The sequence below is a fragment of the Nitratidesulfovibrio sp. D1 genome (assembly GCF_051133415.1).
GTDB lineage: Bacteria > Desulfobacterota > Desulfovibrionia > Desulfovibrionales > Desulfovibrionaceae > Cupidesulfovibrio.
This window is the reverse complement of the sequence record NZ_JBPGNZ010000001.1, coordinates 56735-114133: the sequence shown is the minus strand read 5'-3', so window position 1 is coordinate 114133 and position 57399 is coordinate 56735. Positions and strand designations below refer to the sequence as shown.

Here is a 57399-nt window from a genome sequence, read left to right as displayed (position 1 = left end):
GGGGCCGAATTCGCGTCACCCTCCAGGGGCAGCATGGACAGGGCCAGCACGCGCAGGGCCCGGCCCGCCATGCCCTCGGCCGCCGCCAGCACGGCGGCGCGGTCCGCCTCGGTCAGGGGGCGCACCTCGCCGCCGGAGAGCACCCGGTCGCAGCGGGCCAGCACCACCTCGGGCGCGCCCTTCATGAACGCGGTGTACGGCGCGCCCGCCACGGCAGCGGCGTGGGGCGAGAGGTCGTGCACCGTGGTCATGCGCTTGCGCTCGGAACTGAACGGAAATTCCTCCACGCGCGGGTTGGGGCCGCGCACGTGCAGGGCGCAGCCCGCGTCGGGCAGTTCCGGCACGGCGGCCAGCCACGCCGGGCAGTCCGGCGCGGCGTCCTCGGAACCGGGGGAACGCAGCTTCAGCGCGGCCACCACCAGCGCGGCCTCGGTGGGGTCGCCCCGGATGGCCCACTGGCCGGAATCGCCGGGGGGCAGCAGTTCGGCGTCGTTGCACAGGATGCCCGCCAGCAGCAGGGCCTGCACCTCGCGCGGGGGCGGGCCGGAGGCCGCGGCGTCCGCGCCTTGTCCGGCGGCGCGCAGGCGGCCCTTGGGCTCGTAGCCCGAGCCGGTGACCTCGGTTTCGGCCCCCGCCGCCCCCGCCGCGTCCGATCCGACCGGCGCGACCGGCCCGGCCGGGGGCGGGACGGTGAACAGGGCGCGCACGGTCATTTCGCCGCGCGTCAGGGTGCCGGTCTTGTCGGTGCAGATCACCGTGGTGCAGCCCAACGTCTCCACGGCGGGCATGCGCCGCACCAGCGCCCCGCGCTTGGCCATCTGGCGCATGCCGATGGCCAGCGCCCCGGTGACGATGGCGGCCAGGGCCTCCGGCACGGCGGCCACGGCCAGCGACACGGCGAACATGATCATGGACACGATGAAGGGGAAGTCCACGGTGCCGTGCACGGCCTCGCGCGCGATGCTGAACCCGGCCACCAGCACGCAGATGGTCAGGGCGATGATGCCCAGCCACTTGCCGATTTCTTCGGTGCGCTTTTCCAGCGGGGTCTTCACCGTCTCCACGGTGGCCACCTCGCGGGCGATCTGCCCGAAGGCCGTCTCCATGCCCGTGGCCGTGACCACCGCGCGCCCGCGCCCGTAGGTGACGGTGGTGCCGGTGAAGGTCATGTTGCGCCGGTCGGCCGTGCCCGCGCCTTCGGGCACGGGGTCCGTGCCCTTGCCCACGGGCACCGATTCGCCGGTCAGGGGCGCCTCGTCGCAGCGCAGGGAATGGGCCTCGATGATCCGCGCGTCGGCGGGCACGCGGTCGCCCGCCTCCAGCAGCACCACGTCGCCGGGCACCACCTGCGCCGAGGGAATGCGCGCTTCCGCGCCGTCGCGCAGCACGCTGGTGGTGGGGGAAAGCATCTTCTTCAGCGCGTCCAGGGCCTGCTCGGCCCGGTATTCCTGCACGAAGCCCAGCACCGCGCAGAACAGCACGATGACCAGGATGATGGCCGCGTCCACCACCTCGCCCACGGCGGCGGAAAGGGCCACCGCCGCCAACAGGATGGCGATCAGCACATTGGCGAACTGGCCCAGGAACATGCGCAGGGGCGAGGGCCGTTCCTCGTGGGTCAGTTCGTTGGGGCCGTGGCGGGTCAGGCGTTCCGCGGCCTGGGCGGCGGAAAGGCCGTGCGCCGGGTCCGTGTCGAGGGTGCGCGCGACGTCGTCCGTGGTCATGGCGTGCCATGTGGGCTGGTGCATTGCCTTCCCTCCGGGGCTGTGGGGGTGGCGCGCGCGGGCGGGCGGACCGGGCCGCGCGCGGGGGAATCCTCTCCTGTATATGGAATAGAAAAAGGAAGGAAGGATGTCCAGCGGGTGGCCGGAACGTGGCGAAACCGCGCGGGGGCGGCCACGCGAAAAGGGCGCATGACCGTGGTCATGCGCCCTTGCGTTCTGGCTCCCCGGGACGGACTTGAACCGCCAACCTAGTGATTAACAGTCACCCGCTCTGCCAATTGAGCCACCGGGGAACGTGGCGCGCCGGGCGTTTGCCGGCGCGGAGGGTGAAGTACCCGCAACGGGCCGGACGGTCAAGCAAAAAATCGCGCAGCGCGAAAAAACTGTTGACGAACGGGCGGCTTGGGCGTTTCTTGACTGCCGCACTCAATTGGCATACCCGTAGCAGTCCGGCAACGGGCAGAATCAACAGGTCCACGGAGAACGTCCTTGAGCAGTCAGGAACAGTCGAAGCGCAAGAAGATCAAGCTTGCCACCAAGTCCGGGCGGGCGGAATACTTCATGCCCATGCTCGAAAGTCTGGAAGCCCGCGACGAACTGAACGAAGTCGTCAAGAACCGGGTGGTCAAATCCTGTGAACTGCTGGACGACGGCATTGCCCTGTACCCCAACGGTTTCGTGAAACGGCACGACGTGGCGGCCATCTCGGCCGAGTACGAAGGGCTGACCGCCGAGGAACTGGAAAACGTCGATGCGCGCTTCACCTGCGCGGGGCGCATCGTCTCGCTGCGCTCGTTCGGCAAGGTGACCTTCTTCCATCTGATGGACAAGAGCGGCCGTCTCCAGTGCTACACCGCACGCGAAGTGCTGGGCGAAGACCCCTACCGCAACTTCAAGAAGCTGGACATCGGCGACATCGTGGGCGTTTCCGGCACGCTGTTCCGCACCAAGACGGGCGAACTGACCCTGTCGTGCGACCAGTGCACCCTGCTCACCAAGTCCATCCGGCCCCTGCCCGAAAAGTACCACGGCCTGAAGGACGTGGAGACCCGCTACCGCCAGCGCTACGTGGACCTCATCGTCACGCCGCGCACGCGCGAGATTTTCCGCAAGCGCACCCTGATCGTGCGCGAATTCCGCCGCTTCCTGGAGGAAAAGGGCTTCATGGAGGTGGAAACCCCCATGATGCAGCCCATTCCCGGCGGCGCCACGGCCATGCCGTTCATCACCCACCACAACGCGCTGGACATGCAGCTGTACATGCGCATCGCGCCGGAACTGTACCTGAAGCGCCTGCTGGTGGGCGGGTTCGAGAAGGTGTTCGAGATCAACCGCAACTTCCGCAACGAAGGCATCTCGACCCGGCACAACCCGGAATTCACCATGTGCGAATTCTACTGGGCGTACGCCACCTTCGAGGACCTCATGGACCTCACCGAACACCTGTTCGCCCACGTGGCGGAGAAGGCCTGCGGGTCGTGCGTCGTCACCTACCAGGGCCAGGAAGTGGACCTGACCCCCGGCCGCTGGCAGCGGTTGTCGTTCCATGAATCGCTGGAGAAGATCGGCGGGCACAATCCGGAATTCTACAACGACTACGAAGCGGTGCGCAAATACATCCGTGACCGGGGCGAAAAGGTGGTGGACGGCGAGAAGATGGCCAAATTGCAGGCCAAGCTGTTCGACCTGGACGTGGAAGGCAAGCTGATCCAGCCCACCTTCATCTATCACTATCCCACCGACATCTCGCCGCTGTCGCGCCGCAACAACGAGCGGCCCGAGGTGACGGACCGCTTCGAGCTGTTCATCACCGGGCGCGAACTGGCCAACGCCTTCTCCGAACTGAACGACCCCGTGGACCAGCGCATGCGCTTCATGGACCAGGTGGCCGAGAAGGAGGCGGGCGACGCCGAGGCGCACTTCATGGACGAGGACTACCTGCGCGCCCTGGAGTACGGCATGCCGCCGGCCGCCGGGCAGGGGGTGGGCATCGACCGCCTGGTCATGCTGCTGACCGACTCGCCCTCCATCCGCGAGGTCATCCTGTTCCCGCTGCTGAAGCCGGAAAGCTAGGCCCCGCCGCATGAGCTTCGAACTGTTCGTGGCCTTGCGCTACCTGTTCGCACGGCGCAGGCAGACCTTCATTTCCGTCATCTCCGTCACCTCCATCCTGGGGGTGGCGCTGGGGGTGGCGTCGCTGATCGTGGTGCTGGGCGTCATGAACGGCTTCACCACCGACCTGCGCGACAAGATCCTGGGCGCCAACGCCCACGGCATCGTCATGTCCGCCGACCGCACCGGCCTGTCCGACGCGCCGCATCTCATCGACAAGATACGGCAGGTGGACGGGGTGCGCGGCGCGACGCCGTTCATCTACTCCGAAGTCATGCTGTCCACCCCGCACGGGGTGAAGGGGCTGGTGCTGCGCGGCATAGACCCGCAGACCGCGCCTTCGGTGCTCGGCATCCTTTCCAACATGACCAAGGGCGGCGTGGCCGACCTTGCCCCGCGCGCCACGCCTGAAGGCGCGCCCCAGAGCCCCCCCGGCGTGATCATCGGCGACGAACTGGCCCAGCGTCTGGGCGTGGTGGTGGGCAGCCGGGTGAACCTGTTGTCCCCGGCGGGCCAGAAGACCTCCGCCGGGTTCGCCCCGCGCATCCGCCCCTTCATCGTGGTGGGGGTGTTCTCCACCGGCATGTTCGAGTACGACTCTTCGCTGGGGTTCGTCTCGCTGGATGCCGCGCGCGACGTGCTGGGCCTGCCCGAGGGCGCCGTTTCCGGCGTGGAACTGGCCGTCACCAACGTGTACAAGGCGGACGAGGTGGCCGAACGGGTCACCCGCGCCGTGGGCGGCTACCCGCTGTACACTCGCCACTGGATGGAGATGAACGCCAATCTCTTCGCCGCGCTGAAGCTGGAGAAGACGGCCATGGCCGTGATCCTGGTGCTCATCGTGCTGGTGGGCTCGTTCTCCATCATCACCACGCTGGTCATGCTGGTCATGGAAAAGACGCGCGACATCGCCATACTCATGTCCATGGGGGCCACCAAGGGCATGATCCGGCGCATCTTCATGCTTCAGGGCACCATCATCGGGGCCATCGGCACCGGCCTCGGCTACGCGCTGGGGCTGGGGGTGGCGGAGTTGCTCAAGCGCTACCAGTTCATCAAGCTGCCGCACGGCGTCTATTCGCTGGACCACCTGCCGGTGCTGCTGCAATGGCCCGACATGCTGGCCATCGGCGCAAGCTCCATGCTGCTGTGCTTCGTCGCCACCATCTACCCGGCACGCCAGGCCGCCAGCCTGGAACCCGCCGAAGCGCTGCGCTACGAATGAGCACCGCATCCCCGCACACCACCGCCCCCGCCCAGGCCCCCCTGTCACCGGACACGCCCTCGTCACCGGACGCTCCCCTGTACCGCCTGGAGGGCGTGGACAAGGAGTACGACGGCCCGGCCGAGCGGCTGACCATCCTGCGCGGCGTGGACCTTGCCATCCACCGGGGCGAGTCGGTGGCCATTGTCGGAGCTTCCGGCTCGGGCAAGTCCACCCTCTTGCATCTGCTGGGTACCCTTGATACTCCCTCACAGGGACAGGTACTGTTCGAGGGGCGGGATATGGGGGCCATGTCGCCGGACGAGAAGGCGGGGCTGCGCAACCGCGAGATCGGCTTCGTCTTCCAGTTTCACCACCTGCTTCCGGAATTCGATACATTGGAAAACGTGGCCATGCAGGCCATCATTGCGGGCATGCCGCGTGCAGAGGCCCTTGCCCGCGCGCGCGACACCCTGGCCCTGGTCGGCCTGGCCGACAGGACCGGGCACCGGGTGACCACGCTGTCGGGCGGCGAGCGCCAGCGCGCGGCCATCGCGCGGGCCATCCTGATGCGCCCCAAGGTGCTGCTGGCCGACGAGCCCACGGGCAATCTCGACGCGCGCACCGGCGAGGTGGTGGCGCGCCTGCTGCTTGACCTGAACCGGGACCTGGGCATGACCCTCGTCATCGTGACCCACAACCGCGAATTGGCCGACATCATGGGCAGATGCCTAGAACTCAGAGCCGGAGAGCTGTATGACCAGACTCGCTAGATGGGGGCGCATCCTTGCGGTGGCCCTGCTTGTGCTCGCACACGCGGCAACCTCTCCGGCCCAGACGCCGAGGGACACCACCGTCATCGTCCTGCCCTTTCAGGTGAATGCCGGTCCGGACCTCGAATATCTCAATGAAGACCTGCCGGAACTCATCTCGCAGCGCCTGGTGGCGCGCGGGCTTACCGTCATCGCCCGGCAGGACACCCAGGCCCTGGTGCGCGACCAGCGCGTGACCACCCTGGACGTGTCCATCGCGCGCGACCTGTCCGTGCTGGCGGGCGCGGGCGTCGGCGTGTACGGCAGCTTCAACCAGGTGGGCGAGGGCTTCAGCATCGACGTGCGCGTGGTGGACGCCATGGGCATCCGCGCCGCGCGGCCCTTCTTCATCCAGAAGGAAGGGCTGATCAACGTGCTGCCCGCCGTGGACGAACTGGCCGAGCGCATCGCCTCCGACCTCTTGCGCCGCAATACCCTGGCCGACGTCAAGGTGCGCGGCACCAAGGTGCTGGACCCCGACGTGGTGCTGATGCGCCTGACCACCCGCAAGGGCGACCCGGTGGACCCGGCCGCCATCAACCGCGAAGTGAAGCGCATCTGGGACCTCGGCTATTTCAGCGACGTGCAGGCCAACGTGGAGCAGGACGGCGAGGGCCTTGTCCTTGTCTACACGGTGCAGGAAAAGCCGCGCATCGAAAACATCACCGTCGAGGGCTCGGACAAGGTGGACGTGGACGACATCCTGGCCGCCATGAGCACCAAGACCGGTTCGGTCCTGAACGAAAAGCTGCTTGCCCAGGACCTGCAGAAGGTCACCGAACTCTACCGCAAGGAAGGCTACTACCTGGCCAAGGTCTCGCACCGCATCGATTCGCGTGCGGGCGGGGCGGGCGCGAGCCTGGTGCTGAATGTGGAAGAGGGCAAGAAGCTGTACATCAAGAAGGTGGCCTTCGAAGGCGTCGAGAAGATGGACGTGGACGATCTGAAGAAGCAGCTGGCGCTTTCCGAGCGCGGCATGTTCTCGTGGATCACCGGGTCCGGCGTGCTCAAGGACGAACACCTGGAGCGCGATTCCGCCGCCCTCACCGCCTACTGCATGAACCACGGCTACCTCGACGCCATGGTGGCCGCGCCCAGGGTGGACTACGAGGAGGACGGCATCGTCGTCACCTTCGCCATCAAGGAAGGCCCGCGCTACAAGCTGGGCGAGGTGACCTTCGCGGGTGACCTCATCGAGCCCGACGCCCGCCTGGCCGAAATCGTCAAGCTGGACGACGTGAAGAAGGAGGACGGGTTCTTCCGCTTCAACGTGATGCAGGACGACAACAAGGCCCTTACCGACTTCTACGCCGACTACGGCTACGCCTTCGCGGAAGTGAACGCCCGCACCAGGAAGCACGAGGACGAACCCGTGGTGGACGTGGCCTACGCCATCAACAAGCGGCAGAAGGTGTACATCCGCCGCGCGCTGGTGGAAGGCAACGACAAGACCCGCGACAACGTCATCCTGCGCGAATTGCGCATCACCGACGGCGACATGTTCGAGGGCAAGAAGCTGCGCCGCAGCGCCGAACGCCTGAACAAGCTGCAATACTTCGAAGCCGTGTCCACCGAACTGGTGCCCACCGAGCGCGAAGAGGAAGTGGACCTGAAGGTCAAGGTGAAGGAGAAGAACACCGGCGCGCTCATCGGCGGCATCGGCTACTCCACCTACTACGAGTTCGGCGTGTCCGGCACCATCATGGAGCGCAACCTGTTCGGCAAGGGGTACCAGACCTCGTTCATGGCCCTGTTCTCGGGCCGCCGCACCGCGTACCAGTGGTCCTTCACCAACCCGCGCTACGACGACACCAACCTGTCGGTGGGCTACGACGCGTACAACATCCGCGACGAGTACACGGACTTCAGCAAGAACACCATCGGCAACACCATCCGCTTCGCCTATCCCATCGGCGAATACACCACCGTGGGCTGGGGCTACCGGCTCGACTTCTACAAGCTGTACGACGTCGAGGACGACGCGGCCGACATCATCCAGGAGCGCGAAGGCGACAACGTGTCCAGCGTCGTGCACGGCCGCATCACCCGCGACACCACGGACAGCCGCGAAAACCCGACCCGTGGCAACATCACCAAGATCTTCACCGAATACGGCGGCGGCGTCCTGATGGGCGACGACAACTTCTTCAAGCCCACGGCGCAGACCGAACAGTACTACCAGATCGTGCCCAACCACGTGCTGCACGGCCGCGTGCGCGGCGGCGTGGTGCTGGAAACCAAGGACGGCGAGGAAGTGCCGGTGTTCGAACGGTTCTACATCGGCGGCATCGACTCCCTCCGCGGCTACAGTTCCAAGGACATCTCGCCGCGCGACAAGGATTCCGGCGACCGCATCGGCGGCGACCGCATGGCCTTCGCCAACCTGGAATACATCTGGGTGTTCCAGCCCGAGTTGGGCCTTGCCCTGGTGCCGTTCTTCGACGTGGGCTTCAACGCGGACTCGCGCGAGGAATTCAACTGGGACGACGAGATCAAGAAGTCGGTGGGCCTGGAATTCCGGTGGCGTTCGCCCATGGGCGACCTGCGCTTCGCCTACGGCTACCCGCTGGACGAAAACCGCGAAGGCGACAAGACCAACGGCCGCTTCGAGTTCTCCATGGGCCAGTTCTTCTAGGCCCGGACACCGGACGGCAAACGACACGAACAGCATGGGGGCGCGGCGCTGGCCGCGCCCCTCTTGCGTTGCCGGGGCCACAGGAATCACCGGTCCCGCCGGGTCCGCCGGAGCGGGCACGGGTTGCCAACGTGGCGCGGGTTGCGGTAGGGTTTGCCGCCGCCACAGCCCCGTCCGGGGCGCTGACGGCCGCATCGCGCCGTGGCCGCCCGGCGGAACCCAGGAATGGACATGCACAGGTTTTTCGCCCTCCTTCTGTTTTCCCTCATCCTCATGTGCTGCCTTGGCCTTCCCGCACCGGCGGAGGCCGCCGACGCCGCGTCCGCCTACACCGCCGCCAAGAAGGAACTGGAGGCGTTGAAGAAGGACGCCCGGCGTGCGGCCCTGCGCGAACCGTGGGAACGGGTGGTTGCCCGTTTCGACGGCGTGGTCCGCGAGCATCCGAACTGGCCCAACGTGCCTGCCGCCATGTTCCACGCCGCGCTGGGCATGGAAGAACTGGCGAGCCGCTCCTTCCGCAAGGCCGATTTCGAGGACGCCGCCCGCCGCTTCGAGCGCGTGGCGGCCAAGTATGCATGGCACGTGCTGGCCGACGACGCGCTGCTGCACGCCGCGGACATCCGGGGCAACCGCCTTGGCGATGCCGCCGACGCCCGCAAGCTGCTGGACACCATCCTGACCCGCTACCCCAGCGGCGACATGGCCGAACCCGCCCGCGACCTGCTGGCCGCCCTGTCCGGCGTGCCCGGCGGCGATGCGCCCAAGGCTCCGGTGGCGGTGGGGCGCTCCGGCCGCCTGGAGCAGGACGGCGACGCGCCTGCCGCCACCGGGCCGGGCACTGCCGCACGCGCCGCCGAAGGCGGGGTGGCCGTGGCGTCCACCACCGACGCCGTGCCCGCCTCCAAATCCCCGGCCAAGGCTCCGGCCAGTCCGCGCAAGGGCGCGCGCAGCGACCCGGCCAAGGCCGCAAAGCTCTACGCCGAGGCCCGCAAGGAACTGGACGGGCTGCGCGGCGACGCCAAACGCGCCGCCCTGCGCGAGCCGTGGCTGCGGGTCATGTCGCTGTACGAGGGCGCGCGCGACGCCGCCCCCGAGGGCGATCTGGCCCCCAATGCCGCGTACGGCGTGGCCGTGGCGCAGGAAGAACTGGCCTCGCGCTCCTGGCGCAAGGACGACTTCGTCGGGGCGGTGACCCGCTACAACGAGGTGGTGGCCGCCTACCCCGACGATTCGCTGGCCGACGACTGCATGCTGCGCGCCGCGCGGCTCAAGGCCACCCGCCTGGACGACGCCGAAGGCGCGCACCAGATGCTGGAAACGCAGTTGCGCCGCTACCCCAAGGGGGACATGGCCGGAGAGGCCCGCGCCCTGCTGGCGGACCTGACCGCCGCGCGCATCATCGCGTCCGCCCAGCCGGGCAAGGCCGCGCCCCAGTCGGCCCCCCAGTCGGCGCAATCGCCCGCCGCCCCGGCGCGGCCCGTCAAGCCCGCCGTGCTGCGCCAGGTGTCGTGGCGGGCGGACAACGACCGGGCCACCATCACCATCGAGCTTTCGCGCGAGACGGAATGGCGCAGCCAGTACGCCGCGCCGGACAACGGCGCGGGCCGCCCGCCGCGCCTGTACATCGACTTTGCCGACGCCCTGCCCGACGACGCGGTGAAGCCCGGCGCCAAGGTGTCCGGCGCGCTGCTGACGCGGGTGCGCTCCGACCAGCCCTCGTCCGGCCATACCCGGGTCATTCTCGATTTCAAGGCCCTCAAGCGCTACAAGGTGCAGGCGGTGCGCAACCCGTACCGGGTGGTCATCGAGGTGGGCGCCACCGACGCGGCCCTTCCGGACGGCCAGCGCCCCGACGATTCGCGGGTGTCCGTGCCGGTGCGCGAGGCGGACAGGGCCGCCCCGTCCACGCCGCCCAAGGACCTGGTGGAGCAACTGGGCCTCACCGTGCACACCGTGATGATCGACGCGGGCCACGGCGGCAAGGACCCCGGCGCCATGGGCAACGGCATCGTCGAGCGCAACCTGACCCTGAAGATGGCCCGGATGGTGGGCGAGCGTTTGCGCCGCATGGGCTTTTCGGTCATCTACACCCGCGACAAGGACGTGTTCGTGCCGCTGGACCGGCGCACGGCCCTGGCCAACGACAGGAAGGCCGACCTGTTCCTGTCGCTGCACGTCAACGCCAACACCGATCCGCGCATCTGCGGCTTCGAGACCTACTACCTGGACCTCGCCCGGTCGGACAGCGCCACCCGCGTGGCCGCGCGCGAAAACGCCGTCAGCGAGAAAAGCCTCAGCGACCTGCAATTCATCCTCACCGACCTCATGCTCAACGCCAAGACCCAGGAATCGCGCGACGTGGCCAACTTCGTGCAGGATTCCGCCCTGGGGCGGCTGCGGCGCGGCGGCTTTCCCGCCCATGACAACGGCGTGCGCTCGGCCCCGTTCTACGTGCTGATGGGGGCGCGCATGCCCTCGGTGCTGGTGGAGCTTGGCTACTGCACCAACCCGGACGAGGCGCGCCGCCTGAACTCGGACAAGTACCTGTCCACCCTGGCCGACGGCATCGCCGAGGGGGTGGCCTCGTACAAGCGCAAACTAGCCCGTTTTTCGCAGAGATGACGCACCGCTTGACGCCCCATCGACAAGGGGATAACTGACCGCGAACCCCTGCATATCGCGCCCTTCGGCGCGGCATGCGGCAGGCGCCGGGGGAACGGCGCATAACGGGCGTCGGGCGGCGTCCGGCGGCCTTCGGGGCCCCCCCGCGAACCGGCGGCAGCGCCGGGCCGCGCATCATCGCAAGTACACGCCGGGGCTTCCGGCTGCCAATCATCCAAGGTGTTTTCAAAGGAGTCGCTTCGCATGCGTAGAGTTCTCATCCTGGCCGCGGCCTTCGTCCTTGCCTGGACCACCGTTGCCGCCGCCGCCGACATGAAGATCGCCATCGTCAACATGCAGGCCATCGCCTCCCAGAGCGAAGCCGCGCAGGAAGCCCAGAAGAAGATGAAGGCCACCTTCGGCGCCGAGAAGGACCAGCTGGAAAAGCAGGCCAACGACCTGAAGAAGAAGGCCGAGGACATGAAGGTCCAGTCCGCCGCGCTGTCCGCTGAAGCCAAGGAGGACAAGAAGGTGGAGTTCATCCGCCTGAAGCGCGACCTCGAGGACAAGACCCGCGCCTTCGCCCGCAAGGTGGAAGGCGCCGAAGTGCGCGTGCGCCAGGAGATGGCCGCCCTCATCCTGAAGGCCGCCAAGGAATACGGCGAGAAGAAGGGCTACACCCTGATCCTCGACGGCGCCGCCGCCGGCGTGGTGCATGCCGACAAGACCATCGACGTGACCAAGGAACTGCTGGACGAAGTGAACCGCGTGTACCGCGCGGGCAAGAAGTAGCGGGGGGCCGATGGCCAGACTGCTTTCCGAGTTGGCGGGGCTGCTGGGACTCGAACTGCGCGGCGAGGACCGCGCGATCGAGGGCGTGAACACCCTCGAGGCGGCAGGCCCCGCCGAGGTGAGCTTTCTGGCGAACCCCAAGTACACCCACCTGCTGGCGACCACCCGCGCCGGCGCGGTGATCGTGTCGGCCGAGCATGCGGACGCGGTGCCGTGCGCCCTGGTCAGCGCCAATCCGTACTTCGATTTCGGCCGCACCCTGGCCCTGTTCGCCAAACCGCAGGGCAGCCTTTCGGGCGTGAGCGACATGGCGTTCGTGCACCCCGAGGCGGAACTGGGCGACGGCTGCACCGTCTATCCCTTCGCATTCATCGGTCCCCGTGCGCGCATCGGCGCGGGGACCGTCCTTTTTCCCGGCTGCTACGTGGGCGAGGACTGCCGCGTGGGCTCCGGGTGCCTGCTGTACCCCAACGCGGTGCTGATGGCCGGGACCGGGATCGGCGACGGCTGCATCCTGCACGCGGGCGTGGTGCTGGGCGCCGACGGCTTCGGTTTTGCCCGCACCGAGTTCGGCATCCAGAAGATTCCGCAGGTGGGCTCCGTGCGCCTGGGCAACGACGTGGAGGTGGGGGCCAACACCGCCATCGACCGTTCGGTGCTGGGCGTGACCACTGTGGGCGACGGAACCAAGATCGACAACCTGGTGCAGATCGGCCATAATGTGGAGATGGGGCGCAACTGCCTCATTGTCTCGCAGGTGGGCATTTCCGGCTCCACCAAGGTGGGAGACGACGTGACCATGGCCGGGCAGGTGGGCGTGGCCGGGCACCTTTCCATCGGCAACGGGGTGACCCTGGGTCCCAAGTCGGGCGTGGCCAAGAGCATCCCCGACGGCGAAACCATGGGCGGCGCGCCCGCCGTGGACAAGGCCACCTACATGCGCACCCTGACCGTGATGCCCAAGCTCCCCGACATGTACAAGCGCATCGGCAAGCTCGAAAAGGAGCTTGAGGAACTGAAAAAGCTCGCCGCCAAGGAATGACATGAGCGACCCCGCACGGAACATCCTCGACATCCGCCAGATCCTGGGCCTGTTGCCCCATCGCTACCCCTTCCTGCTGGTGGACAGGGTGACGGAATACGTACCCGGCGAGTACATCAAGGCCTACAAGAACGTGACCATGAACGAGCCGTTCTTCGAGGGGCACTTTCCCGGCGTGCCCGTGATGCCGGGCGTGCTGATCATGGAAGCCCTGGCCCAGGCCGGGGGCATCCTGGTGGTCAAGAGCACCGACACCCCCGTGGAGGACAAGCTGTTCCTGTTCACCGGCATCGAGTCGGTGCGCTTCCGCAAGCCGGTGTACCCCGGCGACAGGCTGGAACTGCACTGCCGCCTGCTGCGCCACAAGCTGAAGCTGTGGAAGATGGAAGGCTTCGCCTACGTGGACGGCAAGCTGGCCGCCGAGGCGGTGATGACCGCCGCCGTGACCAACAGGGAGGACATGTAGTGGCCGCGCAGGTGCATCCTTCCGCGTTCGTGCACGAAAGCGCGCGGCTTGGCGACGGCGTGACGGTCGGCCCCTGCGCCGTCATCGAGGAGGACGTGGTGGTCGGGGCCGGGTCGCGCATCGACGCCTTCGCCTCGGTCAAAAGCCACACCCGCATGGGCGAGCGCAACCACATCCACTCCTATGCCTGCGTGGGTGGCGAGCCGCAGGACCTGAAATTCCACGGCGAAGTCTCCACCCTGGAGATGGGCGACGGCAACACCGTGCGCGAATTCGCCACCCTGCACCGGGGCACCGAGGGCGGCGGCGGGGTGACCCGCATCGGCAGCAACAACCTGCTGATGGCCTACACCCACGTGGCGCACGACTGCGTCCTGGGCAGCGGCATCGTCATGTCCAACGGCGCGACCCTGGCCGGGCACGTGCACGTGGGCGACCATGTGATCCTCAGCGGCCTTTCCGCCGTGCACCAGTTCGTGCGCATCGGCGCGCACGCCTTCGTGGGCGGCATGAGCGGCATCGCCCAGGACCTGCCCCCGTTCATGCTGGCCGTGGGCCACCGCGCCGGGGTGCACAGCCCCAACCTGGTGGGCCTGCGCCGCATGCAGGCCTCGCGCGAGCTCATCGCCGCGCTGAAGAATGCCTACCGGCTGGTCTGGAATTCCGAGGTGCCCCGCAAGGAGGCCCTGGAACAGCTGGAATACGAGCTTGGCAACTACCCCGAAGTTCTTCTATTCGTAGAATTCATTCGCGCCAGCGAGCGCGGCATTCTGCCCGCATCGCAGGGAACGCCCGTATAGCCCGTACGGAATGCACCGCCATTCCGCCGAAGGGGGAAAGCGGGCCATGGCCCCTTTCCCCCTTTGCCGTTCCGGCGGGGCGGCGATGCGGCAGCGGAACGGCGCACGTACGGACACACTCGCACCTCAGACGGTACACACCCGCACGGGAGCAGCATGAGCAACGAATCCATCGGCATCATCGCAGGCAAGGGACAGTTTCCGGCGCTGGTGGCGCGCGGCGCGCGCGCCGAGGGGCTATCCGTGGTCATGTGCGGCTTTCACGGCCACACCGACGAGACGCTGGAACACGAGGCGGACGCCTTCGCCATGCTGCACCTGGGGCAGCTCGGCAAGCTCATCGACTTCTTCCGCGACCACGGCGTGCACCGCCTGTGCCTGGCCGGGGCCATCAGCAAGCCGCGCGCGCTGGACCTGCGGCCCGACCTGCGGGCGGCCAAGGTGCTGTTCCGCCTGCGGGCCAAGGGCGACGACGCCATCCTGCGCGCGGTCATCGACGAACTGGAATCGGAAGGGCTTGCCGTGGTGCAGCCCGCCTCGCTGGTGCCCGGCCTGCGCGCGCCCGAGGGGGTGCTGACCAAGCGCCCGCCCAGCGACGAGGAATGGGCCGACATCCGCTACGGCTGGCCCATCGCCCACGTGCTGGGGCGGCTGGACATCGGCCAGTGCATCGTGGTCAAGCGCGGCATGACGGTGGCCGTGGAGGGCATGGAAGGCACCGACGCCACCCTGCGCCGTGGCGGCGAACTGGGCGGCGAGGGCTGCGTGGCGGTGAAGGTGGTCAAGCCCGGCCAGGACGACCGCATCGATCTTCCGGCCCTTGGCGCGGGCACCATCCGGGTGCTGGCCGACTACGGCTACACCTGCCTGGCGCTGGAAGCGGGCAAGACCCTGTTCTTCGACCGCGAGGAAAGTATCGCCCTGGCCGACAAGCACGACATCGCCATCATTTCCATGCCGGAAGGGTTCATGGCCGGGGACGAGCCGGACGTGACGAACTGAACGCCCGCCGCGGCGAGGCCGCCGGGCATCCCGAGGCCGCGCCGCGCAGTGGACAGACCCCACGCGGGCCGGTTGCCCGCATAGATACATGCCGCCCGAGGGGCTGCTTCTAACTTGGTATTTTCGTTCGTTGGCAAGGAAAACCAGCCTGCCATGAGGGAGTATACTCTTCTCGTATTCGACCGACATGGCAGGCGAAGTTTGACGACGCCAACGGGCGAAAGGACTAGTTAGAAACAGCCCCTGGGGGGCGGCGGAGGATACAGCGATGCGTCTTGCCCAACGCATGGAAGGTGTGCCCCGTTCCTACATCCGCGAAATACTGAAGGTGACGGCGCAACCGGATATCATCTCCTTTGCCGGGGGGCTGCCGCACCCGGCGTCGTTCCCGGTGGACGCGGTGGCCAGCGCGGCCGCCAGCGTGCTGGAAGAGGCCGGGCCGGAAGCCCTGCAATACACCACCACCGAGGGGTTCCCGCCCCTGCGGCAGTGGATCGCCGACCGCTACAAGCGGCAGGGCATCACCGTGTCGGCGGACGACATCCTGATCACCACCGGCTCGCAGCAGGCCCTGGACCTGGTGGCCAAGGCGTGCATCGACCGGGGCGGCAGGGTGGTCATGGAACGGCCCGGCTATCTCGGGGCCATCCAGTGTTTCGCCGTGTTCGGGCCGGACTTCGTCACCGTGCCCCTGACTCCGCACGGAGTGGACACGGACGGGCTGCGCCGGGCGGCCGAGGGCGCGCAGGTGTTCTACGCCGTGCCCAGCTTCCAGAACCCCTCGGGCATCACCTACGACGATGCAACCCGCCGCGAGGTGGCCGAGATCATGGCCGACACCGGCTGCCTGCTGGTGGAGGACAACCCCTACGGCGAACTGCGCTTCATGGGGCAGCACCTGCCGCCGGTGCGCGCGTACATGCAGGCCCCCTCGGTGCTGCTGGGCTCGTTCTCCAAGGTGGTGTCGCCGGGCTTGCGCCTGGGCTGGGTGTGCGCCCCGCAGGACGTGCTGAACCCCATGATCACCGCCAAGCAGGCCAGCGACCTGCATACCCCCGGCTTCACCCAGCGCATCCTGCACCGTTATCTTATGGACAACGACGTGGACACGCACATCGCCTCCATCCGCGCCCGCTACGGCGCCCAGCGCGATGTCATGGTGCAGGCCATCCGCCGGCACTTTCCGGAAGAAGTGTCCTGCACCGAGCCGGAAGGCGGCATGTTCCTGTGGTGCACGTTGCCCGAGGGCCTTTCGGCAGAAGCGCTGTTCCACAAGGCCATCGAGCGCAAGGTGGCCTTCGTGCCGGGGCGGCCGTTCTACGTGGACGACACCGACGACACCTTCCGCCTGAACTTCTCCAACTCCAGCCCGGAACTGATCGACGAGGGCATCGCGCGCCTCGGGCAGTGCCTGCGCGAATACCTGGGAGGCTGCCAAGGCGGTTGCCGGAGCAGCGCGGCGTAAAGGTTGCCGCTGGCAACCTTGCGTCCGCCAGCCTATGACGCCATGACGATGGGGCGCTCCACCATGACGGTGGGGCGCCCCTTTTCCGTGCTGCGTTAGGCGACAGCCTCTAGGCCGGGAAGAACTTGCCCGTACACGACGTGACGTCCACGGCGATGACGGCGGTCATCTTCAGCATGTTGGGCGGGTAGCCTTTGCCGGTGTGCTGCGGGGTGTACTTGGCCACAATGGCGTCAAGCACGCGGGTCACGGTGGCGGTGTCCTGCACGACCGACGCCCGGCCCCGGATGATCACGCTTTCGTAGGCGGTGTTGGTGTCGCAGGGCAGGTCGGGGTGGTGGATGAGCGAGAGCATCTTGTCCACCTCGAACCCGACCATGGGGTCGCGCTTGATGTTGTGCAGCTTTTCGCCCGCAGCCAGGCCGTGGATGTAGACGGTGCCGTCCATGACCGCGAAGTGGGCCGGCGTGACGTACGGGCAGCCGTCGGCGCCGTTGGTGGCCAGCCTGCCCACAAGTTCCGTGTCCAGCAGGTGGGCGATCTGTTCCGGCGAGAGGGGGTGGTCTTTCATTCTTGCCTGCATGGGAACCTCCGGGTAGATGTTTGCTGTCCCCATGCTTAGTGCAACTGTAGCCGGTATGAATAGGGACAGTTCGATTTTCTGGTAGCGGACAGCCTCCGGGCAGTAATGGTCGGCCAAGGCCCGCCCGCACCGGCTGCCTTTCGTGCCGACATCCGGCAACACCGCCACCGTACCGCCGGGAGTGTTCCATGCTGCATCTGGATGCCGCCGCCGATGCGCCGCTCTACCAGCAGATTTACGACCAGTTGAAGCAGGATATCCTTTCCGGCGCGTTGCCGCAGGGCATGCGTCTGCCGTCCATCCGTGCCTTGGCCCGCGATCTGCGCGCGGGAAGGAACACGGTGGAAAACGCCTACGCCCAACTGGTGCTGGAAGGGTACGTGTCGGTGCTGCCGCGCTCCGGGTACCGGGTGAACGTGATCCAGCGCGACCTGCATGTGGCGGAAAGCCCCGCGCCGCACGGATGCGGAAAAGCAGGACGCCAGGACGCGCCAGCCGCGCGGCGCCCGCCGGACTATGACTTCCACTACGGCAACCTGGATGCCGCCACCTTTCCCTACGCCGTCTGGCGCAAGCTGCTGTTCGCGGTCATGGAGGAGGCGCGGACCGGGCGCATCGCCTCCGACGGCATGCACGTGTACGGCGATGCCCACGGCGACCTGCATCTGCGGGCCGAACTGGCGGCCTACCTGTACCGTAGCCGGGGCGTCCGCTGTACCGAGGACCAGGTGGTCATGTGCAGCGGCCTGCAACCGTCGATCATGGCGGTGACGCGCCTGCTGCACCCCCAGCACGGGCAGGTGGCCCCGGCACCGCCAGTGCCCCCGTTCGCCCCGTTTGCCAAGTTCGCCCCGTTCGCTCAGGTCGCGCTGGAAGACCCCGCCTACAACGGGGCCAGGCGGGCCTACGAGTGCTTCGGCTTTCGCACCATCCCCATCCCCGTCAACGGGGATGGCATCGACGTGGCGGCGCTGCGGGCGTCGTCCGCGCGGGTGGTGCACATTGCCCCGTCGCACCAGTTTCCCACCGGCGCGGTGATGCCCATCTGCCGCCGCATGGAAATCCTCAACTGGGCCACGGAACATGGGGCGTGGATCGTGGAGGACGACTACGACAGCGAACTGCGCTACGACGGCAGGCCCATCCCGTCGTTGCAGTCCATCGACCGGCATGGCCGGGTCATCTACACGGGCACCTTTTCCAAGACCCTGTCGCCCGGCATGCGCATGTCGTACATGGTGCTGCCGGAGCAACTGGCGGAAAGGTTCCGCACGGTATTCGCGGGGTTCCAGTGCACGGTGCCCTGGCTGGAGCAGGCCGTGCTGGCCCGCTTCATGGCCGAAGGGCACTGGGAACGGCATCTGCGGCGCATCTGCCTGGCCAAGAAGCGCAAGCACGACGTTTTCGTGGGCACGGCCAACCGCCTGATGGGCGACGGGGTGCGCATCCACGGGCACAACGCGGGGCTGCACCTGCTGCTGGAGGTGCCCGGCGGGCCGGGCGAGGCCGCGCTGGTGGAGCGGGCGGCGGCGCACGGGGTGCGGGTGTATCCGGCATCGCCGTTCTGGGCGGATGCGCGGCGGTACCCGGGCAACTGCCTGTTCATCGGGTACGGCATGCTGTCCGAGGCGGACATCGCGGCGGCCCTGGAACGTTTGCGGCAGGGGTGGTTTCCGGCCACCGCGGTGCGGGGTTGACGCGGCGTCCGCCGTTCGTAAGATGCGGAGGCGACTCCCGGATTTTTCCGGGGTGGCGGCATCCCGCCCGGCGGGCCGGTGCCACCCACGATTACGCAAAGGAGGGCACATGCCCCATACCGAACATGTGCAACAGATATGGCGCAACGTGGATGCCGTGCGGCGCCAGGCGCCCCTGGTGCACAGCATCACCAACTTCGTGGTCATGAACGTCACCGCCAACGCGCTGCTGGCCGCCGGGGCCTCGCCCATCATGGCCCACGCCCGCGAGGAGATGGCGGAACTGGTGAACATGGTCTCCGCGCTGGTGCTGAACATCGGCACCCTGAGCGCGCCGTGGATCGACAGCATGTTCCTGGCCGGGGCCGCCGCGCGCGAGCGGGGCATCCCCGTGGTGCTCGACCCGGTGGGCGCGGGCGCGTCCACCCTGCGCACCACCACCGCCGCGCAGCTCATGGAGCGGGTGCGCCCGGTCATCGTGCGCGGCAACGGCTCGGAAATCATGGCCCTGGCCGGTGCGGCGGGGGCCACGCGCGGGGTGGATTCCACCCGCGACGCGCACGCCGCCGCCGATTCGGCGCGGGCCCTGTCGCGCCGCCACCGCTGCGTCACCGTGGTCAGCGGCCCGGTGGACCTGGTCACCGACGGCGACGAGGTGGTGCTGGTCACCGGCGGGCACGAACTGATGCCCCGCGTCACCGGCATGGGGTGCGTGGCCACGGTGCTGGTGGCCGCCCACGCCGCCGTGGCCGCCAGCCCGCTGGAAGGCGCGGTGAGCGGCATGGCCGCCATGTCCGCCGCCGGGGGCATGGCGGCGGAGCGCGCCGCCGGGCCGGGCAGCTTCGCCATGCATTTCATGGACGCGCTGTACACCCTGTCGGAGCAGGACGTCCGGGCCCGCGTGCGGGTGAGCCGCCCGTGAGCGGGCTCCGCCGCGACGCGGACTACGGGGTGTACCTGGTCACCGACCGCGCGCTGTGCCGGGGCCGCGCCCTGCCGGACGTGGTCATGGCGGCCGTGGCGGGCGGCGTCACGGTGGTGCAGTTGCGCGAAAAGCACGCGGACACGCGCGAGTTCGTGGAACTGGCCCGCGCGTTGAAGGCGCTGCTGGCCCCGCGCGGTGTGCCCCTGCTGATCAACGACCGGGTGGACGTGGCCCTGGCCTGCGGCGCGGACGGCGTGCACGTGGGGCAGGGCGACATGCACCCCGCCGACGTGCGGGCCCTGCTGGGCCAGGCGGCCCTCATCGGCCTGTCCGTGGAGACCATGGAGCAGGCGCGCGAGGCGGAAACGCTGGACGTGGACTATCTGGGAGTGAGCCCGGTGTTCGCCACCCCCACCAAGGCGGACACCGCGTTGCCGTGGGGGCTGGACGGCCTTGCCCGGCTGCGCGCGGCCACGGGGCGCACGCTGGTGGCCATCGGCGGCATCGGCGCGGCCAACGCGGCCTCGGTGCTGGCGGCCGGGGCCGACGGACTGGCCGTGGTCTCGGCCGTGTGCGCGGCCGACGATCCCCGGCGGGCGGCGGCGGAACTGCGCGGCGCGGTGCGGGCGGTCAGGGGATGGTAGGGACGGTAGGGATGGTAGGGATGGCGGGCTGGCGGACGGGTGCCGCCCCCGGCGATGGAAGACCGGACGGGTCAACGGATCGGCTGGATTGGACCGGACGGGCATCGACGACCGGAACAACGAAGGAGGAGCCATGCGCATTGCCGTGGCGGCGGACGGGCCCCGGCCCGACAGCAACGTGGAGCCGGTGTTCGGCCGGGCGGAATGGTTCGTGGTGACCGATACGGAGACCGAGGGCGTCATCGCCGTGCGCAACGCGCACCGCGACGACCGTGAGGATGCCGGGCGCTCGGTGGCGCAACTGTTGTCCGCCGCGCGGGCCACGGTGGTGCTGTGCGGCGAGTGCGGCCCCAAGGCGCGGCTGGCCCTGGCCGATGCGGGCATCGAAGTGCTGGCGGCCAGCAGCGGGCTGGTCAGCGAGGCGGTGGCCCGCTACCGGGAACTTGTCGGCAACGTGCCCCGGCAGTAGGCGGGGTCATCCGGGCGGCGTCCGCCCGGACAGCCTACGAGAACACGAACTGCTCGGTCTCCACGCCGCCGGTGTCCACCCCGAAGGCGCGCAGTTCGGCCAGCACGTGCTGCTGCATGGGGCCGGGACCGCACAGGTAGAACGAGGCCGTGGCCGACTGCACGTGGCGGGCCAGCATGTCGCGCGAGAGGTGCCCCTTTTCGAAGAACACGGCGGGCAGTTCCGGGTCGGCGTAATGGTGCGGGCTGGTCTCGCGCGTGAGCACGTGCACCACGGTCAGGTCCAGCCGCCGGGTCATGGCTTCCAGTTCTCCGGCGGCAAAGGCGTCGCCGTAGGTCTTGTTGGACCAGAACAGCACCACCCGGTTGGTGGCTCCGGTCTGGTCGAAGCTGCGCAGCACGCTGAGAAACGGCGTGATGCCCACCCCGCCCGCGATGAGCACGATCTGCTCCTGCCGTTCGATGTCGCGGCAGAACACCCCGTAGGGTCCGGCACAGCGCACCTCGTCGCCGTCGCGCAGGCCGGGCACCAGTTCCGACGTGAAGCGCCCCTTGCCCCGGATGGTCAGCCGCACGGTATCGCCGGGCGCGGCGGCGATGGTGAAGGGGTGGGCCTCGCTCCAGCCGTCCTCCTCCATCACCCGCAGGGTGGCGAACTGCCCGGGGCGGAACGTGCGGAAACGCTCATCGTCGCCCGTGTCGATATACACGGAGGTGGTGTTGTCGTTCTCGCGCACGGTGCGCACGATGCGGGCCTTGCGGGTGCGGGAATCGTCGCTCATGTGTCGCTCCTTGGGCGGTCGGCCCCGGCGGATGCGCCGATGCCGTCGGCCCATGCCGGGCCGGACCGTAGTTTCGCCCATGGCGGCGGGCATGACAAGCGGGGCGTGTCCGGTGCGGCGTAAATATCACCGCCGGACGCCGTGGCCGCGCGTTGCGGGCAGGCGGCGCGCCGTCTCAGCGCCCGCGCAGCCCCAGCGTCTTCATGCGCGATTGCAGGGTGGTGGGTGGAATGCCCAGCAGTTCCGCCGCGCCGCCGGGGCCATGCACGCGGCCCCCGGCCGTGGACAGGGCGCGTTCGATGTTGGCCCGCTGCAATTCCCGCCAGCGCGCTTCGGGGATGATGGCCGCGGCGTCCGGCTCCCCGGTTTCCACGCCCGCGCCGGTGGCGTCGGGTCCGCCCCGGCCCAGTCCGGCACGGCCCTGTCCGGCCCTGTCCTGTCCGGCTCCCCCCGCATGGCCGGGCGCGCCGGACGCGGATGCCGCCGGGCCGGTCACGGGCGCGGGAGCCTGCCAGCCTTCGGCCTGCCATCCGGTCCCCGGCCTGCCGGGCGCGCCGCCATCCGGCGGCAGGTCCAGCACCAGCCGCCCCCCTTCGGCCATGATCACCCCGCGCTCGATGACGTTCTGCAACTCGCGCACGTTGCCCGGCCACGGGTAGGATTGCAGTTCGGCCATCTGGCGGTGCGAGACGCGCGGTTCCGGCAGGTTCAGGCGGCGGCACGAGGCGCGCACGAAATGCCGGGCCAGCAGGGGGATGTCCTCGCGCCGGGCGCGCAGGGGCGGCAGGGCCACCGGGAACACGCTGAGCCGGAAGAACAGGTCCTGCCGGAAGCGGCCGTGCTCCACGTCGGCCCGCAGGTCGCGGTTGGTGGCGGCGATGATGCGCACGTCCACGCTGCGGCTGCGTTCCTCGCCCACCCGCTCGAACACGCCCTCTTGCAGCACGCGCAGCAGCTTGCCCTGCAATTCCAGGGGAATTTCGCCCACTTCGTCCAGGAACAGGGTGCCCCCGTCGGCCAGTTGAAAGCGCCCCACGCGGTCGCGCAGGGCGCCGGTGAACGCGCCCTTGACGTGGCCGAAGAATTCGCTTTCGAACAGCTCGCGCGGGATGGCCGAGCAGTTCACCCGCACCAGCGGCGCGGCGGCGCGCTGGCTGCGGTCGTGGATGGCCTGGGCCACCAGTTCCTTGCCGGTGCCCGATTCCCCCAGCAGCAGCACCGTGGCGTCGGTGGGGGCCACCATGTCCACCTGCTCCAGGGCGCGGCGCAGCGGGGGGCTGTCGCCCACGATGGCGTGCGGCGCGCGGGCGCGGCGCACCTCGCCGCGCAGGTGTTCGTTCTCCAGTTCCAGGGCGCGGCGCAGGTGCTGGATTTCCTCGAAGGAACGGGCGTTGACCACGGCGGCGGACAGGGAATCCGCGAATATCTTGTGCATCTTGCGGTGCAGCAGCATCAGGTCGGCCAGCACGCCGCGCATGGGCCGGTCGTAGAACACGGCCATGACCCCGATCAGGTCGCCCTTGAACTGCAACGGATAGGCGGCGTAGGCATGGATGGACTCGTCCACGGCCCAGGCCGGGCGGGTCCATTCCTCGGGCGATGCCGCCCACGCGGGCTCGCCGCGCGCGGCCACCTGGCCCACCAGCGGTTCGGTCAGCGGCACCATGGCGTAGGAGCCCTCGGCGTGGCGCCAGCCGCGCACCGGGGTCACGGTGTGCCCGGCCACGGTCATCAGGCGCAGGACATGGTCGCCCTCGCCGTCTCTACCGGATGCGGGACCGGACGCGGCCCCGGCGGCCGGGGGCGGCGCGTCCACGAACCAGATGCACCCGCACATGACGTGGGTGCCCCGGTTGACGCGGTGGGTCAGTTCCAGAAGCCCCTCCACGGTGCGTTCCTGGGCCACGTTGAGCATCATGTCCAGGAACGGGCTGATGTCGAACTGCTGGAGCACCGAGTGGGCCAGGGCGGGTTCCGGGCGGACCGGGAAGCGGGGGGAGGCCGGAGCGTCGGCGGACATGGGAAAACCTCTGGAATGGGGGGATGGGGGCCTGTGGGAATGCTCCTACGATATATCGTTACGAAATTTCGTCAACAACGAAATTTCGTAACAGCCATGGCGGGCATGGAGCGCGGCAAACCCTTGTCCGCCGTGGTTCCGGGGGGTTGTCACCGGTCTGGCACGGGTTGTGCTTTAGTACGTCACGAAAGACGGTGCTGCCGTTCTTTTCGGTGCCGAGTCCGTGCGTTCCCTCGCGCCCGGACTTATGATTCAGTCGCTTCATTCCGACAAAACCCCGGTGTTCCCCTCACCGGGGTTTTGGCATTTTCCGAGCAGTGGCGGAATTGCGGGGCACGCGGCCGGCGCGCGCGGGTATTTGCCTCCGGTGGCAATTGGCGTATGAGAAAGTCGAGTGGGCGATTTCATATCCTGTATTCCATCCGGGGGTGAACGTGGCGCAGGCAATGGGGCCGGGAATGCCGGGCGGTTGCGGCCGCGACGTGCAGGAGGCCGCCGAGGAGGCGGTGGCGCGGCGGTTCCGGCTTTCGGGCGCTGCGCATCCGCTGCTGGCGCTGCTCAGGCGCAGGGCGGTGGAAGCGCTGGTGCGGTCCCTGCGCGAAGGGGCCACCTGCGAACTGCCCGCCCCGCGCATGCCGCTGCCGCCCGAGGTGAGCCACGAGGCCAACACCGGCCTGGTTCCCGGCGATCTTGACGGGCTGGCCGAACACGCCCGCCTGCCCGCCCTGCCGCAGGTGTTCCTGGAGTTGCAGCACGCCATGGAGCGCGAGGAGCCCTCGTACGAGGAGTTGGCGGCCATCATCTCCAAGGACCCCCGCCTTGCCGCCTCGCTGCTGCGGCTGGTCAACGGGCCGCTGTTCGGCTTTCGCGCGCCGGTGGAAACGGTAAGCCGCGCCGTGGCGGCGGCGGGCACGCGCCGGGTGACCTCTCTGGCCCTGGGCACCTTCGTGCTGGGGCTGTTCCGCGAACGGCCGCCCCACGTGGTCAACCTGCACGATTTCTGGCTGCATTCGGTGGCCACGGCGCTCACGGCGCGCGCCCTGGCCACGCGGCTGGGGCGCGACGACCCGGAGCGCTATTTCGTGGCCGGGCTGCTGCACGACATGGGCTGGCTGGCCATCTGCGCCGTGTGGCCCGCCGGGGCGGAACGGGTGCTGGACCGCTGCCTTGACCAGGGGCTGTCGCTGACCGAGGCGGAACGGGCGGAATTGGGCCTGACCCACGGCGAACTGGGCGCGGCCCTGCTGCGCCGCTGGAACCTGCCCCCCGTGCTGCTGGATGCGGTGTGCCATCATCATGCCCCGTCCGAGGCCCCGGCCAGCGACGAGGCGTTGCTGGTGCACCTGGCCGACGAGGCGGTGAAGGCCTTCGGCATCGGCGGCACCGGCGACGACTGCGTGCAGCCGCTGGACGGCGACGCCGTGGACGCGGGGTTCATTTCGGCGCACGACCTGGACGCCGCCTGCGAGGTATTGCTGGATGGGGTGGACGAGATGTACGCGGTGCTAGGGGCGGGAAGCGGCGTCACGCATCGGTGAACACGGCGCTGACGGCCATGGGGCCCTCGACGGCCAGTTCCATGTCCGGGCCGTCGCGCCGGGCGCCGTCCACCTCCCAGTGCGAAAACCGTTTCCCGGCGGGCGGCATGGCGTGCAGGCGCACGGTCTGACCCATGAAATAGCGCCCCGTGTACTCGGTGTAGTCAGCCATGCCGTCGATGCGCACCGGGCAGGGCGAACTGACGCGCACGGCGGACCATGCGGGCGCGCCGAGGTCGCGCACGGTTTCTTCCATGACCTGCACGGGACGGGCCGCAAGCATCGCCGCGGCCAGATCCTGGTCGAACATCTCACGCCCCAGTTGCCGTTCCATCGCCACATACGGGGCAATCATGCGTTCCAGCTCGGAAGGATGCAGCGTGTGGTTCAGGGCATCGGCCATGTACCGCAGGAACCAGGTCCTGAATTCGGCCGCTTCCTTCCACAGGCGCAGGAACAGGCGCATGCGCACCGCCTTGGCCTCGTCCATGGCGAATTTCCAGCCGGGCCGCTTTTCCAGCGGCGCGGTGGGCGACAGGTGCTGGAAAGCCTGGTCCAGATCCCACGCGATGTTCATCCAGACCGGGTCGGGCTGCGCCCTGTCGAGCAGGAAGGCCCCCTGGTCCCAGTCGTTGGCTCCCAGATACATCGAACCGAAGATGATCGCGCACATGCTGCGCAGGTCCATCCGGCGTTCCACCTGCTGCATGGTGAGCGGCGCGGGCATCAGCCGGGCCCACAGGTACAGCTCGCGCAATGCGGCGAATTCCTTGCGGTCGTTGCTCTTGCGGATGTTGTAGAGCAGAAAGTCGTTGTGGCCGAGCTTGCGGCGCCAGCCATTGACGCTGATGTGCTCGCACAGCAGCGAAATACCCATTTCCTTGCCGTTGATCAGATAAATGGCGGGCACGAAGTGCGGAACCTGCGCCCCCAGCCTGGCCATGACGTCGAAGCCCAGCATGCAGACGAAGCCGGGACGGGGCATTTTTTCCTTGCGCAGGACGATGCGCTTCAGGCTGCCCTCGACGCCGGGAAAGAACGTGTCCGCGGGGATGGGGGACTGGCCGTACGAGTTCCGGAAGTACAGGCGGAAGGCTATGCCGTCCTTGCGCGACCCGCCGCCGTGGATGCGCAGGCCCGCGCCGGTGGCGAGCCGCTCCTGCCCGTCCTTGTAGAAGACCATGGAAGACAGGCGCTCCCAGGCGATGCCCCGCTCTTCCGGATTGGCGACGATGCCGATTTCCGGGTCGGAAAGGTTCTCCTCGTCCGTGCGGATGGCCACCACCGGCCAGCCGCTGGCGATGAGGGCGGGGGATATGTCGCCGCGCGCCTCGCCGAGCAGCCGTTCGACCTGATCGCGGTGCTCGGGCGATACGGCGTGCACGTCGGGCAGGCCCAGTTCGGTGAGCAGTTGCCGCTTTCTGGGGGAACCCAGCGAGTCCTTGCTGGTGGCGATGTCCAGCGATACGGCGCGGTACTGCCGGAGGGCGGGGGAACGTTCCAGCAGCAGGCCCGCGCAGAGCAGGGCCGCCAGAAACAGCGCCGCCGCCCACAACGGAATGTGGGGAGCGTGGGGAACGCGGGAGATGCGGTCCGCGCCGGAGTGTGACCCCGGGGCGGGCGGCTGGGCGCTACCGGGCCGCGTGGTCGAAATAGACATTGATTTCCGCGTGGGGGGCAAGCCCGCCGGCCAGCGTGGTCAGGCGCTGCACCAGGGTTTCGTCGGAGCGGGCGAAGGTGGCGACGATGGTGCGCCGCTCGCCGTCGCCGGAAATGCTGGCCACGGTCAGTTCCGGCAGGCTTTCGCGCAGGGCGGGCAGGATGGCCGCGTCGGCCTCGCGCTCTGAGGCCGGGTAGGCGATGACCGCCGTGCCGCTGCGCCGCGCTACCCGGTTGCGGCGGAAGCGGTGCACCAGCACCAGCCCCGCGGTGATCACGCCCAGGAACAGGGCCAGGATGACGATGTTCAGGGTGGCGCAGCAGATGGCGGTGGCGATGTTCACCATGATGAAGCCCACCTCTTCCGGTTCCTTGATGGGGGTACGGAAGCGGATGATGGACAGCGCGCCGAGCAGGCCCAGGGACAGCGGCAGCGAGAACTGCACGCAGATGAAGATGGCGGTGATGGACGGCCCCAGCAGCAGGAAGCTGCGGTGGACCAGGCTGCCCGTGCCCCGGTTTTCGTAGAAGCGGGAGTACAGCAGCGCGGTGTACTGCGAGGTGAGCAGGGAGATCAGCAGGGCCAGCAGGAAGGTGCCCGCACCGATGTTCGCCGCCTGCTTGGAGCCGAAGCCGGTCACGGCGACCAGTGCCTGGTAGGAACTGCCGAGAACGTCGAAAAGTGATTCAACCATGGGGATGACGGCCTTGTCTGGGGGTGAGGTGTTCGAAGGTCGGGTGTTCGGGGTCTTGCGGGCGGCGGGAAAGGCGTCAGGCGCGGCTGCGAGGCGGCGCCGCCGGGGCGAAGCATGTGTAGCCGCCCGGCATCCCCGTGGAACAGAACAGCATGTCGTGGCATGCGAGGTACTTGGAAAACGTTTCCCGCCGGAAGTGGAAGGTGCTTGCGGCCTGGAGCGGGCGCGGCATCTCGCGCAGGCCGCCCTTCACCTCCAGCACGGCCACCGGCAGGGGGGTGGGGTTGTGCCGGGGGATGAAGGCCGGGTTGGCCCTGGGCACGTGGATGCCCGCGTCCACGGCGATGCGCGCCCCGCTGGCCGGGTCGATGAAGCGGTGGCGGGTGTAGCGCAGGATGAACATGGGAAAGATGGGCCGGGGAAACGGAATGCCCGCCTCGGCCAGGTGTTCCGGCAGGCGGTGCAGTTCGGGGGCGGTCAGCGGAGTGTTCCACAGGGTGGCGCCGTCCATGGGCAGCAGCACGCGGGCCTTGTCGCGGGCCGCGCCTTCCTTGCGCTTGGCCTCGATGAACACGGCGCGCCCCATTTCCGTTCCCGCCACGGCGCCGTACCAGCGGCAGCGGATCTTGGTCTTCAGGTAGTCGCTGTTGCGCTTTTCTTCCAGCAGGTCCAGGTCCGGCGTGTCGTAGTACAGCGAAAAGACGTCCGCCGCGGGAAATTCGGGGTCGGGGCGGCACACGGCGCGCAGCAGGTCCACGACCGCGCGGGCGAACGCCGGAGCGAAGGTGTATTTTATCTCGTTGCTCACGCTGGGGCCGCCACGGATGCGAGTAGGGTGATCATGCCGGAGCAAGGCGCCGTTCCCGCGCTGGCAGGGGCGGCATGCGGGCCGGAAGGCCGGAGCGGTTCCGGGCCGTGACGCACCCGTGTTACGGGATATCGTGCGGAAAGTCCATTGCGCCACGCGGCGCGGAGATGCGCCGCATCCCGTGCGCGGCGTGGCGACGCAAGGCGCGCCTTCGGGAGATTCATGCGCCCTGTTGCGTCACTGCATGCGGCGCGAAAGACAGCGATGCGATGTGTTGCAGCAGCCGTTCGTTGTCGCTTTGGCGGCGGACCTGCATTCTTATGTGGCCGGGGGGCATGCCGGGTATGTTGTCGCAGGCCCGGACGAGCATGCCGAGCCGCAGCAGTTCTTGGCGCACCATTTCCGACGTGACGCCGTTCCGCAGCAGTTCGTCGTGCAGGCGGCAGGTCACGAAGCTGGGTCCCGCGTCGGTGGCGCGGGGATCGAACAGTTGCGCCGCGCGCAGGCCGCGGAGCAGGGCGGCGCGGTCGGCGCGCAGGTCGGCAAGGTGCGCCCGGTAGTCCGGCAGGGCGCGCAGGAAGCGCCTGCCCATGGCCTCTGCGAAGGGGGAGACCATCCACGGCGGGCGCTGCGCTTGCAAGCGGTCCAGCAGGGCCTGCGGACCGGTCAGGTAGCCCAGGCGTATCCCGGTGCAATGGAAGAACTTGGTGAAGCTGTGCAGGCAGAGCAGGATGCCGTCCGCCAGGCGGGGCGGGCAGGCCGGGGCGAGGGCGCTGTGATGGTGGGCGGCATGCTCCGGCGTGCCCCACAGGAAGTCGCGGTAGGTCAGGTCGGCCAGCACGGTGCGGAAACCGGCCCGGAACAGGGCGGCCACCAGGGCGGGCAGGTCGGGCGCGGTGACCGGGCAGGGATTGCCCGGCGAGCACAGCACCGCCATCTCGCCGTCCGCATCGGCCCGGAAACCCGGCGGGGGCGGGTCCAGCGCGCGCAGGGGGGTGGTGTGCAGCACCCGCCACGGTATGGCGTGGGCCTCGCAGGCGCGGGCGTACTCGGAAAAGGTGGGGCCCAGCAGGGTGACCCGGCCGGGCCGCAACAGGCGCAGGACCAGCCAGATCAGCTCGGACGAGCCGTTGCCCGCCATGATCTCGCCGGGGGCGAGGTGTTCGTGGGCGGCCAGTTCCTCGCGCAGGGCGGTGCTGGCGCTGTCCGGGTAGTGCTCGAAGGGGTGGGGCTGCGCGGCCACCAGGGTGCGGGTCAGTTCCAGCACGTGGGCGAAGCCGTTGCTGCTGCAATCCAGGATGCGTTCCGGGTCCACTCCCAATTCGCGCGCCACGCGGTAGACGTCGCCGCCGTGCGCGCCCTGGCCCGGCGTGCTGTTGGCGGGCGCGGCGTGGGGAGCAGGGCCGGGATCAGGCATCGGACAATCCCCTGCGGTGCAGCAGCGTGCGGTACAACGTCTCGAAGCGGGTGACGCGCGCGTCCGTGGAGAACTCCGGCGCAAGGGCGCGGCTGGCCTCGGCCCAGGTGGCGCGCAGGGCCGCGTCGCCGGTCACGGTGATCAGCGCACCGGCCAGGGCGGGCACGTCGCCGGGCGGGACCAGCAGGCCGTTGCCCCGCACCAGTTCGGGCACGCCGCCCACCTGCGAGGCGACCACCGGCAGCCCGGAGCAGATGGCCTCCAGCAAGGTGTTGGGCATGGACTCGGACAGCGAGGGCAGCACGAAGGCGTCGAGCAGTTGCAGGTAGTCGGCCACGCAGTTGCTGTGCTCCACCAGCCGGACGCGGCGGGCGATGCCCAGTTCCGCGCACAGCGGCTGCCACCGTTCGGGAGTGACCCCCACGACGATCAGGTGCGGGCCACCGTCGGCATTCGTGCCGCCGCCCTGACCGCAGGCCAGGGCAAAGGCCCGCAGCAGAGGGGCCACGCCCTTTACCTCCTTGTCACCGGCCACGCACCCCAGCAGCGTGGAACGTGGGGGCAGGTCCAGTTCCGCGCGCACGGCGTCCACCCCGCGCCGGGGCGCCAGCCGGTCGGCGGGGATGCCGTTGTGGATGACCGCAAGGCGCCGCTCGCCCACGCCCATGCCGCGCAGCACCTTGGCGCAGGCGTGCGAGTTGGCCACGAAGGCGTCCAGCCCCGGCGACCAGTAGGTCAGCGGGTTGCCGGGGCGGTAGACCACCCCCCGGTAGCCCACGCAGACCACGCCGCGCCGCCGCCAGAACAGCCCGTGCCAGGCAAGGCGCTTCACCGCCTTGTTGTGGAATGCCTGCACGATGCAGGAGCCCTGGCCGGGCGCGGGCATGGCCGCTTCCAGCGCGGCCTTCCACCGGCCGGGGGACGCGGGCAGGTCGGCCCAGGGCACGGAGTCCGACAGGGTGCGCAGGGTGGAGCCGCGCGGGGTGAAGAAGGTGACCTGATGGCCGCGTCCGGCCAGCCCTTCGGCCAGGTACAGGGCTTGGCGCGCGCCGCCGCTGCGGGTGGACGAGGAGGTGACGAGGAGGATGCGCATTTACGTGCGTGCGGCGTGTTGTTGCAGCAGACGGTGGTACAGGGCGCGGGTGCGGCCGGCCATGGCCTGGATGGAGAAGTGCGCGCGCAGCCGGGCCGGGTCGGGCCGGGGGGCGGCCAGCGCGGCGGCCAGTTCGCGCGCGGGGTCGCAGTCTTCGGTGATGAAGCGGAACCCGTCGTACCACTGGGCCATTTCTTCCAGCGTGTCGGTGCGGATGGCCACGATGGGCATGCCGAACGAGGCCGCCTCCAGCACTGCGCCGGGCATGCCTTCGTATGCCGGGGGCGAGGTGAAGATGAACGCGTCGAAGATGTTGTAGTAGTCGCCGGGGCGCGGGGTTTCACCGGGGCAGAACACCTTGTCACCGATGCCGAGGGCGGCGGCCTCGCGCCGCAACCCCTCGGCCTGGCGCTGCTCGCCCCCCACGATGACGAAGACCATGTCCGGATGGCTGGCTACGGCCCTGGCCGCCATGGTCAGGATCATCCCGATGCGCTTGGGCCCGGCGATGCGCCCCACGTAGCCGATGACCCCGGCCCCCGGCGCGATGCCGAGTTCCGCGCGCAGGTCCGCCGCGCTTCGGCGCGGGGCCAGCGCGGCGAAGTCCACCCCGTTGTGGAGCAATTCGAACTTCGGCGCGGCAAGCGGCATCTGCGCCGCGAAGTAGTTCATGCTCTCGCGCGAGACGTGCAGCACCCTGGTGGACAGAAAGCGGTGGATGAGCATTTCCTCCACCCGCTGCTTGGCGCGGTGCACGGGGGCGTTTTCGTACCAGTGGTTGGTGATGGTGTGGATCTGCCCGATGCGGATGGGCGTGCCCGCCAGCGCCCCGGCCAGCGCCCCGGTGACGTTGCCGGAAAAGGAATGGCCGTGCAGCACCGACGCGCCGTGGCCGCGCAGCATCCGCGCCAGCCGGGCGATGCCCGTGGGGCTCCACTTGGTGGGGATGGGCAGGTGGTGCACCCGCACGCCCCTGTCCGCCAGTTCCGGCGCGAAGATGCCCGGTGTGCGGTAGGTGACCACGTGCACCTCGAACTCGTCGAGCAGCAGGGGCAGGATGGCCCGCATGCGCGAGGCGATGCCGCCGTAGTGCAGGCTGTTGGTGAGGCGGAAGACGACGGGGCGCTTGTGCATGGGCGGCGTGGGGCGTGAAGGGTTGGTCGGTTGCGGACGCGTGTCAGGCCGGACAATTGATCAGGCAGGACAGCCAATCAGGCCGAACAGGTGATCAGGCCAGACAGCCACGCTTCCAGTTCGCGGGCCTTGCTGTCAAGTTCGCAGTGGGTGGCGCAGGCCCGGCGCGCGGCGTGCTTCATCTCCACCAGGTCCTTGTCCGGCAGGGTCAGCGCCTTGCGCAGCATGTCCGCGAATTCGGCCGGACCGGCGGCATAGGGCAGCAGCCAGGGCTCCAGTTCGGGCGTGTACACCTCGCGCACCCCGCCCACGTCGCGGGCCACGGGCAGCAGCCCCTGGGCCAGCGCCTCCTGCAGGGTGTTGGGCAGCCCTTCGCTGAGCGAGGCCAACAGGAACACGTCGGCCCGCTCCAGCAGTTCCGGCACCCTGGTGGTGAAGCCGTGCCAGCGGATGCGTTCCGCGATACCCAGCGAGGCGGCAAGCTCCTTCAGGTACGCTTCGTGCGAGCCGGTGCCCGCCACGTCCAGTTCGAAGGGCAGGTCCAGGCTGGCCAGGGCGCGCAGCAGGGTTTCGTGCCCCTTGTCGGGGTTCAGCTGCTGCGTGGCCACCAGCCGCCGGGGCGTGGACGCGGACAGCGGCCCGGTGGCCACCCGCTTGGCCGTGAGCACCACGTGCACGTCGTCGGCCCGCAGGTAGGGCAGGCTGGTCAGGAAGCCGTCGGCTATGTACTGGCAGGAACAAAGAAATTTCGGGGCGATCCAGGCGTGCAGCAGGCGCGTCTTGAGGCGGTGGGGGATGTCGCCGGGCAGGCCGATCTGCTGCACCACGGGGATGTTCAGCAGGCGGGCGGCAGCCCCGGCGGTGGCCAGGTCCTTGCCGATGTTGATGATCACCACGTCGGTGCGGTGCTCCGTGAACCGGCGGCGGAACCACGCGATGGTGGCGGGGTTGAGGTCGAAGCCGAAGCTGGCGGCCTCTCCGTGCCCCACGCGGCGTCTGGCCTGGTCCACAAAGGCCTGTTGGCGGCCGTAGACGCGCACGTCATGCCCGTAGGAGGAAAGGCGCTCGGCGAAATCGAGGATCCAGGTCTTCACTCCGCCCCATTTGCGGGTGCTGTTGACGAAGGCGATGTTCATGCGGCGTCCGGGGGAGTATTGGGGGGAGTGTTAGGGGGAGCGCTGGCGCGCGGCTCGGCGCGCGCGGTGAGGGTGTTTTCGGCGTTGAGCACGGCGCCGATCATTACGCCCAGGTGGCCCATGGACACGGCCATCCACCACGAGCGCAGAAAGTCGTGCGCGAACAGCGCCTCCACCAGATAGCACAGCCATCCGGCCAGGAAGAAGGCGGCCATGGTCCACATGTCGTACGGCGCGCCGGAACGCGGGAGGTTGCGGTATATCCGCCGCAGCCCCCAGATCAGCATGCCGAACAGGAAGACCATGGCGACGGCGAAGCCCAGCGCGCCGGTATCCACCAGAAACTGGATGTATACCGAATGCGGGTGCTGGATGCGGGGCGAGTTGATGACCGGTTGCAGCCCCAGCGCCTTGAAGGCCGGGCCGAACATGCCCATGCCCCAACCGGTCAGCGGGCGTTCCTGGATGACCTGCCAGGCCATGCGCCACAGTTCGATGCGCCCGTCGCGCATGGCCGTTTCCAGGGTGATGCGCTGCGGGCCGAACAGCACGGCCAAGATGCCGAGACACGCGGGCGCCAGCAGGTACACGGGTTTCGGCCGGGTGAACAGGCACCACAGCAAGAACAGCGCGGCGGCCACGCCAAGGTAGCCGCTCCTGGCCTGGGCGAAGACCCATAGGTAGGTGCCCGGCGCGAGGATCAGCGCGGTGGTGACGGCCCTGCGCCACGCGGACCGGGTCCGGGGCAGCATGGCCCACAGGCCGAAGGCCGGCACCAGCACGAGCGCCATGTAATCGCCCACGCGGTAGGTGGACATGGAGCCGGTGAGGCGTTTGGCGATGATGGCGGTGCCGTGGATGAGGTCGTGGCCAGTGAGGTGCTGGTAGATGCCGTCCAGCCCTTCGTAGAAGCTCACCACCACGAAGGCCCAGACCAAGCGGCGCATGTCGCGCATGTCCCGCGCGCATTCCATGGCCACGAAGGGCAGGGCGAACCCCTTCCAGGCGTTGGGCAGCACGTAGACCAGGCTCTGGCGCGGGTCCAGCGAGATGGCCGTCTTCACGCAGATGAGCCCGTAGAAGAGCACGAACAGCCACTTGAGCGGGAAGCGGCGCAGGGCGGACTGCCGGTAGCCCCAGTAGTGGTAGGGCAGCAGGACCGCCAGGCACAGGATGGGCCCGGTTTCGCGGAATGCCTGCCCCAGCGGAAAGGTGGCGATGGACAGCCAGAACAGCCAGAACAGCAGGGTGCGCGCCCATTCCGCCTTTTGCGGGTCCGGGGCGGCGCGAAAGGTGTCCAGGGCGGCGGCCATGCGGGCCGTGACGGCGTGACGGTGGATGTCGGTCATGCGGCAAACTATATCCCACCCCGTGAGCCGCGGGAAGGTGCTTCTGCGGACGGGACGGATGGTACGCGCGGGAAGGTGAAGGTCAACGCGCGGCCCCCGCGAGGTTCCCGGCCAGCAGATCGGTGTAGATGGCGTGCAGGGCAACGGCGTAGCGGTCCATGGTGTGCGGGGCGGACAGGCGGCGCGCCGCGTCGGACAGCCGCTGGCGCAGGGCGTCGTCGCGCAGGATGGCGAGCAGCTTGTCCGCGATGTCGGCGGGTTCGGTTTCGCACACCAGCGATGCCTCGCCGGCCAGTTCCAGCATGGGCACATGGCGGGACACCACGCACGGCAGCCCGCAGTACATGGCCTCCAACTGGGCGATGAGGAACCCCTCGAACTGCGAGGGCATGGCGAACACGTCGGCCGCCTTGTAGAAGGCCGCCACGTCCGGACGGAATCCCGTCAGCGCCACATGGTCACGCAGGCCCAGTTCGTCGCGCAGGGCTTCCAGGCGGGGGCGCTCCGCCCCTTCGCCCACCAGGGCCAGCGATGCGGGCACGCCCGCGTCGCGCACCATGCGGATGGCCCGGATGAGCAGGTCGAAATTCTTCTGCCGCACGTAGCGGCCCACCGCCACCACCACCGGGCCGCTCAGGCCGAAGGCGGCGCGCAGGTCCAGCGGGGGCACGTCAAAGCGGCCCGCGTCGATGGCGTTGTACAGCACCTTCACCGGGCGGCCCGCCAGATTGTGGTCGGTGGCGACCACCTCGGCCACGGCCTTGGACACCGCGAGGTACAGCGTGGTGGCGTAGGACAGCAGCTTGTCGGAAAGCCTGCGGTGCAGACGCTTCTCGTGCTTGGTGTTGCGCAGGTGGGTGACCACCGGGATGCCCAGGCCCAGCGCGGCGATGCGCCCCAGGTGGTTGGCGCTGAAGTGCACGGTGTGGATGATGTCCGGGGAGAATTCGCGCAGCATGGCGCGCAGGCGCAGCGAGGTGTCCAGCCGGTGCGAGGCGATGCTGCGGATGTGCGAGCCCACGCAGTGCACATCGATGCCCGCGGCCTGGTATTCCGGCAGCATCTGCCCCGTGCCCGAAAGGTTGAAGACGCGCGGCGTGACCAGGCCGTTGGCGCGGTAGGCCAGGGACAGGTCGAACAGCCATTTTTCGATGCCGCCGAAGGGCAGCCCGCCGACGAGATAGGCGATCTTCATCCTGAGGGTTCCGGCTGATGGTTGCGGGAACATTGCCGCATGCGCGCGGCCGGGCGGGCCGTAAGGGCCATGCGGGGCAGGCCGGGGTGCGAATGCTGAACGGTCCTACCCGCAGCCCGCCGTGCGGTCAAGGACTACTGACATGGGACACGGCGCGGGAAGGGTGGCGGCCTTCCCGTTTGGGTGGCCCGTTGCGCCACTCGCAGGGTTCGCGGTCCGCATGGGGGCGAACCCGCACCCCGCCGGGCGCGTTCGTACTCCATCAGTTGATAAAGCTTAAGGTTGCGGGTACAAGGTTCAACATGTCCGCCCGGCGCATACTATTCCTCGCTCCGGCCACCGCCGTGACCCGAATCTTCCCCAAGCTGCGCGATGCGGGATTCGAGGTCGGCATCGCCGAGAACCTCAAGGGTGCCTCCGCCTTCATCCGCAAGTCGGGCCCGGCCGTGATCTTTTCGCGGCCCAGCCTGCCCGGATACAAGGTGGACGACCTGCTTGCCGTGGGCGCGGACGACCCCGCATTCCCCCCCGTCATCGTGTTCGCCGAAAAGGGTTCCGCCGAAGAGGCCGAGCGGTGCCTTTCGCTGGGCGCGCGCGACTACTGGCTGGAACCGCTGCTGTTCGAGAAGGTGGTGGCAGCGCTGCCCGCGCCGCGCCGCGCCGCCGCGCCCGTGCCCCCGTCGTCCACCCTTGGAGGACGCACGCCGGAACCGCGCCCCGGCGTGCCGCGCATCGTGGGCGACCACCCCGCCGTGCGCCGCGTGCTGGCCCTGGCCCGGCAGGTGGCTCCTTCGCGCGCCACGGTGCTCATTTCCGGCGAATCGGGCACCGGCAAGGAAATGTTCGCGCGGTTCCTGCACGGCTGGAGCGACCGGGCCGACGGCCCCTTCGTGGCCGTGAACTGCGCCGCCCTGCCGGAACACCTGCTGGAAAGCGAGCTGTTCGGCCACGAGAAGGGCTCCTTCACCGGGGCTATCGCCCGCAAGCTGGGCAAGTTCGAACTGGCCAGCGGCGGCACCATCCTGCTGGACGAAATTTCCGAGATGGACCTTGGCCTGCAAGCCAAGCTGCTGCGCGTGCTGCAGGAAGGCGAGATCGACCGCGTGGGCGGCACCGAGACGGTGAAGGTGGACGTGCGCGTGCTGGCCACCACCAACCGCGACCTGGACGACTGGGTGAAGCAGGGCAAGTTCCGGCAGGACCTGTTCTTCCGCCTCAACGTCATTCCCCTGCGCCTGCCCGCCCTGCGCGAGCGCGGCGACGACGTGGCGGTGCTGGCCCGGCACTTCGCGGCCACCTACGTGCGCGAGTACGGGCTGGCCCCGGCGGAATTCGCGCCGGACGCGGAGGAATGGCTGCAACGCTACGACTGGCCGGGCAACGTGCGCGAATTGCAGAACCTGATGGAACGCGCCGTGCTGCTGGCCGGGGGGCGGCCCATCACCACCCGGCACTTCCTGCTGGATCCCGACTCCTGGCCGCTGTTCGAGGAGGGCGACCTGCCCCCCGGCGCCGAAGGGGACGGGGACGCCGCATCGCCCCTTGCCGGGGCGGGGGGCGACGGCGCGGCAGGCATCCCCGCGATTTCGGCTGGCGGTCCTGACGGCGGCGGTTCCTTCCCCGGTGGGGTCATTCCGCTGCACGAGATGGAGCGCATCATGATCCTGAAGGGGCTGGAGGTCACCTCCGGCAACCGCACCCAGGCGGCGGAACTGCTGGGCATCTCGGTGCGCACCCTGCGCAACAAGCTCAACGAATACCGCGGAATGGGCATAGAAGTTGCCTGACGCCCCTTGCGGGCCGCGGTGATGTGCACTACACCGGACGAACCGCCCGGAACCCCTCGCGCGGGTTCGCGGGCGGTTGCGGCATGAGGCCCCCGCCAAGGGAGCCGCCCCGTGCCGCGCATTCCCTGCTATTGCGCGTAACGTTCCGCATGACGTTTGGCGGATGCCGTTCCCTCGCGGAGCAGGCCCGCAACCATGCGACCCACTGTGTCCCGAGGTCCTTCGGCCCGCCGGACGAATCAGCATACGGGCGGCGCGGGTGCGCACGCCATACCGGCAACGCCGAATCCACGAGGGTAGCATGTCCATGAACCTTACGCAGAAGATCATCGCGGCGCATCTCGTCAGCGGAGAGATGGCGCCGGGAGCCGAAATCGGCCTGCGCATCGACCAGACCCTGACCCAGGACGCCACCGGCACCATGGCCTACCTGCAATTCGAGGCCATGGGCGTTGACCGCGTGCGCACCGACCTTTCGGTGAGCTACGTGGACCACAACACCCTGCAAATGGGCTTCCGCAACCCGGACGACCACCGTTTCCTGCGTACTGTCGCCGCGAAGCACGGCGTGATCTTCTCGCCCCCTGGCACCGGCATCTGTCATCAGCTGCACCTGGAGAATTTCGCGCTGCCCGGGGCCACGCTGGTGGGCTCGGACAGCCACACCCCCACGGCGGGCGGCATCGGCAGCCTGGCCATGGGCGCGGGCGGCCTGTCCGTGGCCCTGGCCATGGCCGGGGAACCGTACTTCATCTCCATGCCCCGCGTGGTCAGGGTGCGCCTGGAAGGCCGCCTGACGGGCTGGGCATCCGCCAAGGACGTCATCCTGCACCTGCTCGGCCTGCTCACGGTCAAGGGCGGGGTGGGCAAGGTGTTCGAGTTCGCCGGGCCGGGCGTGGCCACGCTGAGCGTGCCCGAACGCGCGGTGATCACCAACATGGGCGCGGAACTGGGGGCCACGACCTCCATCTTCCCCAGCGACGGGCGCACCCGCGCCTTCCTGGCCTCCATGGGCCGCGAGGGCGACTGGAAGGAACTCTGCGCGGACGCCGACGCGGCCTGCGACGACGAGATCGTCATCGACCTTTCCGCGCTGGCGCCGCTGGTGGCCCAGCCGCACATGCCCGACCGGGTGGTGCCCGTGGCGGAACTGGCGGGCCTTGGGGTGGACCAGGTGGCCATCGGCTCGTGCACCAACTCGTCCTACGCCGACCTGCGCATGGTGGCCGAGGTGTTGCGCGGCAAGCTGGTCAGCGTGGGCACCGACACCATGGTCTCGCCCGGTTCCAAGCAGGTGCTGAAGATGTTGGCCGCCGAAGGGCTGGTGGAACCCCTGCTGGACGCGGGCGTGCGCATCCTTGAATGTTCGTGCGGCCCGTGCATCGGCATGGGCGGCTCGCCCGTGTCGGGCGGGGTCAGCGTGCGCACCTTCAACCGCAACTTCGAGGGCCGCAGCGGCACCAAGGACGCCAGGGTGTACCTGGTCTCGCCGCTCACCGCCGCCATGGCCGCGCTGCACGGGCGGTTCACCGACCCGGCCACCTGGGGCACGCCCCCGGCCCAGCCGGAACTGCCGGAAACGGCCCCCTCCATCCGCCACCTGTTCGTCTTCCCGCCCGAGGACGGCAGCGGGGTGGAAGTGCTGCGCGGGCCCAACATCGTGGCCCTGGAACAGTTCGCGCCCATGGACGACACGGTGCAGGCCCAGGTGGTCATCAAACTGGGCGACGACATCACCACCGACCACATCATGCCCGCCGGGGCGGAGATCACCTCGCTACGCTCCAACGTGCCCGCCATCGCGCAGCACGTTTTCGGCCGGGTGGACGCGGACTTCGTGGCCCGCGCCAGGGCGGCGGGCAGCGGGGTCATCGTGGCCGGGGACAACTATGGGCAGGGCTCCAGCCGCGAGCACGCGGCGCTGGCCCCGCGCCACCTGGGCATCCGCGCGGTCATCGTGCGCTCGCTGGCGCGCATCCACCGCGCCAACCTGGTCAACTTCGGCATCCTGCCGCTGATCCTGTGCGACCGGGCCGATTACGATCGGCTGGCCGTGGGCGGCGCGGTGGCCATTCCCGCGTCGGCCATCACCGCCGGGGGCGAAGTGGACGTGCAGGTGGAGGGCGTGGGAGCCGTGCGCGTGCGGAACGATTTGACGCGGAAGGAATTGGATATTATCCGGGCAGGCGGACTGCTGAATCACGTCCGTCTTTCCAGAAAACAGTAGGGTGTCCTTGCCGGACTCCGCACGGAGCCTCCGGCACCCCCCGGCCCCCCGACGCAACCGGCGCACCGCCCGAACGCACCGCGCGGACACACTGGGGGGCATTGGCGCACACCTCAATGGAGTCTCTCAATGCTTGAACTGATCCGTGCCCACGCGCAGTCGTGGGGCGTGAAGATCGCCTTCGGCATCATCATCATCGTGTTCGTCTTCTGGGGCGTCGGCTCCATGAGCAACGGCCCCGCGGGCGCCGTGGCCACGGTGAACAAGAAGCCCATCACTGTGCAGGAATTCGGGCGCGAATACGAGCGCCAGGTGGAGGCCCTGCGCGGCCGCTACCCCGGCATCAGCGCCGAGGACATGAAGCAGATGGGCCTCAAGCGCCAGGTGTTGCAGGCCATGATCACCGAACGCCTGCTGGCTGACGAGGCCGCGCGCATCGGGCTTTCGGTGGCTCCGGCCGAACTGCGCCGCTCCATCGAGTCCATCGCGGCCTTCCGCAACGGCGACGGCAGGTTCGACGCCGACGTGTACCGCTCCGTGCTCAAGGGCCAGCAGACCACGCCCGGCCGCTTCGAGGACGGCATCCGCCGCGACATGCTGCTGCAGAAGCTGCGCGACCGGATCACCTCGCCCGCCTCGGTCACCGACGAGGAGGCCCGCGCCCTGTTCGATTACGGCCGCGAGCGCCGCTCCATCGAATACGTGCTGTTCCCGCTGGAAGACTACGTGCTCAAGGTGACCCCCACCGACGAGCAGATCGCCGAGCGCTACAACGAAAACCTGGACGCCTGGCGCAACCCGCAGCGCATCAGCCTGGACGCGGTCACCCTGACCCCGGCCAGCCTGGCCGCCGCCGTGGAGATTCCCGAGTCGGCCGTGGCCGCCTTCTACGCGGACAACGCCGAAACCTACTTCGTGGCGCCCGAGCGCGTGCGCGCCCGGCACATCCTGTTCATGGCCCAGGAAGGGGCCAGCAAGGAAGAGGACGCCGCCGCCCGCGCCAAGGCCGAGGACGTCATCGCCCAGTTGAAGAAGGGCAAGGAGTTCGCCGCGCTGGCCAAGCTGTCCGACGACAAGGGCAGCGGCGCGCAGGGTGGCGACCTTGGCTGGTTCACCAAGGGCCAGATGGTGCCCCCCTTCGAGGAGGCCGTGTTCGCGCTGAAGCCCGGGGAGGTCAGCGTCCCCGTGCGCACCGCCTTCGGCTGGCACGTCATCAGGCTGGACGCGCACGAAACCCAGCGCACCCGCACCCTGGACGAGGTGCGCGGCGAAATCCGCCAGCGCCTGGGCGAGGAAAAGGCTTCGGAACGGATGCACGAGGCCCTGGACACCGCCCTGGAAATGGCCGGGGCGGGCAAGTCCATCGACGACATCGCCAAGGCGCTGAAGCTGGAGCACAAGCCCACCGGCCTGTTCTCCCGCGCCGACGCGGGCGTCGCCGTGGGCCTGAAGGGCCAGTCCGTGGGCACCGCGTTCTCCACCCCGGCGGGCACGGTCATCGACACTCCGCTGGAAATCGAGGGCGGCTACATGATCGCCGCCGTGCTGGAATCACAGCCGGAAAGCGTGACCCCGCTGGAAAAGGTGAAGGAAGAGGTGGCCGCCCAGGTGCGCCGCGTGGAAGGCGAAAAGCTGGCCGTCAAGGTCGCCGGGGAAGCCGGGGCCAAGCTGGCCGACGGCCTGCCCGTCGATTTGGCCGCCAAGGTGAAGACCGCCGAGCCCTTCGGCCGCAACGGCGTCATCGCCCCCTTCGGCCAGAGCCGCGCCCTGGTGGACGCCGCCTTTGCCGCCACCCCCGGCGCGTGGCAGGCCACCCCGGTGGACACCTCGGCGGGCGCGGTGCTGTTCCGGGTCAAGGACGTGCAGCATCCCACCGACGCCGAATGGTCCGCCGCCGCCGAAACGGTGCGCGCCACCGTGCTGTCCGCCAAGCGCGAGGAACTCTTCCGCGTGTTCGTGGGCGAACTGTCCTCGGCCGCCAAGATCGAGTTGCGCAACGCCAAGCTCATCGACGATTAGCTGTCGATCACCGACCAAAACCGCACAAGGCCGCCCCTCCTCACGGAAGGGCGGCCTTTTCGCTTGGGGCGCAAGGTGTCGCCGGGCCGTCAGCAGGTACAGCCGGGGCGCAGCAGTTCTTCGCGCACGCACTGGGTGATGTCGTTGGCGTAGTGCAGGAACAGCCCCGGCACGCCAGCCAGGGGCGTCCAGTAGCCGTCCACGAAGCGGTTTCCGGCTTCGGTGTAGCTCAGGCTGCGCACGCAGGCGTCGTCGCGCACCGCCTGGTTGGCCCTGCACGCGGCGCAGGGCTTGTCCGGGCCGCACAGGGTGAAGCATTTGCGGCCCGGCTCGATGCCGACGGCCCGCGCCGCCGCGTTCGCCGCCACGATGGTGCGGTTGGGTCGGGTGAGCATGACCGGGGAAGGATGCTTGTCCCACATCATGTGGAAGGCTTCGAGCACGTTGGGGGCGATGTCGTCTGGCACGATGCCGTGAGGCGTCATGCCGCCGGGGGCCTTGTCGATGGGTTCCATGGTTCCTCCAGTGTCCGGGTGGGCGAAGGGGGGCGTTGCGGGCGCGCCGCACGCGGACGCGCTGTGCGGGCTTGTCATCAATTACCCGTTCGGGTCTGTTCCGCTTTCCGTGATTGCCATGATACGCAAAGGTCGTGGCGCAATGAATTCCTGATCGGCCACAATGCTTGCCTGATCGGACAGAACATGTTCCGGGGTTTTTCCCTTGCCCCTGCGGAATCCACGGCCGGGGGTAAGCGCTTGACAGCGCGGGCGGGGCAGGGCAAGGGAGGCGTCACCCGCAACGGGAGCCCGGCGATGCGTCGCAAGACAGGCCGCATCCGTCCCGGCTCCGCAACCCGCAGGAACCCCTCGTGCGCACCGCAGACTCCTACCGCAAGGTCTTTCCCGTCACCTGGGAACAGCTTCACCGCGACGCCAAGGCGCTGTCGTGGCGGCTGCTGGAGAAAGGGCCCTGGACCGGCATCATCGCCATCACCCGAGGGGGCCTGGTGCCCGCCGCCATCATCGCCCGCGAACTGGGGGTGCACCTCATCGACACGGTGTGCATCACCAGCTACAAATGGCAGGACCAGTCGAGCCGCCTGGAAGTGCTCAAGGGCATGCAGGGTGACGGCGAAGGCTGGCTGATGGTGGACGACCTGGTGGATACCGGCCGCACGGCCAAGGCGGTGCGCGAAATGCTGCCCAAGGCCCACTTCGCCACCGTGTACGCCAAGCCCGAAGGGCGTCCCCTGGTGGACACCTACATCACCGAAGTCAGCCAGGATACATGGATTCTCTTTCCGTGGGACTCGGAGGTGCAGTACGTGCAGCCCCTTGTCAACCAGCGGGAAGCGGGCTAGAAATCTCTTTCTCCGCATCAGTGTCGGCGCCGTGCCCGAGCGGCCTCGCCGCCCGGAAAGTTCCCGGCCGCGAGCCCTGATGCATTGCCTCTGGTACATCAACGGACGGGCAGCCGCCGTCCGTGGCCGTATACCGTTCCATCCACCCAGCCCCCGAGGAGGCTCCCGATGCGCAAATCCGTATCCGCGATGTTGCTGGTTGCCGCCATGCTGCTCATGGCTGCCCTGACCGGCTGCGGCGAAGACAAGAAGCCCGCCGAGGCCCCCAAGGCCGAGCAGAAGCCGGCGGCCGCCGCCCCCGCACCCGCCGCCGCCCCCGCACCCGCTCCTGTGAAGGACATGCAGGTCGGCTTCGTCTACGTTTCGCCCGTGGGCGACGTGGGCTGGTCCTGGGCGCACGACCAGGCCCGCAAGGCCATCGCGGAAATGCCCGGCGTGACCACCTCGTTCGTGGAATCTGTGCCCGAAGGGGCCGACGCCGAACGCGTCATCCAGAACATGGCGCGCAAGGGCTTCGATATCATCTTCACCACCAGCTTCGGGTACATGGACCCCACGCTGAAGGTGGCGGAACAGTTCCCCAACATCACCTTCATGCACTGCTCGGGCTACAAGACCGCGCCCAACATGAGCAACTACTTCGGGCGCATGTACCAGGCCCGCTACCTGACCGGCATGGTGGCCGGCGCCATGACCAAGTCGAACATCCTCGGCTACGTGGCGGCCTTCCCCATCCCCGAGGTGATTCGCGGCATCAACGCCTACACCCTGGGCGTGCGCGCCGTGAACCCCAAGGCCGAGGTGCGCGTGGTGTGGACCAAGACCTGGTACGACCCGGCCACCGAAAAGGAAGCCGCCAAGAGCCTGCTGGACGTGGGCGCCGACGTCATCGCCCAGCACCAGGATTCCCCCGGCCCGCAGGAGGCCGCCCAGGAACGCGGCGTGTACTCCGTGGGCTACAACGCGGACATGGGCCAGTTCGCTCCCAAGTCGCACCTCACCGCCGCCGTGTGGAACTGGGCCCCCTTCTACAAGGACGTGGTGGAAAAGGTCCGCAAGGGTGAGTGGAAGTCCGGCTCGTTCTGGCCCGGCATCGATACCGGCATCGTGGGCATCGCCCCCTACGGCGACATGGTGCCGCAGGACGTGCGCGCCAAGGTGGACGCGCGCAAGGCCGAGATCGTGTCCGGCGCCTACAAGGTGTTCTCCGGCCCGGTGAAGGACCAGAGCGGCGCCGTGCGCGTGGCCGAAGGCCAGGTGCTTTCCGACCAGGACATGCTGGGCATGACCTGGTTCGTGGAAGGCGTGGTCGGTTCCACCCAGTAGCCGCGTCCAAGAACCGGAGCCCCCTGTCCATGTTCCTACCCAGAGTCGTGAAACGGCAGGAGCCCCTTCAATGGGGCTCCTTTTTCATTTTCGCGGCGGCCCTCGTCGTTTCGCTGGGGGTCAGCTGCGCGTTGCTCGCCGTGCACGGCAAGCCGCCGTTGAAGGCGCTGGCGGTCCTGTGGTCGGGCGGCTTCGGCGGCCCCTTCGCACTGGAAGACACGCTGCTGAAATCCATCCCCATCTTCCTGTGTTCGCTGGGGGTGGCCGTGTCGTTCCGCATGCAGGTCTGGAACATCGGCGCCGAGGGGCAATTCGCCCTGGGCGCGGTGGGGGCCACGTGGGCCGTGCTGGCCTTTCCGGGCCTGCCCGTGTGGGCCATGATGCCCGCCATGTTCCTGTGCGCCGCCGCGGCGGGCGGGCTGTGGGCGGCGGTGCCCGCCGTGCTGCGCCTGCGCTTCGGCATGAACGAGATCATCTCCACGCTGATGTTCAACTACATCGGCATCCTGTTCCTGCAATTCCTGGTCTACGGCGCGTGGAAGGACCCCACCAGCTTCGGCTTTCCCATGACCCCCATCTTTCCCGAGGCCGCCATCATCGGCCCCATCTCCCCGGCCACCCTGGGCCGGGTGCACTGGGGCCTTGCGGTGTGCGCGGGCGTGGCCGTGCTGCTGGCCGTGTTCCTGAAGCGCACCCGCCTCGGCTTCGAACTGCTGGCCGGGGGCGAAAACCCCCGCGCCGCCCGCTACGCCCGCATGCCCTACAACCTGCTGGTGCTGCTGGTCATGTCGCTGTGCGGCGCGCTGGCGGGCTTTGCCGGATGCATCGAGACCTCGGCCACGGTCAACCGCCTGCAACCCAGCATCATGGTGGGCTACGGCTACACCGCCATCGTGGTGGCCTGGCTGTCGCGCCTGCGCATCGGCTCCATCGCCTGTTTCGCCTTCCTGCTGGCGGGGCTGCGCGTGGGCGTGGAGCACCTGCAACTGGATTTGCAGGTGCCCGCCGCCTTCGGGGGCATCCTTGAAGGCATGATCCTGCTTTCGGTGCTGGCCGGGCAGTTCTTCGACCGCTACCGCTTCACGCTACGGGGGAGGAGCTAGCATGGCCATGGACACCGCGCTGCTGCTCTCCATCCTGGCCGCCACGGTGCAGTCGGGCACGCCCATCCTGTACGCCACCCTGGGCGAGATGTTCACCGAACGCTCCGGCGTGCTGAACCTGGGCGTGGAAGGCATGATGATCGTGGGCGCGTTCACCGCCTTTCTGGCCACCCACCTCACCGGCAACCCGTGGGCCGGGGTGCTGGCCGCCGGGCTGTGCGGGGGCGGGCTGTCCCTGCTGCACGGGGTGGTCTGTCTGGTCTTCCAGGGCAACCAGGTGGTGTCGGGCCTGGCCCTGACCATCCTGGGGCTGGGGCTGGCGGATTTTCTGGGCACGCCGTACGTGGGCGTCACCACCACCGGCTTCCAGTCCTTCGCCGTGCCGGTGCTGGCCGACATCCCGGTGCTGGGGCCCGTCTTCTTCCGGCACGACGCGCTGGTCTACCTTTCGTACCTGCTGCCGCCGCTGTTCTGGCTGTTCATGGCCCGCACCCGGCAGGGGCTGGCCCTGCGCGCCGCGGGCGAACATCCGGCCGCCGCATCCGCCGCCGGGCTGTCGCCGGTGCGCATCCGCTGGTGCGGCATCTTCACGGGCGGCTTTCTGGCCGGGCTCGGCGGGGCCTACCTTTCGCTGGCCTACACCCACCTGTGGACCAACAACATGACCTCCGGGCGCGGCTGGATTGCCGTGGCGCTGGTCATCTTCGCCTTCTGGCGGCCGGGCCGCGCCGTGTTCGGCGCGTACCTGTTCGGCGGGGTGATGGCCCTGCAACTGCGCTTGCAGGCCATGGGGGCCAACCTGCCCTCGTCGCTGATGCTCATGCTGCCCTACGCGCTGACGGTGCTGGTGCTGCTGGTCTCGTCGGCGCGCGGCGGCGGGCGTGCCGCGCCCGCCGCGCTGGGCGTGAACATCGAGCCCGAGGAATGATGCCATGAGCGACACGCCGCATACCCCCACCGCCGTGGCGCCGGAAATTTCATGCCGCGCCCGCGAGGCCCATGCCCACCTGCCGCCCGTGGTGCGGCTGGACGGCATCTGCAAGTCGTTCGGCAAGGTGCGCGCCAACCACCAGATCACGCTGGACATCCGCCCGGGCTGCATCAAGGCCCTGCTGGGCGAGAACGGCGCGGGCAAGTCCACGCTCATGTCCATCCTGGCGGGCAAGCTGCGCCAGGATTCGGGCTCCATCATCGTGGACGGCGCGCCCACCGTGTTCGCCTCGCCGCGCGACGCCCTGCGCGCGGGCATCGGCATGGTCTACCAGCACTTCATGCTGGTGGATTCCATGACCGTGGCCGAAAACGTGCTGCTGGGCCAGTCGCCCCACATGGTGCTGCGCCCCGCGCGCATGCGCGACGAGGTGGCTGCCCTGGCCGAGCGCTACGGCCTGGCGGTGGACCCGGCGGCCCGCGTGGGCGGCCTGTCCATGGGCGAGCGGCAGCGGGTGGAAATCCTGAAACTGCTGTACCGCGACAGCCGCGTGCTGATCCTGGACGAGCCCACGGCCGTGCTCACCCCGCGCGAGACCGACCAGCTGTTCGAGGCCATGTGGCGCATGGCCGGGCAGGGCAAGGCGCTGGTGTTCATCAGCCACAAGTTGCAGGAAGTGCTGACCGTTGCCGACGAAATCGCCATCCTGCGCCGGGGCGAGGTGGTGGACGAGTTCAGCGAGGCCGACGTGCCCAACCAGACCGTGCTGGCCAACCGCATGGTGGGGCGCGACGTGGTGTTGCAGGTGGACGCCAAGCGGCTGGCCCCGGTGGACACCGTGCTGTCCGTGGAGCATCTTTCCGGCGCGGGCCTTTCCGACGTGTCGCTGGACGTGCGGCGCGGCGAGATCGTGGCCATCGCCGGGGTGGCGGGCAACGGGCAGAAGGAACTGGTGGAAGCCATCTGCGGCCTGGCCCGGCCCGAATCGGGCGAGGTGCGCATCCTTGGCCGCCCGTGGCGCGAATTTTTCGCCGGGCCTCCCGGCAGGCGCGGCCTGGCCTACATCCCCGAGGACCGGCAGGGCCTTGCCACCTGCCGTCAGCTGGACCTGGTGGACAACTTCCTGCTGACCACGCGCAACCTGTTCGCCAAGGGCGTGTTTCTGGACCGGGCCGAAGCCGTCAACGCGGTGAAGCGGGTGGTGTGGGAGTACAACGTGCAGCCGGGCGACATCACCGTGCCCGCGCGGGCGCTTTCGGGCGGCAACCTGCAGAAGCTGGTCATCGGGCGCGAGTTCTTCCGCAAACCGGAGGTGATCGTGGCCGAAAACCCCACCCAGGGGCTGGATATCTCCGCCACCGAGGAAGTGTGGGGCAGGCTGCTGGAGGCGCGCTCCACCGCCGGGGTGCTGCTGGTCACCGGCGACCTGAACGAGGCGCTGGAACTGGCCGACCGCATCGCCGTGATGTACCGGGGCCGGTTCATCGACGTGTTCGACAGGGACGACACCGCCAAGGTGGAGGCCATCGGCCTGATGATGGCCGGGGTGCGCCCCGGCGAGGCGGATGAGGCGGATGAGGCGAACGGGGCGGAAACACCGGCGTAGACCGCACACGCTTCCATTGCATATGACGACGGCGGGCCATCCCATGGGATGGCCCGCCGTTTTGTCATGGGAAAGACGGGATGGGGACGTGCGGGTGTCCTTGGCTCTAGTTGGAGCAGCCGCACCCGCCTCCGCTGCCGCCACCGCCGCAACCCCCTGCCTTGGGGGCGGCCCCGGCGGCGCAGGCGCAGCCGGACGCGGGGGTGGCGGGACCGCTCGCGCAGGCGCAGCCGGTGGCGGCCCCGGCGCCCGCGTTACGCGGGGTGCTGGTGAACGGGCTGCCCGCGCGCAGCTTGGGCGTGGCGGCGGACATCAGCCGGTTGCCCTGGCCGCCGCAGGCGGGGCAGGCGCAGGTTTCCGCGTCGCGGGCGCACAGTTCCTCGAACACTGCGCCGCATCCCTGGCAGGAGAATTCGTACATGGGCATGGGTGTGACCTTTGCGTGTCGGCCGGTTTCCGGCCGGTTCCGATGTGTGGTTCCGGTTGTAAGCAGTTGCCGAACGCGCTATTGATAGAATGCGCAAACACCCCGCGTGGGGCCGCGTCCTTCCGGGCGGGTCGCTCCGGCGGGGGCACCGGCCCTGTGGCGTCCCCCTTGGCGTCCGCACTTCAATAACCATTTCGCGCCGGGACGCAAGCGTTGCGCGGCACCGGCGCGCGCATCCCCTTCCCCCAACCCCCGACCGGCACGCCGGGCGGCGGCCACGTCCGCCACCGGGTGCGCCGGCACAAAGGAGCACGACATGGCAGTGAAGAAGATTCTGTTCCTGGTGGGCGATTTCGTGGAAGATTACGAAGTCATGGTACCGTTCCAGATGCTGCTGATGGTGGGGCACGACGTGCACGCGGTGTGCCCCGGCAAGAAGGCGGGCCAGCAGGTGCGCACGGCGGTGCACGACTTCGAGGGCGACCAGACCTACTCCGAAAAACCGGGCCACAACTTCACCCTGAACGCCGACTTCGACGCGGTGAACACGGCCGACTACGACGCGCTGGTGATTCCCGGCGGCCGCGCCCCCGAATACATCCGCCTGAACCCCCGCGTGGTGGAGATCGTGCGCGAGATGGCGGCGGCCAAAAAGCCCATCGCCTCGGTGTGCCACGGCCAGCAGCTGCTGGTGACGGCGGGCGTGGTCAAGGGGCTGACCTGCACCGCGTACCCCGCCGTGAAGCCGGACATCGAAGGCGCGGGCGGCACGTGGTGCGAGGTGAACGACACCTTCACCAATGCCTGCGTGGATGGCAACGTGGTCACCGCGCCCGCGTGGCCCGCGCACCCCGAGTGGATGCGCAAGTTCCTGGGGGTGCTGGGGTCGCGCATAGAGCCCTAGGAAGAAAGACGCGCCACGATCCGTGGTACGCTCGTTCCCGATGAAAACGCGACGTCCGGCGAACCTGCCGGACGTCGCCGCATATGGCGGGGAACCATGGGGCGGGGAGATATGATGGGCAAGGATTCCGGGATGGGCGCATGGAGCGGCAAGGTGGGCCTGTTTGCCACCGATGCTCTGGCGGACGATCTGGAGCGGGCGGGTAGGGCGGTGGCGTACGTTGCGCCCGCAGGGACCGGGGAGCCGGACGGCGGCGTCGTGGACTGCGAAGGGCGGCTGTTCCTGCCGGACGGCTTCACTGCGGACGGATTCGACGCGGCCAGCGGAGGAGGGCGGTCCGGCGGCGTGCCCGGCGTGCTGTTGCTGCACGAATACACCGGCCTCGGCGGCTACCTGTTCCGCAGCGCCGCGCGGCTGGTGCAGGCCGGGTACGCCGTGCTGTGCGCCGATCTGTACGGCAAGGCGCTGCGCCCGGCCGACCGTGAGCAGGCCAGCGCTTGCCTGCGCCCGTTGCGTGACGACAGGGCGCTGTTGCAATTGCGCGCGCGGGCCGGGCTGGACGCGTTGGCCGGAGTGCCCGGCGTGGATGCCGGGCGTCTGCTGGCCATGGGCTTTTCGCTGGGCGGCGGGGCCGCGCTGGAACTGGTCCGCTCCGGCGCGCCCCTGCGCGGCGCGGCCAGCGTGTACGGTTACCTTTCCTCGTCGCGACAGGCAACGCCCGGCGTGGCGCACTGCCCGGTGCTGGTGCATCTGGCCGGGCGCGACCACGTCATCCCCCTGCGCGACGTGGAGCCTTTCGCGCGCGAGATGACCGGGGCGGACGTGGACTGCCGGATGGTGCTGCACGCGGGCGCGGGCCACGGCTTCTGCAACGCGGCGTACGGGACGGAGTTCGATGCGTCGGCGTCGTGGCATTGCCCGCGCACCGAAGCCAGGGCCTGGGACGATGTGTTGCGTTTCTTTGCGGAATGTCTGCGGACAGGGTGACGGCGCAGGTTTCCCGTGGCCGTATGCCCGGACCCCGGGGGGCCGAGACGCCGCGCGCGTCCTAGAACTGCGGCGTGGGGCGTTCCCGGCCGTCGGGGAACAGGCCGGGCTGCGGGGGCGTGGCCTTGCGCCGCGCGCCCAGCACGTTGGGCAGGGGGGCGGCCGCGTTCCCGCCGCTCCAGAAGTCGGCCGGGTGGCGGCCCATCCAGATGTCGGTGCGCACGGGGGTGCGCAGGTACAGCCCGGCCTGCGGGCCGCCCTCCACGTACATCACGTCGCGGATGTCGATGGGCAGGGCTAGCAGGATGGTGGCGAACCGCCATGCCGTGAGCGGTTCGCGGCAGTGCAGGAACAGGATGGCCCCGCTCCCGTCCTGGCCCACGGCGGCCACCGAGTACAGCGGCCCGCCCTGCGGCCACAGGATGCGCCGGTTGGCCCCGATGAGCCGGTAGTTCTGCACCACCGAGCGGTACTGCGGCAGCAGCGTTTCCCACGGGTCTGCGGTGCGGTCCAACAGGTCAGCTTGCGGCAGATCGGCTTGCGGCAGATCGGCCTGGGGCAGGTCGGACGACAGCGGCCCGAACACGAAGAACGCCCCCAGGTTGCCCCCGATGCGCGGGTTGTTCAGGTGCGCGCCGTTGCGCAGGTAGCCGGTGCTGGTGCGCGCGTCGGGCAGGTACATGCTGGCGTTGATCACCGCGTTCAGGTCGTGGCGTCGGGCCCAGTCCGTCAGCGACAGGGCGGGTTCGCCCTCTTCCGACGTGGTGTGCAGGCTGAATTCGTAGTAGGCGGGGTCGATGCGCACGGCCACGATGCGTTCCGGGCCGTCGGGCGCGTCGGGCGCGGGAAATATCCCCAGTTGCAGCCCGGTGTCCAGTTCGGTCCAGCCGGGTGTGTCGTCCGCGCCCATCCCGGCCGGGTGCGGTTCGTCCGCATGCGCCAGTGCCGCCGCCAGCAGCATGCCCAGCACCGCCAGTACGGCGGCGGCCCGGCGCGGGGCGCGCATGTACGCCCCCGGCCGACAGGTGCCGGATGGGGGCGTGGGTGCTGCGGCGGAACGGGCGGTGACGGTCATGGCGGTACGGCGGGTGTGGCTGTGCGGTAAGTGGCCGGGACAGGCGGCAAGCGTTGTGCCGTGGCCCGAATGGCGATGGGACGGGACATGCATGGGCCGGGGGCGCGGGCCGGTGGACGTCCGCATGGGACGGAGCGCACCCCCCGGCGCAGGGAGGCAGTGTAGGGGAAACCCCCGCGTGGTGCAACGGTCGGCGCTGGTCCGGTCGGCCGGGCCGGGCGGATGGCGAAACATTTTGCTGAACATTTCAATATTGACATATCAAGATAGCTTGATATAGAATGATTCCACACCATGGAAGCAAGGGGCGCGCCCCGCCTGGCCCCGCCTGGCCCCGCCTGGCCCCGCCTGGCCCCGCCTGGCCCCGCATCGGCCCGCAGCCCGCCACCGCCGGTCCATCCGACAGCACACGCAGACGCCAGACCCTGGCCGCAAAGGACACGCCGTGAAGATCAGAGACAGCATCGCCGCCAGCACCCGTCCCTTCTATTCGCTGGAATTCTTTCCCCCCAAGGAACGGGAGAACTGGCCCGGCTTCTTCGCCACCGTGGAACGGCTGAAGGCCCTGAATCCGCTGTTCGCCTCGGTCACCTACGGGGCGGGCGGTTCCACCCAGGACAACACGCTGGAAATCACCTCGCACCTCAAGAACGTCATGGGGCTTGAGCCCATGGCCCACCTGACCTGCGTGGGCGCCACGCGCGAACGCATCGCGGACTACCTGCGCCGCCTGCGCGAGGTGAACGTGGACAACGTGCTGGCCCTGCGCGGCGACGCCCCCAAGGGGCAGGCCATCGACTGGGACACGGCGGAATTCCGCTACGCGGCTGACCTGGTGCGGTTCACCCGCAGCGAGCAGCCTGACATGGGCGTGGGCGTGGCCGGGTACCCGGCGGCGCACCCCGAGTCGCCCAGTTTCGCCAGCGACCTGCGCCACACGGCGGACAAGGTCAACGCCGGGGCCGACTTCATCGTCACCCAGCTGTTTTTCGACGTGCGCGAATATTTCGACTTCGTGGAACGGCTGCGAGCCATGGGCGTGGACAAGCCGGTGCTGCCGGGCATCCTGCCCATCCAGAGCCTGGAGTCGGTGCGGCGCATCCTTTCGCTGTGCGGGGCCAACATTCCCGGCAATCTGTACCTGGAACTGGAAGCCGCCAACGAGAAGGGCGGCGCCGAGGCCGTGAAGGAAGCGGGCATCGCCTTCGCCCAGCGGCAGATCCGTGCGCTGCTGGACGGCGGAGCGCCGGGCATCCACCTGTACACGCTGAACCGCGCCGATACCTGCCTGCGCATCGCCGAGGCCGTGGGCGCGCCGTAACCGGCATGCGGCCCGGCCTGCAATCCCGGCCGGGCCGCGCGGGCGGCTTGACTTTCCGTGCGGCTTCGGCAATATGGGAATTGTTGATTGATTAATCAGTTCGCAGCGCCGCAGGGCACGAAACGGCGCGGCGGACCTCACCGCACTTTCAGGCGAGGCACGGCGCGGATGGCACCCGCACCGGCCGCGCAGGGACGGGGACATTCGGTCATGGTACCGGCTGCGCAAGAGGGCTTGCCAGTTCCCGTCCGGCGCGGCGCGCCGCCGCCAGCGGTTCAAGGCTCCCGGAGCCGCCAGGTCTCCGGGGGCTTTTTCCGTGTGCGGCGGGGGGCGGGCAGGCTCGCCCCGACTCCGCCCCTCCGCCCCCCTCCGGTTGACGCACCGTGCGCAAGACGGTAGCACGGCACCATTCCAGACCGGAGCGCCCGTGAACAGCACATCCCCCTCCCGTTCTTCCGAAGCCCGCGCGGCCCCGGCCGCCGGATATTCCGGCCCCCCCGTCATCGAGCCCGCCGACGTGCGGCGCATCCTGGTCTGCCAGTTGCGGCAGATCGGCGACGTGCTGCTGGCCACCCCCTCGCTGGAGCTGCTGCACCGCCGGTTTCCCCACGCGGAACTGCACGTGCTCACCGAGCGCAAGTGCACTCCCATGCTGGAGGGCAATCCCGCCGTGCACACCGTGTGGGCCATCGACAAGAAGGAACTGGGCTCCCTTGCCCGTGAGGTGGCCTTCTACTGGCGGGTGGCGCGCACCGGCTTCGACGTGGTGGTGGATTTCCAGCAGTTGCCGCGCTGCCGGTGGGTGGTGGCCATGTCGCGCGCGCGGGTGCGGTTGTCGTACACGCCCGCGTGGTACAACCGCTGGCTGTTCACCCACTGGGTGCGCCCGCGCGACGGGTACGCCGCCATGGCCAAGGCCAGCGTGCTGGAACCGCTGGGCGTGCGCTGGAACGGCGAGCGCCCCCGCCTGTACCTGAGCGACGCGGAGCGCGCCGCCGCGCGCGATTTGCTGGCTTCGCTGGGGCTTGCGCCGGGGCAGCGGCTGGTCACCGTGGACCCCACGCACCGCCGCGTTACCCGGCGCTGGCCCGCCGCCCACTACGGCAGGCTGCTTTCGCTCGCCGCCGCGCGCGACCCTTCGCTGCGCTTCATGCCCCTGTCCGGCCCCGGAGAGGAGGACGACGTGCGCGCCGTGGTGGCCGCCTGCGACTGTCCGGACAAGGTGCTGATGCCCGGCCGCATGCTGTCCCTGCGCGAAATGGCCGCCTGCATCGATCAGGCGGCGTTGCACGTGGGCAACTGTTCCGCGCCGTGCCACATCGCCGTGGCCGTGGGCACGCCCACCTTCGTGGTGCGCGGGGCCACCAGCAGGGCGTGGTCCTTCCCCGCCCCGGAACATTTCCACATGGCCCTGGGGCTGGATTGCCAGCCCTGCAACCGCAACGAATGCGCCAACCCCGACCAGTTGGCCTGCCTTGTGCGCCTGACGCCGGAAGCCGTGTGCCAGGCCATGCTGGACCACCTGGCCGCCGTGTCGCCGCCCGCCGTGCCGTATTGACGGGGCAGCACCCTCATTATGCGGTGAACGGCGTGTTCGGGCTTTCGCGGCGCGGGGAAAGCGGCTAAGGTGCCGGAGTTCCCCTCCGGTCCGGTACTGCCGGTACTGCCCTGTCGGTCGTGCCGGGCATGTCCACACGTGCAGCATCGGGAGGGGGGAGGCGGGGCGGCATGCGCCAATGCAACTGCCGTGGCGTGTGGCGGTCCCGCATCGCGGTACCGGGCCATGCGCCTGCCGTGCCATGCACCGCTGGCCGCCATGTACGGAAACATGTGGAGAATTCATGTCGCGCCACTGTCGCTTTTGCCGCCATGCAACGCAAAAACCCCGCAGCGGGTTTCCACTGCGGGGTTTCGTTTGCTCTGGTGGGCCATCAGGGACTCGAACCCCGAACCAACTGATTAAGAGTCAGCTGCTCTACCAATTGAGCTAATGGCCCAGCGCCTCAACGCGAAGGGCAAACTAAAGAGAACCCGCTCCGAAGTCAAGCGGATTTTTCCGGGGCTTTCAAGATTTTCTGAAATTATGAAAAAATACAATAATATTAAAATATTGAATGGATCATTTTCCGGGGCGGGAATGCTGGCGGCGCTGCTTGTCTGGCTGTTCTGCGCCGCCAGCCCCCTGCGCGCGGCCGATGTCGCCGCCCCCGACGGTGGTTTTGCCGGTTTCGGACCCCGTCCCGACGTGACCGCCGAGGTCTTCCGCGAAGTGCGCGCGGGCGAGGACGGCGCGCTGCTGGTGGTCTGGCTGGAGATGCCCGCCGGATACCATGCCTACGCCAACGACGTGGATGGCAGTAGCGTCCGGGGAAGCGGGGGCGGTGGCGTGGGCCTGCCCACGGTGGTTACCGTGCGCGGGGCCTCGCCGCAGGCGTCGGCCCCGGCCAGCACGGCCGGGGTGCTGTACCCGCCGGGCCGCGAGATCATGGACCCCCTGTCGCCCGGCCAGCGGGTGCGGGTGTACGAGGGGCGCGCGCCGGTGTTCGTGCGGCTGCCGCAGGACCATCTGGACCGCGACCTGCTGGCTTCGGTCTCGTTGCTGCTGTGTTCCGACCGCAACTGCCTGCCCTATCGCGGCGGCGTGGAATTCCGCGTGAACGCCGCCATGCTGGGCGAACTGCCCCGCGCCGACGAACAGCCCTGGGCGGAACTCCTGCGCGCGGCGCGTCCGGCCGTGCCGCCTGCTTCCGCCGGGTCCGGAGGGGACGCGGCCCCGGCCTCCGCTCCGCCCGCCGCCGCGTCTCCGGCGCAAACCGGGCAGGGCGCGCAGGAGCAGGGCGACCGGGTGACCATTCCCTTCGGCAAGGGGGGGCGTTCCGTGCCGCTGCCGGGCATGCCCGACACGCAGGCCGCCGCCAATGGCCCCAATGGCACAGACGGCGCCGTGTCCGGCAGCCTGCCGGGCGCCACCCACTGGAACTTCGCGCCGCGCTACCAGGTGCCGGAACTGGAGGTGTCGGGCCTCGGCAAGGCGTTGCTGCTGGGCCTGCTGGCCGGTCTTCTGCTGAACCTGATGCCCTGCGTGGTGCCGGTGATCAGCCTGAAGCTGAGCGGCTTCGTGGCCGTGGCCGCCCTTGGCGGCGACGACGCGCGCCGGGCCCACTTCCGCGAGCACAACCTGCTGTTCGCGGCGGGGATCATGGCCTGGTTTCTGCTGCTGGCCTTCATTTTGGGCGGCGCGGGTCTGGCATGGGGGCAGCTGTTCCAGCGGCCCGGCGTGGTGCTGGGGCTGCTGATGCTGGTGTTCGGCCTGGGGCTGAGCATGTTCGGGGTGTTCACCCTGCCCGTGCTGGACCTGAAGGCCGTGGGCGCGGGCGGCGCAGGGCGCGCGCAGCCCTTCTTCACCGGGCTGGTGGCCACGCTGCTGGCCACCCCGTGCAGCGGCCCGCTGCTGGGCGGGGTGCTGGGCTGGGCCTTCCAGCAGCCGCCGGAGATCATGGCCTTCGTGTTCACCGCGGTGGGCCTGGGCATGGCCCTGCCGTACCTGCTGCTGGCGGCCAGGCCGGGGCTGGTGCGCCACTTCCCCCGGCCGGGGGCGTGGACCGGCACGCTGGAGCACTTGGTGGGCTTCTTCCTGATGGGCACCTCGGTGTACCTGCTGACCATCCTGCCCGCCGCCTGGCTGATGCCCGCGCTGGCGTCGCTGCTGGCCGTGGCCTTTGCCGCGTGGGTCTGGGGGCGCTGGGGCGGGCTGGACGCCCCGCCGCGCCGCCGGTCGGTGGTGCGGCTGGCGGCTCCGGCGCTGGTGGCCGTGGCGGTGTGGCTGTCCTTCGCCCCTTCGGCTCCGCCCGCGAACTGGGAACCCTTCGAGCCCGCCACCTTCCGGGCCATGCTGGGGCGCGAGCCGCTCATCGTGGACTTTACCGCCGACTGGTGCCCCAACTGCAAGCTGCTGGAGCAGACCACCCTGTCCGGCGGCGCGGTGTCCGAATGGGCGCGGCGTTACGGCGCGCGGCTGGTGCGGGTGGACCTGACCGGGGAATCGCCCGAGGCCCAGGCCCTGCTGCGCGCCCTGGGCAGCAGCAGCATTCCCGTGGTGGCGCTGTTCCCCAAGGGGCTGTTGTCCGCCTCGCCGGTGGTGCTGCGCGACCTATTCACCACGGGCCAGATGGAGCAGGCCCTGCTGGAGGCGTTCGGCAAGCCGAAGCCGGAGTGGAAGGACTGAGGCCGCCCTGCGGACGCGGGAAACCGTGGCCCGCCGCGGCCCTCTTCCCTACACGCAGACCATGTCGCAGGCCGTGCCGGTCAGGGCGCGGCCGCCCTGCGCGGTGACCTCGAAGGTGTTCTCCACCCCCACCATGCCCACGCCGGGGATGCCCATCTTGGGCTCCAGGGCGATGGTCATGCCTTCCTCCAGCGGTTCGTCGAAGCGGTGGGCGATGACCGGATATTCGTCGATGGTCAGGCCGATGCCGTGCCCCAGGAAGTGCACCTTGTTGGACCCCAGCCCCATGAAACCTTCGGACAG

General features: G+C 69.2%; 46 protein-coding genes and 2 tRNA genes (2 of these 48 only partly in view). 29 read left to right on the top strand and 19 right to left on the bottom strand.

The features are described 5' to 3' along the window. Together ACR4XJ_RS00470 and ACR4XJ_RS00465 are read right to left on the bottom strand one after the other, a co-directional pair. On the bottom strand, window positions 1-1748 hold the 5' portion of the coding sequence (locus ACR4XJ_RS00470; RefSeq protein WP_434753358.1) for a cation-translocating P-type ATPase. The gene continues 1150 nt to the left of window position 1, outside the view; 1748 of the gene's 2898 nt are visible here — the first part of the coding sequence; its start codon is at window positions 1746-1748; its stop codon lies beyond the left edge, outside the window. A gap of 193 nt (window positions 1749-1941) precedes the next feature. Continuing rightward, window positions 1942-2017: transfer RNA gene (locus ACR4XJ_RS00465), tRNA-Asn, on the bottom strand. Between the two features lie 274 nt (window positions 2018-2291). On the opposite strand from ACR4XJ_RS00465, the gene lysS reads away from it, so the two are divergent. From lysS to ACR4XJ_RS00410, 11 genes are all read left to right on the top strand, one after another. Beyond that, window positions 2292-3797 (top strand): lysine--tRNA ligase, encoded by a 1506-nt coding sequence (lysS, locus tag ACR4XJ_RS00460; RefSeq protein WP_434753838.1) that lies wholly within the window; start codon window positions 2292-2294, stop codon window positions 3795-3797. A gap of 10 nt (window positions 3798-3807) precedes the next feature. Continuing rightward, window positions 3808-5061, top strand: a complete 1254-nt coding sequence (locus tag ACR4XJ_RS00455; protein WP_434753357.1) for a lipoprotein-releasing ABC transporter permease subunit — start codon at window positions 3808-3810, stop codon at window positions 5059-5061. Beyond that, window positions 5058-5813, top strand: a complete 756-nt coding sequence (locus tag ACR4XJ_RS00450) for an ABC transporter ATP-binding protein (RefSeq protein ID WP_434753356.1) — start codon at window positions 5058-5060, stop codon at window positions 5811-5813. Before ACR4XJ_RS00455 ends, ACR4XJ_RS00450 begins: the two co-directional genes overlap by 4 nt. Continuing rightward, window positions 5797-8487, top strand: coding sequence for an outer membrane protein assembly factor BamA (gene bamA / locus ACR4XJ_RS00445; RefSeq protein ID WP_434753355.1), 2691 nt, complete (start codon window positions 5797-5799; stop codon window positions 8485-8487). Before ACR4XJ_RS00450 ends, bamA begins: the two co-directional genes overlap by 17 nt. A 231-nt stretch (window positions 8488-8718) precedes the next feature. Further along, window positions 8719-11109, top strand: coding sequence for an N-acetylmuramoyl-L-alanine amidase (locus ACR4XJ_RS00440; protein ID WP_434753354.1), 2391 nt, complete (start codon window positions 8719-8721; stop codon window positions 11107-11109). 243 nt (window positions 11110-11352) lie between these two features. Next, window positions 11353-11880, top strand: coding sequence for an OmpH family outer membrane protein (locus ACR4XJ_RS00435; protein WP_333504782.1), 528 nt, complete (start codon window positions 11353-11355; stop codon window positions 11878-11880). Window positions 11881-11890: 10 nt separating this feature from the next. Further along, entirely contained in the window at window positions 11891-12922 is a 1032-nt protein-coding gene (gene lpxD / locus ACR4XJ_RS00430) for a UDP-3-O-(3-hydroxymyristoyl)glucosamine N-acyltransferase (protein ID WP_434753353.1), read from the top strand. 1 nt (window position 12923) lies between these two features. Beyond that, window positions 12924-13388: a 3-hydroxyacyl-ACP dehydratase FabZ gene (gene fabZ, locus ACR4XJ_RS00425; protein WP_333504780.1), complete on the top strand. Its 465-nt coding sequence runs from the start codon at window positions 12924-12926 to the stop codon at window positions 13386-13388. Then, window positions 13388-14188 carry an acyl-ACP--UDP-N-acetylglucosamine O-acyltransferase gene (gene lpxA / locus ACR4XJ_RS00420; protein ID WP_434753352.1) on the top strand — a complete coding sequence of 267 codons (801 nt, stop codon included), beginning with the start codon at window positions 13388-13390 and terminating at the stop codon, window positions 14186-14188. Before fabZ ends, lpxA begins: the two co-directional genes overlap by 1 nt. Window positions 14189-14344: 156 nt before the next feature. Next, window positions 14345-15190: an LpxI family protein gene (locus tag ACR4XJ_RS00415; RefSeq protein ID WP_434753351.1), complete on the top strand. Its 846-nt coding sequence runs from the start codon at window positions 14345-14347 to the stop codon at window positions 15188-15190. A 268-nt stretch (window positions 15191-15458) separates the two neighbouring features. Further along, window positions 15459-16655 (top strand): PLP-dependent aminotransferase family protein, encoded by a 1197-nt coding sequence (locus ACR4XJ_RS00410; protein ID WP_434753350.1) that lies wholly within the window; start codon window positions 15459-15461, stop codon window positions 16653-16655. Between the two features lie 109 nt (window positions 16656-16764). Here the strand turns inward: ACR4XJ_RS00410 and ACR4XJ_RS00405 are convergent, their stop codons facing one another. Continuing rightward, window positions 16765-17238, bottom strand: coding sequence for a pyridoxamine 5'-phosphate oxidase family protein (locus ACR4XJ_RS00405; RefSeq protein ID WP_434753349.1), 474 nt, complete (start codon window positions 17236-17238; stop codon window positions 16765-16767). A gap of 188 nt (window positions 17239-17426) precedes the next feature. Between ACR4XJ_RS00405 and ACR4XJ_RS00400 the strand changes: the two genes are divergently transcribed. From ACR4XJ_RS00400 to ACR4XJ_RS00385, 4 genes are all read left to right on the top strand, one after another. Beyond that, a complete protein-coding gene (locus tag ACR4XJ_RS00400; protein ID WP_434753348.1) occupies window positions 17427-18935 on the top strand; it encodes a PLP-dependent aminotransferase family protein in 1509 nt (502 codons plus the stop codon). 109 nt (window positions 18936-19044) lie between these two features. After that, window positions 19045-19857 (top strand): hydroxyethylthiazole kinase, encoded by an 813-nt coding sequence (thiM, locus tag ACR4XJ_RS00395; RefSeq protein ID WP_434753347.1) that lies wholly within the window; start codon window positions 19045-19047, stop codon window positions 19855-19857. After that, complete coding sequence (thiE, locus tag ACR4XJ_RS00390; RefSeq protein WP_434753346.1) at window positions 19854-20504, top strand: thiamine phosphate synthase; 651 nt, start codon at window positions 19854-19856, stop codon at window positions 20502-20504. The genes thiM and thiE overlap by 4 nt, the downstream gene beginning before the upstream one ends. Window positions 20505-20637: 133 nt before the next feature. Then, window positions 20638-20973 (top strand): NifB/NifX family molybdenum-iron cluster-binding protein, encoded by a 336-nt coding sequence (locus ACR4XJ_RS00385; RefSeq protein WP_434753345.1) that lies wholly within the window; start codon window positions 20638-20640, stop codon window positions 20971-20973. Window positions 20974-21007: 34 nt separating this feature from the next. On the opposite strand, the gene ACR4XJ_RS00380 is transcribed toward ACR4XJ_RS00385, so the two are convergent. Beyond that, window positions 21008-21754 (bottom strand): FAD/NAD-binding family oxidoreductase, encoded by a 747-nt coding sequence (locus tag ACR4XJ_RS00380; protein WP_434753344.1) that lies wholly within the window; start codon window positions 21752-21754, stop codon window positions 21008-21010. Window positions 21755-21929: 175 nt separating this feature from the next. Continuing rightward, complete coding sequence (locus ACR4XJ_RS00375) at window positions 21930-23774, bottom strand: sigma 54-interacting transcriptional regulator (protein ID WP_434753343.1); 1845 nt, start codon at window positions 23772-23774, stop codon at window positions 21930-21932. 434 nt (window positions 23775-24208) lie between these two features. On the opposite strand from ACR4XJ_RS00375, the gene ACR4XJ_RS00370 reads away from it, so the two are divergent. Continuing rightward, window positions 24209-25312 (top strand): HDOD domain-containing protein, encoded by a 1104-nt coding sequence (locus tag ACR4XJ_RS00370; protein WP_434753342.1) that lies wholly within the window; start codon window positions 24209-24211, stop codon window positions 25310-25312. Here the strand turns inward: ACR4XJ_RS00370 and ACR4XJ_RS00365 are convergent. The 9 genes from ACR4XJ_RS00365 to ACR4XJ_RS00325 all read right to left on the bottom strand — a co-directional run bounded on the left by ACR4XJ_RS00365 (window position 25299) and on the right by ACR4XJ_RS00325 (window position 35798). Continuing rightward, entirely contained in the window at window positions 25299-26972 is a 1674-nt protein-coding gene (locus ACR4XJ_RS00365) for a CotH kinase family protein (RefSeq protein WP_434753341.1), read from the bottom strand. The two genes, ACR4XJ_RS00370 and ACR4XJ_RS00365, sit on opposite strands and share 14 nt — an antisense overlap. Continuing rightward, on the bottom strand, window positions 26944-27666 hold the full coding sequence (locus ACR4XJ_RS00360; protein ID WP_434753340.1) for a DUF4956 domain-containing protein: 723 nt from the start codon (window positions 27664-27666) through the stop codon (window positions 26944-26946). The genes ACR4XJ_RS00365 and ACR4XJ_RS00360 overlap by 29 nt, the downstream gene beginning before the upstream one ends. Window positions 27667-27742: 76 nt before the next feature. Continuing rightward, a complete protein-coding gene (locus ACR4XJ_RS00355) occupies window positions 27743-28474 on the bottom strand; it encodes a VTC domain-containing protein (RefSeq protein WP_434753339.1) in 732 nt (243 codons plus the stop codon). A 220-nt stretch (window positions 28475-28694) separates the two neighbouring features. Next, window positions 28695-29891 carry an aminotransferase class I/II-fold pyridoxal phosphate-dependent enzyme gene (locus ACR4XJ_RS00350; RefSeq protein WP_434753338.1) on the bottom strand — a complete coding sequence of 399 codons (1197 nt, stop codon included), beginning with the start codon at window positions 29889-29891 and terminating at the stop codon, window positions 28695-28697. Further along, window positions 29884-30984, bottom strand: a complete 1101-nt coding sequence (locus tag ACR4XJ_RS00345) for a glycosyltransferase family 4 protein (RefSeq protein ID WP_434753337.1) — start codon at window positions 30982-30984, stop codon at window positions 29884-29886. The genes ACR4XJ_RS00350 and ACR4XJ_RS00345 overlap by 8 nt, the downstream gene beginning before the upstream one ends. After that, window positions 30985-32118, bottom strand: a complete 1134-nt coding sequence (locus ACR4XJ_RS00340) for a glycosyltransferase (protein ID WP_434753336.1) — start codon at window positions 32116-32118, stop codon at window positions 30985-30987. It lies immediately after the preceding gene. 77 nt (window positions 32119-32195) lie between these two features. Beyond that, window positions 32196-33254: a glycosyltransferase gene (locus ACR4XJ_RS00335; RefSeq protein ID WP_434753335.1), complete on the bottom strand. Its 1059-nt coding sequence runs from the start codon at window positions 33252-33254 to the stop codon at window positions 32196-32198. Continuing rightward, window positions 33251-34603: an O-antigen ligase family protein gene (locus ACR4XJ_RS00330; protein ID WP_434753334.1), complete on the bottom strand. Its 1353-nt coding sequence runs from the start codon at window positions 34601-34603 to the stop codon at window positions 33251-33253. Before ACR4XJ_RS00330 ends, ACR4XJ_RS00335 begins: the two co-directional genes overlap by 4 nt. Window positions 34604-34685: 82 nt before the next feature. Next, a complete protein-coding gene (locus tag ACR4XJ_RS00325) occupies window positions 34686-35798 on the bottom strand; it encodes a glycosyltransferase (protein WP_434753333.1) in 1113 nt (370 codons plus the stop codon). A 302-nt stretch (window positions 35799-36100) separates the two neighbouring features. On the opposite strand from ACR4XJ_RS00325, the gene ACR4XJ_RS00320 reads away from it, so the two are divergent. From ACR4XJ_RS00320 to ACR4XJ_RS00310, 3 genes are all read left to right on the top strand, one after another. Further along, window positions 36101-37585, top strand: coding sequence for a sigma 54-interacting transcriptional regulator (locus tag ACR4XJ_RS00320; RefSeq protein ID WP_434753332.1), 1485 nt, complete (start codon window positions 36101-36103; stop codon window positions 37583-37585). 301 nt (window positions 37586-37886) lie between these two features. After that, a complete protein-coding gene (locus tag ACR4XJ_RS00315; protein WP_434753331.1) occupies window positions 37887-39812 on the top strand; it encodes an aconitate hydratase in 1926 nt (641 codons plus the stop codon). A 129-nt stretch (window positions 39813-39941) separates the two neighbouring features. Continuing rightward, window positions 39942-41831: a SurA N-terminal domain-containing protein gene (locus tag ACR4XJ_RS00310; protein ID WP_434753330.1), complete on the top strand. Its 1890-nt coding sequence runs from the start codon at window positions 39942-39944 to the stop codon at window positions 41829-41831. Window positions 41832-41920: 89 nt separating this feature from the next. Here the strand turns inward: ACR4XJ_RS00310 and ACR4XJ_RS00305 are convergent, their stop codons facing one another. Beyond that, a complete protein-coding gene (locus tag ACR4XJ_RS00305; protein WP_434753329.1) occupies window positions 41921-42346 on the bottom strand; it encodes a hypothetical protein in 426 nt (141 codons plus the stop codon). A 353-nt stretch (window positions 42347-42699) separates the two neighbouring features. Between ACR4XJ_RS00305 and gpt the strand changes: the two genes are divergently transcribed. The 5 genes from gpt (at window position 42700) to ACR4XJ_RS00280 (ending at window position 48157) form a co-directional block, all read left to right on the top strand. Further along, window positions 42700-43191 (top strand): xanthine phosphoribosyltransferase, encoded by a 492-nt coding sequence (gene gpt / locus ACR4XJ_RS00300; protein ID WP_333504758.1) that lies wholly within the window; start codon window positions 42700-42702, stop codon window positions 43189-43191. A 168-nt stretch (window positions 43192-43359) separates the two neighbouring features. Continuing rightward, on the top strand, window positions 43360-44517 hold the full coding sequence (locus ACR4XJ_RS00295) for a BMP family ABC transporter substrate-binding protein (protein WP_434753328.1): 1158 nt from the start codon (window positions 43360-43362) through the stop codon (window positions 44515-44517). Between the two features lie 29 nt (window positions 44518-44546). Further along, window positions 44547-45620: an ABC transporter permease gene (locus tag ACR4XJ_RS00290; RefSeq protein WP_434753327.1), complete on the top strand. Its 1074-nt coding sequence runs from the start codon at window positions 44547-44549 to the stop codon at window positions 45618-45620. A gap of 7 nt (window positions 45621-45627) precedes the next feature. Continuing rightward, window positions 45628-46548, top strand: coding sequence for an ABC transporter permease (locus ACR4XJ_RS00285; RefSeq protein ID WP_434753837.1), 921 nt, complete (start codon window positions 45628-45630; stop codon window positions 46546-46548). A gap of 4 nt (window positions 46549-46552) precedes the next feature. Continuing rightward, window positions 46553-48157: an ABC transporter ATP-binding protein gene (locus ACR4XJ_RS00280; protein ID WP_434753326.1), complete on the top strand. Its 1605-nt coding sequence runs from the start codon at window positions 46553-46555 to the stop codon at window positions 48155-48157. Window positions 48158-48263: 106 nt separating this feature from the next. Here ACR4XJ_RS00280 and ACR4XJ_RS00275 read toward each other — a convergent pair whose 3' ends face one another. Next, window positions 48264-48584, bottom strand: coding sequence for a zinc ribbon domain-containing protein (locus tag ACR4XJ_RS00275; RefSeq protein WP_434753325.1), 321 nt, complete (start codon window positions 48582-48584; stop codon window positions 48264-48266). A 316-nt stretch (window positions 48585-48900) separates the two neighbouring features. On the opposite strand from ACR4XJ_RS00275, the gene ACR4XJ_RS00270 reads away from it, so the two are divergent. Next, window positions 48901-49488 carry a DJ-1/PfpI family protein gene (locus ACR4XJ_RS00270; protein ID WP_015946648.1) on the top strand — a complete coding sequence of 196 codons (588 nt, stop codon included), beginning with the start codon at window positions 48901-48903 and terminating at the stop codon, window positions 49486-49488. Window positions 49489-49602: 114 nt separating this feature from the next. Beyond that, window positions 49603-50475 carry a dienelactone hydrolase family protein gene (locus tag ACR4XJ_RS00265; protein ID WP_434753324.1) on the top strand — a complete coding sequence of 291 codons (873 nt, stop codon included), beginning with the start codon at window positions 49603-49605 and terminating at the stop codon, window positions 50473-50475. Between the two features lie 61 nt (window positions 50476-50536). Here the strand turns inward: ACR4XJ_RS00265 and ACR4XJ_RS00260 are convergent, their stop codons facing one another. Further along, window positions 50537-51481: a phosphodiester glycosidase family protein gene (locus tag ACR4XJ_RS00260; RefSeq protein ID WP_434753323.1), complete on the bottom strand. Its 945-nt coding sequence runs from the start codon at window positions 51479-51481 to the stop codon at window positions 50537-50539. 514 nt (window positions 51482-51995) lie between these two features. Between ACR4XJ_RS00260 and metF the strand changes: the two genes are divergently transcribed. Together metF and ACR4XJ_RS00250 are read left to right on the top strand one after the other, a co-directional pair. Continuing rightward, window positions 51996-52871, top strand: a complete 876-nt coding sequence (metF, locus tag ACR4XJ_RS00255) for a methylenetetrahydrofolate reductase [NAD(P)H] (RefSeq protein WP_434753322.1) — start codon at window positions 51996-51998, stop codon at window positions 52869-52871. Between the two features lie 517 nt (window positions 52872-53388). Beyond that, window positions 53389-54429, top strand: coding sequence for a glycosyltransferase family 9 protein (locus ACR4XJ_RS00250; RefSeq protein ID WP_434753836.1), 1041 nt, complete (start codon window positions 53389-53391; stop codon window positions 54427-54429). A 363-nt stretch (window positions 54430-54792) separates the two neighbouring features. Here the strand turns inward: ACR4XJ_RS00250 and ACR4XJ_RS00245 are convergent. Continuing rightward, window positions 54793-54868, bottom strand: a tRNA-Lys gene (locus ACR4XJ_RS00245). Between the two features lie 140 nt (window positions 54869-55008). Between ACR4XJ_RS00245 and ACR4XJ_RS00240 the strand changes: the two genes are divergently transcribed. Then, a complete protein-coding gene (locus tag ACR4XJ_RS00240) occupies window positions 55009-57096 on the top strand; it encodes a protein-disulfide reductase DsbD family protein (protein WP_434753321.1) in 2088 nt (695 codons plus the stop codon). Between the two features lie 48 nt (window positions 57097-57144). Here ACR4XJ_RS00240 and ACR4XJ_RS00235 read toward each other — a convergent pair whose 3' ends face one another. After that, window positions 57145-57399: the final stretch of a M24 family metallopeptidase gene (locus tag ACR4XJ_RS00235; RefSeq protein WP_434753320.1), read on the bottom strand. Its footprint extends 1008 nt past the window's final position; 255 of the gene's 1263 nt are visible here — the last part of the coding sequence; its start codon lies off the right edge, out of view; its stop codon occupies window positions 57145-57147.

Excerpts from the sequence above, each read along its gene's own strand:
- lysS (WP_434753838.1), top strand. The coding sequence starts at position 2,292 with ATGCTCGAAAGTCTGGAAGCCCGCGACGAACTGAACGAAGTCGTCAAG.
- ACR4XJ_RS00455 (WP_434753357.1), top strand. The coding sequence starts at position 3,808 with ATGAGCTTCGAACTGTTCGTGGCCTTGCGCTACCTGTTCGCACGGCGC.
- ACR4XJ_RS00450 (WP_434753356.1), top strand. The coding sequence starts at position 5,058 with ATGAGCACCGCATCCCCGCACACCACCGCCCCCGCCCAGGCCCCCCTG.
- bamA (WP_434753355.1), top strand. The coding sequence starts at position 5,797 with ATGACCAGACTCGCTAGATGGGGGCGCATCCTTGCGGTGGCCCTGCTT.
- ACR4XJ_RS00440 (WP_434753354.1), top strand. The coding sequence starts at position 8,719 with ATGCACAGGTTTTTCGCCCTCCTTCTGTTTTCCCTCATCCTCATGTGC.
- ACR4XJ_RS00435 (WP_333504782.1), top strand. The coding sequence starts at position 11,353 with ATGCGTAGAGTTCTCATCCTGGCCGCGGCCTTCGTCCTTGCCTGGACC.
- lpxD (WP_434753353.1), top strand. The coding sequence starts at position 11,891 with ATGGCCAGACTGCTTTCCGAGTTGGCGGGGCTGCTGGGACTCGAACTG.
- fabZ (WP_333504780.1), top strand. The coding sequence starts at position 12,924 with ATGAGCGACCCCGCACGGAACATCCTCGACATCCGCCAGATCCTGGGC.
- ACR4XJ_RS00415 (WP_434753351.1), top strand. The coding sequence starts at position 14,345 with ATGAGCAACGAATCCATCGGCATCATCGCAGGCAAGGGACAGTTTCCG.
- ACR4XJ_RS00410 (WP_434753350.1), top strand. The coding sequence starts at position 15,459 with ATGCGTCTTGCCCAACGCATGGAAGGTGTGCCCCGTTCCTACATCCGC.
- ACR4XJ_RS00405 (WP_434753349.1), bottom strand. The coding sequence starts at position 17,238 with ATGCAGGCAAGAATGAAAGACCACCCCCTCTCGCCGGAACAGATCGCC.
- ACR4XJ_RS00400 (WP_434753348.1), top strand. The coding sequence starts at position 17,427 with ATGCTGCATCTGGATGCCGCCGCCGATGCGCCGCTCTACCAGCAGATT.
- thiM (WP_434753347.1), top strand. The coding sequence starts at position 19,045 with ATGCCCCATACCGAACATGTGCAACAGATATGGCGCAACGTGGATGCC.
- ACR4XJ_RS00385 (WP_434753345.1), top strand. The coding sequence starts at position 20,638 with ATGCGCATTGCCGTGGCGGCGGACGGGCCCCGGCCCGACAGCAACGTG.
- ACR4XJ_RS00380 (WP_434753344.1), bottom strand. The coding sequence starts at position 21,754 with ATGAGCGACGATTCCCGCACCCGCAAGGCCCGCATCGTGCGCACCGTG.
- ACR4XJ_RS00375 (WP_434753343.1), bottom strand. The coding sequence starts at position 23,774 with ATGTCCGCCGACGCTCCGGCCTCCCCCCGCTTCCCGGTCCGCCCGGAA.
- ACR4XJ_RS00365 (WP_434753341.1), bottom strand. The coding sequence starts at position 26,972 with ATGTCTATTTCGACCACGCGGCCCGGTAGCGCCCAGCCGCCCGCCCCG.
- ACR4XJ_RS00360 (WP_434753340.1), bottom strand. The coding sequence starts at position 27,666 with ATGGTTGAATCACTTTTCGACGTTCTCGGCAGTTCCTACCAGGCACTG.
- ACR4XJ_RS00350 (WP_434753338.1), bottom strand. The coding sequence starts at position 29,891 with ATGCCTGATCCCGGCCCTGCTCCCCACGCCGCGCCCGCCAACAGCACG.
- ACR4XJ_RS00345 (WP_434753337.1), bottom strand. The coding sequence starts at position 30,984 with ATGCGCATCCTCCTCGTCACCTCCTCGTCCACCCGCAGCGGCGGCGCG.
- ACR4XJ_RS00340 (WP_434753336.1), bottom strand. The coding sequence starts at position 32,118 with ATGCACAAGCGCCCCGTCGTCTTCCGCCTCACCAACAGCCTGCACTAC.
- ACR4XJ_RS00335 (WP_434753335.1), bottom strand. The coding sequence starts at position 33,254 with ATGAACATCGCCTTCGTCAACAGCACCCGCAAATGGGGCGGAGTGAAG.
- ACR4XJ_RS00330 (WP_434753334.1), bottom strand. The coding sequence starts at position 34,603 with ATGACCGACATCCACCGTCACGCCGTCACGGCCCGCATGGCCGCCGCC.
- ACR4XJ_RS00325 (WP_434753333.1), bottom strand. The coding sequence starts at position 35,798 with ATGAAGATCGCCTATCTCGTCGGCGGGCTGCCCTTCGGCGGCATCGAA.
- ACR4XJ_RS00320 (WP_434753332.1), top strand. The coding sequence starts at position 36,101 with ATGTCCGCCCGGCGCATACTATTCCTCGCTCCGGCCACCGCCGTGACC.
- ACR4XJ_RS00315 (WP_434753331.1), top strand. The coding sequence starts at position 37,887 with ATGTCCATGAACCTTACGCAGAAGATCATCGCGGCGCATCTCGTCAGC.
- ACR4XJ_RS00310 (WP_434753330.1), top strand. The coding sequence starts at position 39,942 with ATGCTTGAACTGATCCGTGCCCACGCGCAGTCGTGGGGCGTGAAGATC.
- ACR4XJ_RS00305 (WP_434753329.1), bottom strand. The coding sequence starts at position 42,346 with ATGGAACCCATCGACAAGGCCCCCGGCGGCATGACGCCTCACGGCATC.
- ACR4XJ_RS00295 (WP_434753328.1), top strand. The coding sequence starts at position 43,360 with ATGCGCAAATCCGTATCCGCGATGTTGCTGGTTGCCGCCATGCTGCTC.
- ACR4XJ_RS00290 (WP_434753327.1), top strand. The coding sequence starts at position 44,547 with ATGTTCCTACCCAGAGTCGTGAAACGGCAGGAGCCCCTTCAATGGGGC.
- ACR4XJ_RS00285 (WP_434753837.1), top strand. The coding sequence starts at position 45,628 with ATGGACACCGCGCTGCTGCTCTCCATCCTGGCCGCCACGGTGCAGTCG.
- ACR4XJ_RS00280 (WP_434753326.1), top strand. The coding sequence starts at position 46,553 with ATGAGCGACACGCCGCATACCCCCACCGCCGTGGCGCCGGAAATTTCA.
- ACR4XJ_RS00275 (WP_434753325.1), bottom strand. The coding sequence starts at position 48,584 with ATGCCCATGTACGAATTCTCCTGCCAGGGATGCGGCGCAGTGTTCGAG.
- ACR4XJ_RS00270 (WP_015946648.1), top strand. The coding sequence starts at position 48,901 with ATGGCAGTGAAGAAGATTCTGTTCCTGGTGGGCGATTTCGTGGAAGAT.
- ACR4XJ_RS00265 (WP_434753324.1), top strand. The coding sequence starts at position 49,603 with ATGGGCAAGGATTCCGGGATGGGCGCATGGAGCGGCAAGGTGGGCCTG.
- ACR4XJ_RS00260 (WP_434753323.1), bottom strand. The coding sequence starts at position 51,481 with ATGCGCGCCCCGCGCCGGGCCGCCGCCGTACTGGCGGTGCTGGGCATG.
- ACR4XJ_RS00240 (WP_434753321.1), top strand. The coding sequence starts at position 55,009 with ATGCTGGCGGCGCTGCTTGTCTGGCTGTTCTGCGCCGCCAGCCCCCTG.